This is a genomic window from Oceanobacillus sp. HCA-5259, assembly GCF_037892815.1.
GTDB classification, from domain to species: Bacteria; Bacillota; Bacilli; order Bacillales; family Amphibacillaceae; genus Oceanobacillus; species Oceanobacillus indicireducens.
The window spans coordinates 1-57,671 of sequence record NZ_JBBKBV010000015.1 but is presented as its reverse complement, the minus strand read 5'-3'; the positions used below and the strand labels follow the sequence as shown (position 1 = coordinate 57,671).

Annotated in this window: 53 protein-coding genes and 2 pseudogenes (1 of these 55 running past the window's edge); 6 read left to right on the top strand and 49 right to left on the bottom strand. The window is 36.4% G+C overall.

The features are described 5' to 3' along the window. The 13 genes from WKU33_RS10270 to WKU33_RS10210 all read right to left on the bottom strand — a co-directional run. Positions 1-201 carry the beginning of a tyrosine-type recombinase/integrase gene (locus WKU33_RS10270; RefSeq protein WP_340454439.1) on the bottom strand. It extends 1,008 nt beyond the left edge of the window, so 201 of the gene's 1,209 nt are visible here — the first part of the coding sequence; it begins with the start codon at positions 199-201; the stop codon falls past the left edge of the window. Beyond that, a complete protein-coding gene (locus WKU33_RS10265; RefSeq protein ID WP_077604216.1) occupies positions 194-400 on the bottom strand; it encodes a DUF3173 domain-containing protein in 207 nt (68 codons plus the stop codon). The genes WKU33_RS10270 and WKU33_RS10265 overlap by 8 nt, the downstream gene beginning before the upstream one ends. Before the next feature lie 408 nt (positions 401-808). Then, the gene (locus WKU33_RS10260; RefSeq protein ID WP_340454434.1) at positions 809-1,063 is read right to left on the bottom strand and encodes a helix-turn-helix domain-containing protein; all 255 of its coding nucleotides are present in this window, start codon (positions 1,061-1,063) and stop codon (positions 809-811) included. A 110-nt stretch (positions 1,064-1,173) separates the two neighbouring features. Beyond that, positions 1,174-1,485 (bottom strand): RNA polymerase subunit sigma, encoded by a 312-nt coding sequence (locus WKU33_RS10255; RefSeq protein ID WP_445321695.1) that lies wholly within the window; start codon positions 1,483-1,485, stop codon positions 1,174-1,176. Between the two features lie 350 nt (positions 1,486-1,835). Further along, a complete protein-coding gene (locus WKU33_RS10250; protein WP_340454433.1) occupies positions 1,836-2,633 on the bottom strand; it encodes an ABC transporter permease in 798 nt (265 codons plus the stop codon). After that, positions 2,630-3,646 (bottom strand): ATP-binding cassette domain-containing protein, encoded by a 1,017-nt coding sequence (locus tag WKU33_RS10245; RefSeq protein ID WP_340454432.1) that lies wholly within the window; start codon positions 3,644-3,646, stop codon positions 2,630-2,632. Before WKU33_RS10245 ends, WKU33_RS10250 begins: the two co-directional genes overlap by 4 nt. 449 nt (positions 3,647-4,095) lie before the next feature. After that, on the bottom strand, positions 4,096-4,797 hold the full coding sequence (locus WKU33_RS10240; protein WP_340454430.1) for a Sir2 family NAD-dependent protein deacetylase: 702 nt from the start codon (positions 4,795-4,797) through the stop codon (positions 4,096-4,098). Positions 4,798-5,036: 239 nt separating this feature from the next. After that, complete coding sequence (locus WKU33_RS10235; RefSeq protein ID WP_340454428.1) at positions 5,037-5,780, bottom strand: GTP pyrophosphokinase; 744 nt, start codon at positions 5,778-5,780, stop codon at positions 5,037-5,039. 76 nt (positions 5,781-5,856) lie between these two features. Next, positions 5,857-9,030 (bottom strand): efflux RND transporter permease subunit, encoded by a 3,174-nt coding sequence (locus WKU33_RS10230; RefSeq protein ID WP_340454426.1) that lies wholly within the window; start codon positions 9,028-9,030, stop codon positions 5,857-5,859. Positions 9,031-10,041: 1,011 nt separating this feature from the next. Beyond that, positions 10,042-10,689 (bottom strand): NAD(P)-dependent oxidoreductase, encoded by a 648-nt coding sequence (locus tag WKU33_RS10225; RefSeq protein ID WP_340454425.1) that lies wholly within the window; start codon positions 10,687-10,689, stop codon positions 10,042-10,044. An 89-nt stretch (positions 10,690-10,778) separates the two neighbouring features. Next, positions 10,779-10,919: an SDR family NAD(P)-dependent oxidoreductase gene (locus tag WKU33_RS10220; protein WP_340454423.1), complete on the bottom strand. Its 141-nt coding sequence runs from the start codon at positions 10,917-10,919 to the stop codon at positions 10,779-10,781. 29 nt (positions 10,920-10,948) lie between these two features. Further along, complete coding sequence (locus WKU33_RS10215; RefSeq protein ID WP_340454421.1) at positions 10,949-11,203, bottom strand: hypothetical protein; 255 nt, start codon at positions 11,201-11,203, stop codon at positions 10,949-10,951. A 393-nt stretch (positions 11,204-11,596) separates the two neighbouring features. Next, the gene (locus WKU33_RS10210; RefSeq protein WP_340454420.1) at positions 11,597-12,793 is read right to left on the bottom strand and encodes a YhgE/Pip domain-containing protein; all 1,197 of its coding nucleotides are present in this window, start codon (positions 12,791-12,793) and stop codon (positions 11,597-11,599) included. A 169-nt stretch (positions 12,794-12,962) separates the two neighbouring features. Between WKU33_RS10210 and WKU33_RS10205 the strand changes: the two genes are divergently transcribed. Continuing rightward, the gene (locus tag WKU33_RS10205; RefSeq protein WP_340454418.1) at positions 12,963-13,583 is read left to right on the top strand and encodes a TetR/AcrR family transcriptional regulator; all 621 of its coding nucleotides are present in this window, start codon (positions 12,963-12,965) and stop codon (positions 13,581-13,583) included. Between the two features lie 188 nt (positions 13,584-13,771). Here WKU33_RS10205 and WKU33_RS10200 read toward each other — a convergent pair whose 3' ends face one another. The 6 genes from WKU33_RS10200 to WKU33_RS10175 form a co-directional block, all read right to left on the bottom strand. After that, on the bottom strand, positions 13,772-15,079 hold the full coding sequence (locus WKU33_RS10200) for a methyl-accepting chemotaxis protein (RefSeq protein WP_340454416.1): 1,308 nt from the start codon (positions 15,077-15,079) through the stop codon (positions 13,772-13,774). A 327-nt stretch (positions 15,080-15,406) separates the two neighbouring features. Then, positions 15,407-16,555: a metallophosphoesterase gene (locus tag WKU33_RS10195; RefSeq protein WP_340454414.1), complete on the bottom strand. Its 1,149-nt coding sequence runs from the start codon at positions 16,553-16,555 to the stop codon at positions 15,407-15,409. After that, positions 16,552-17,439, bottom strand: a complete 888-nt coding sequence (locus WKU33_RS10190; protein WP_340454412.1) for a phosphatidylserine decarboxylase — start codon at positions 17,437-17,439, stop codon at positions 16,552-16,554. Before WKU33_RS10190 ends, WKU33_RS10195 begins: the two co-directional genes overlap by 4 nt. Continuing rightward, positions 17,436-18,146, bottom strand: a complete 711-nt coding sequence (locus WKU33_RS10185; RefSeq protein ID WP_340454410.1) for a CDP-alcohol phosphatidyltransferase family protein — start codon at positions 18,144-18,146, stop codon at positions 17,436-17,438. The genes WKU33_RS10190 and WKU33_RS10185 overlap by 4 nt, the downstream gene beginning before the upstream one ends. A 101-nt stretch (positions 18,147-18,247) precedes the next feature. Continuing rightward, positions 18,248-18,895: an NAD(P)-dependent oxidoreductase gene (locus tag WKU33_RS10180; RefSeq protein WP_340454408.1), complete on the bottom strand. Its 648-nt coding sequence runs from the start codon at positions 18,893-18,895 to the stop codon at positions 18,248-18,250. A 584-nt stretch (positions 18,896-19,479) separates the two neighbouring features. After that, entirely contained in the window at positions 19,480-20,088 is a 609-nt protein-coding gene (locus WKU33_RS10175; protein WP_340454406.1) for a hypothetical protein, read from the bottom strand. 308 nt (positions 20,089-20,396) lie between these two features. Here WKU33_RS10175 and WKU33_RS10170 point away from each other — a divergent pair, with 308 nt between their 5' ends. Together WKU33_RS10170 and WKU33_RS10165 are read left to right on the top strand one after the other, a co-directional pair. Beyond that, positions 20,397-21,071, top strand: coding sequence for a response regulator transcription factor (locus WKU33_RS10170; protein ID WP_340454404.1), 675 nt, complete (start codon positions 20,397-20,399; stop codon positions 21,069-21,071). Further along, entirely contained in the window at positions 21,068-22,120 is a 1,053-nt protein-coding gene (locus WKU33_RS10165) for a sensor histidine kinase (RefSeq protein ID WP_340454402.1), read from the top strand. The genes WKU33_RS10170 and WKU33_RS10165 overlap by 4 nt, the downstream gene beginning before the upstream one ends. A 206-nt stretch (positions 22,121-22,326) precedes the next feature. Here the strand turns inward: WKU33_RS10165 and WKU33_RS10160 are convergent, their stop codons facing one another. From WKU33_RS10160 to sfsA, 27 genes and pseudogenes are all read right to left on the bottom strand, one after another. After that, the gene (locus WKU33_RS10160) at positions 22,327-22,479 is read right to left on the bottom strand and encodes an aspartyl-phosphate phosphatase Spo0E family protein (RefSeq protein WP_340454400.1); all 153 of its coding nucleotides are present in this window, start codon (positions 22,477-22,479) and stop codon (positions 22,327-22,329) included. A 66-nt stretch (positions 22,480-22,545) separates the two neighbouring features. After that, positions 22,546-22,776 (bottom strand): hypothetical protein, encoded by a 231-nt coding sequence (locus WKU33_RS10155; protein ID WP_340454398.1) that lies wholly within the window; start codon positions 22,774-22,776, stop codon positions 22,546-22,548. Positions 22,777-23,023: 247 nt separating this feature from the next. Beyond that, positions 23,024-23,935, bottom strand: a complete 912-nt coding sequence (locus WKU33_RS10150) for a conjugal transfer protein (protein WP_340454396.1) — start codon at positions 23,933-23,935, stop codon at positions 23,024-23,026. Positions 23,936-23,950: 15 nt separating this feature from the next. Next, positions 23,951-24,967, bottom strand: coding sequence for a bifunctional lytic transglycosylase/C40 family peptidase (locus WKU33_RS10145; RefSeq protein WP_340454450.1), 1,017 nt, complete (start codon positions 24,965-24,967; stop codon positions 23,951-23,953). A gap of 5 nt (positions 24,968-24,972) precedes the next feature. Then, positions 24,973-27,099 (bottom strand): CD3337/EF1877 family mobilome membrane protein, encoded by a 2,127-nt coding sequence (locus tag WKU33_RS10140; protein ID WP_340454394.1) that lies wholly within the window; start codon positions 27,097-27,099, stop codon positions 24,973-24,975. Next, positions 27,080-29,533, bottom strand: a complete 2,454-nt coding sequence (gene tcpF, locus WKU33_RS10135) for a conjugal transfer ATPase TcpF (RefSeq protein ID WP_340454392.1) — start codon at positions 29,531-29,533, stop codon at positions 27,080-27,082. The genes WKU33_RS10140 and tcpF overlap by 20 nt, the downstream gene beginning before the upstream one ends. Beyond that, positions 29,517-29,909 carry a conjugal transfer protein gene (locus WKU33_RS10130; RefSeq protein ID WP_340454391.1) on the bottom strand — a complete coding sequence of 131 codons (393 nt, stop codon included), beginning with the start codon at positions 29,907-29,909 and terminating at the stop codon, positions 29,517-29,519. The genes tcpF and WKU33_RS10130 overlap by 17 nt, the downstream gene beginning before the upstream one ends. Positions 29,910-29,976: 67 nt before the next feature. Continuing rightward, positions 29,977-30,477: an antirestriction protein ArdA gene (locus WKU33_RS10125; protein ID WP_340454389.1), complete on the bottom strand. Its 501-nt coding sequence runs from the start codon at positions 30,475-30,477 to the stop codon at positions 29,977-29,979. 50 nt (positions 30,478-30,527) lie between these two features. Further along, a complete protein-coding gene (locus WKU33_RS10120) occupies positions 30,528-31,019 on the bottom strand; it encodes an antirestriction protein ArdA (protein WP_340454387.1) in 492 nt (163 codons plus the stop codon). A gap of 163 nt (positions 31,020-31,182) precedes the next feature. Next, the gene (locus tag WKU33_RS10115; RefSeq protein ID WP_050349780.1) at positions 31,183-31,404 is read right to left on the bottom strand and encodes a hypothetical protein; all 222 of its coding nucleotides are present in this window, start codon (positions 31,402-31,404) and stop codon (positions 31,183-31,185) included. Positions 31,405-31,533: 129 nt separating this feature from the next. After that, on the bottom strand, positions 31,534-32,733 hold the full coding sequence (mobT, locus tag WKU33_RS10110) for a MobT family relaxase (RefSeq protein WP_340454385.1): 1,200 nt from the start codon (positions 32,731-32,733) through the stop codon (positions 31,534-31,536). 211 nt (positions 32,734-32,944) lie between these two features. Further along, positions 32,945-33,088: pseudogene (locus tag WKU33_RS10105) on the bottom strand (ATP-binding protein); the annotation flags it as partial. A gap of 107 nt (positions 33,089-33,195) precedes the next feature. After that, on the bottom strand, positions 33,196-35,004 hold the full coding sequence (locus WKU33_RS10100) for a reverse transcriptase domain-containing protein (protein WP_340454383.1): 1,809 nt from the start codon (positions 35,002-35,004) through the stop codon (positions 33,196-33,198). 620 nt (positions 35,005-35,624) lie between these two features. Continuing rightward, a pseudogene (locus WKU33_RS10095) lies at positions 35,625-36,818 on the bottom strand (FtsK/SpoIIIE domain-containing protein); the annotation flags it as partial. Next, entirely contained in the window at positions 36,818-37,198 is a 381-nt protein-coding gene (locus WKU33_RS10090) for a YdcP family protein (RefSeq protein ID WP_340454381.1), read from the bottom strand. The gene WKU33_RS10090 and the pseudogene WKU33_RS10095, both read right to left, overlap by 1 nt. A gap of 12 nt (positions 37,199-37,210) precedes the next feature. Then, positions 37,211-37,525, bottom strand: a complete 315-nt coding sequence (locus tag WKU33_RS10085) for a YdcP family protein (RefSeq protein ID WP_340454379.1) — start codon at positions 37,523-37,525, stop codon at positions 37,211-37,213. Between the two features lie 361 nt (positions 37,526-37,886). Continuing rightward, positions 37,887-38,723, bottom strand: coding sequence for a hypothetical protein (locus WKU33_RS10080; RefSeq protein ID WP_340454378.1), 837 nt, complete (start codon positions 38,721-38,723; stop codon positions 37,887-37,889). Beyond that, positions 38,710-39,189 (bottom strand): Mov34/MPN/PAD-1 family protein, encoded by a 480-nt coding sequence (locus WKU33_RS10075; protein ID WP_340454377.1) that lies wholly within the window; start codon positions 39,187-39,189, stop codon positions 38,710-38,712. The genes WKU33_RS10080 and WKU33_RS10075 overlap by 14 nt, the downstream gene beginning before the upstream one ends. Continuing rightward, a complete protein-coding gene (locus WKU33_RS10070) occupies positions 39,176-40,870 on the bottom strand; it encodes a ThiF family adenylyltransferase (protein WP_340454375.1) in 1,695 nt (564 codons plus the stop codon). Before WKU33_RS10070 ends, WKU33_RS10075 begins: the two co-directional genes overlap by 14 nt. Positions 40,871-40,881: 11 nt before the next feature. After that, positions 40,882-41,922 (bottom strand): nucleotidyltransferase, encoded by a 1,041-nt coding sequence (locus WKU33_RS10065; protein ID WP_340454373.1) that lies wholly within the window; start codon positions 41,920-41,922, stop codon positions 40,882-40,884. A 906-nt stretch (positions 41,923-42,828) separates the two neighbouring features. Continuing rightward, entirely contained in the window at positions 42,829-43,791 is a 963-nt protein-coding gene (gene guaA, locus WKU33_RS10060; protein ID WP_268239585.1) for a glutamine-hydrolyzing GMP synthase, read from the bottom strand. A 58-nt stretch (positions 43,792-43,849) separates the two neighbouring features. After that, on the bottom strand, positions 43,850-46,048 hold the full coding sequence (locus WKU33_RS10055; protein WP_340454371.1) for a transglutaminase TgpA family protein: 2,199 nt from the start codon (positions 46,046-46,048) through the stop codon (positions 43,850-43,852). After that, positions 46,045-47,304, bottom strand: a complete 1,260-nt coding sequence (locus tag WKU33_RS10050; RefSeq protein WP_188856842.1) for a DUF58 domain-containing protein — start codon at positions 47,302-47,304, stop codon at positions 46,045-46,047. Before WKU33_RS10050 ends, WKU33_RS10055 begins: the two co-directional genes overlap by 4 nt. Further along, positions 47,304-48,263 (bottom strand): AAA family ATPase, encoded by a 960-nt coding sequence (locus tag WKU33_RS10045; RefSeq protein WP_336252017.1) that lies wholly within the window; start codon positions 48,261-48,263, stop codon positions 47,304-47,306. The genes WKU33_RS10050 and WKU33_RS10045 overlap by 1 nt, the downstream gene beginning before the upstream one ends. Positions 48,264-48,669: 406 nt before the next feature. After that, positions 48,670-50,169 (bottom strand): amidase, encoded by a 1,500-nt coding sequence (locus tag WKU33_RS10040; RefSeq protein ID WP_336252018.1) that lies wholly within the window; start codon positions 50,167-50,169, stop codon positions 48,670-48,672. 50 nt (positions 50,170-50,219) lie between these two features. Continuing rightward, positions 50,220-50,519 (bottom strand): AbrB/MazE/SpoVT family DNA-binding domain-containing protein, encoded by a 300-nt coding sequence (locus WKU33_RS10035; protein WP_156857953.1) that lies wholly within the window; start codon positions 50,517-50,519, stop codon positions 50,220-50,222. 97 nt (positions 50,520-50,616) lie between these two features. Continuing rightward, positions 50,617-51,300: a DNA/RNA nuclease SfsA gene (sfsA, locus tag WKU33_RS10030; protein ID WP_188856844.1), complete on the bottom strand. Its 684-nt coding sequence runs from the start codon at positions 51,298-51,300 to the stop codon at positions 50,617-50,619. 345 nt (positions 51,301-51,645) lie between these two features. On the opposite strand from sfsA, the gene WKU33_RS10025 reads away from it, so the two are divergent. Both WKU33_RS10025 and WKU33_RS10020 read left to right on the top strand, forming a co-directional pair. Further along, entirely contained in the window at positions 51,646-52,659 is a 1,014-nt protein-coding gene (locus WKU33_RS10025; RefSeq protein WP_336252066.1) for an MBL fold metallo-hydrolase, read from the top strand. Then, positions 52,656-54,044, top strand: coding sequence for an FAD-binding oxidoreductase (locus WKU33_RS10020; RefSeq protein WP_156856986.1), 1,389 nt, complete (start codon positions 52,656-52,658; stop codon positions 54,042-54,044). The genes WKU33_RS10025 and WKU33_RS10020 overlap by 4 nt, the downstream gene beginning before the upstream one ends. A 67-nt stretch (positions 54,045-54,111) precedes the next feature. On the opposite strand, the gene WKU33_RS10015 is transcribed toward WKU33_RS10020, so the two are convergent. Both WKU33_RS10015 and WKU33_RS10010 read right to left on the bottom strand, forming a co-directional pair. Next, positions 54,112-55,029, bottom strand: a complete 918-nt coding sequence (locus tag WKU33_RS10015) for a chemotaxis protein (RefSeq protein ID WP_340454366.1) — start codon at positions 55,027-55,029, stop codon at positions 54,112-54,114. Between the two features lie 199 nt (positions 55,030-55,228). Beyond that, positions 55,229-56,200 carry a DMT family transporter gene (locus tag WKU33_RS10010; protein ID WP_340454364.1) on the bottom strand — a complete coding sequence of 324 codons (972 nt, stop codon included), beginning with the start codon at positions 56,198-56,200 and terminating at the stop codon, positions 55,229-55,231. A 139-nt stretch (positions 56,201-56,339) separates the two neighbouring features. On the opposite strand from WKU33_RS10010, the gene WKU33_RS10005 reads away from it, so the two are divergent. Beyond that, positions 56,340-57,218, top strand: a complete 879-nt coding sequence (locus WKU33_RS10005) for a LysR family transcriptional regulator (protein WP_340454362.1) — start codon at positions 56,340-56,342, stop codon at positions 57,216-57,218. A 68-nt stretch (positions 57,219-57,286) separates the two neighbouring features. On the opposite strand, the gene WKU33_RS10000 is transcribed toward WKU33_RS10005, so the two are convergent. Next, on the bottom strand, positions 57,287-57,671 hold a 385-nt coding region (locus WKU33_RS10000; protein ID WP_340454360.1), incomplete at its 5' end, for a VanZ family protein.

Below are 57,671 nucleotides of genomic sequence, written 5' to 3'. Positions count from 1 at the left end.
ATTTACTTGATGGTATTCATTTTTCACTCGTACCAGTTCTTTATAAGCTTGCAAAGCAGAAGTAAACTTTCTTCCTTGTTGGTTCGTACGTCCTTTTTTTCGGAGTCGCTTTCCAGTAATGCGATCCGTTCCTAACTCCGTTTCATAAAAATATTGGCCATTGTTATCAATATAAACCCCTACATATTTGGTTTTAGCCATGACTGTCTTCCTCCAATTCTAGTTCACAACCTAGAATCGATTCGACTGTCATTTTTGGTACACGCCCTAAGCGTTTATTATTATAAAATGGATACCCTTTTTGTACCATGATTTGTTTGGCTTGTCTAATAATTCGTATCGAAGTATATTTCGGATATCCAAGTTGAATTAAATCATCTTTTGTAATCAGTTCCTTCATGAAATATATACCTCCCTTTTACGAACAGAGGAATACATACTAGAAACAACGATACTTTAATACTGTTAAAAAATCAGATGGCTGTTGGTACAGCTCCACGGGAATTTCACCCCTGCAAGTATTTCTTCCAGCCCTACTCATAGCTTGCGACGCTTTGAACGCTCGAACCATGACGGTAGAGGAGTATCATTATCCTATCTGATGGGTTATCGCCAGCAATCCACCACAATTACATTAGATTCATAGATGATCGCTCGTTTCTTCTATTGAAAGTCATGGCGCATGAATCAAGTGGCTTATCATCAGTAGAACGTATCTGATTTTTGTTATATAATGCACAGCGTTATCTTCCGTGCTTTCTTTGTTAAAGAACAATATATATGAGAAAGGGAAAAATTAACCATCTAATCAAATCTTGAAAGCTAAAATGGCTTGCATGAGCTTCGAGCGTAAACGTTCATGTGTGTCTACATCAATGCCCCAATACGTATTGCCATGCTCATCATAAAGCCTACGCATTGACAAACTAGTCATGTAGCTTCCATAATGCAAAATGACGTATTTCATTGCTTCTGGCTCACCCTTATTTGCAGCTAAAATAATTGGATACGGTAATAAACCACGTTCGTTGTCTTTTGTGTTAGCATCAATCATCCCAGTCATTTGCATGTTCCTCCAAAAATCGCTTTAACCTTTTAAAAGAGCTTGTCCGTCTATACTGAACCGTACTACGAGGAATCCCTAGTTGTTCAGCAATTTCTACATCTGATTTATCAAAAAAAGTAGTATAGTAGGACTGTCTTACGCTTTTCCATTGGCAAAGTACGCAGCGCTTCAGCAAGTAATTTCGGAGTGATTTTCTTTCCAGCCACTTGAAGACTTTCTCCTTCTTCTCCCTCATATTGCTTATCTAAAGTAAAAAGTTGATTTTTCTCTTGTGGTGTAAGATTAGAAAATGTCATCTCCTTTGCTTGTCTTTGTTGCCTTTCGTTGTAAATGTTGATTGCCTCATTCTTTAACACACGTTTACAAAAAGCATTAAATGCACAGCGAACTTGCCACTCGGTACGATCTGGTTCTATCATGCATTTCCTCTCCCTTCGCAACTGCAAAGGTGGGTGATGATTTTCCCTTTCATAACCTTCAACAAGTTTTTTTATAAAATGCCAAAACTTTGTAGCTTTTTTTATAAAATATATTTAAATTATAAAAAGCCCAAATGAACATAAGTCAGATGGGCATAAATAATTATATATTTATATACATGAATTCATTGGAGAAAAATTGCAATCTTCATATTTTCCAACAATACAGTATTAAGTAATTCTTAGTCATCATAAGAAAATCAATATTCTTTAGAGAACGAATGGAAAAGTCAGCATGAATATGATTAGGCCTTCCATATAAAGCGTACTATGCGACATATTACATGCTACTACACTCGTTTCATATAAGCCCTCACAGTAAGAGGGGCAAATACAAGAACAATGACAACCGCAGCAACAACTGTGATCGTGAAGTCCCATCCAATCGTTCCTGCATTCATTAAGTCCCTTATGGCAGTCACAAGATACGTGATCGGATTTATACTTACAAACCATTGTAATGTATCTGACATTGTTTCAGTTGGTACAAAAGCATTCGACATAAATGTAAGTGGGAAAACAATCATAGACATTCCCTGAACACTAGAAGCAGAGCGAGCGATTACACCAATTAAAGCAAAAATCCAACTGATAGCCCAAGCACAACCAATGACGAGTAAGGCTGCAAGTAGCACATAACCAATACCACCTTCTGGACGATATCCCATAAAGTAACTTATTGTAAGTGTCAGACCAGAAGCGATAGCGTAACGTAACGTATCCGTTATCAATGCACCAGCCAAAGGTGCGATACGTGCAATCGGCAAGGATTTAAAACGATCAAAAACACCTGTATCCATATCCTCTCGCATTTGTACACCCGTCATTACCGACATAACTAGAACAGCTTGAACAAGCATTCCAGGTATCACATGTGGCAAGTAATCTTGCACATCACCTGAAATCGCTCCACCAAACATATACGTAAATAACAGGGTAAAGACAACAGGTAGCAAAAATACATCTACTAGTTTTTCTGGTGTTCGTCTAATTCTTAAAAGTGCTCTATATGCCATCGTAAGCGTATTTCTAATAGTTAAACGTAAACTTTGCTTTTCCCGCAAAGCATTTGTAGTTGTGTTGCTCATGCCATTCCCTCCATTTTAGTGTCATGGTCCGCTTCAGAGACCGATTCTTCTCCAGTAATAGACAAGAAAACTTCATCAAGGGTTGGCTCTTGTACACTGATTGAGGTCAGTTGAATATTAGCTTTTCGCAATTCAACCATTAGATCAGCGACAATATTGGCATTGGTCATTGGTGCGATAATGTTCATACCTTCTGGAGATATAGTTGAAGATGCACCAAGTACCCGATCTACGATTTCGCGGGCATTCTGAATACTTGCTCTACTTTCTACACGCATATTCAAAGAGGTTGTTCCAATTAATTCCTTAAGTTCATTTACCTTTCCTTCAGCAACGACTCTTCCTTTATCAATGACTGCGATGCGATCCGCAAGTGCGTCTGCTTCCTCAAGATATTGCGTTGTCAACAATACAGTCGAACCTCCATCTACTAAGCGACGAATAGTTTTCCACATTTGATTCCGCGTTCTTGGATCAAGTCCTGTTGTTGGTTCATCTAAAAAAATAAGTGGTGGTTGAACAATCAAACTTGCAGCCAAATCAAGTCTACGACGCATTCCGCCAGAAAAGGTTTTTAACGGTCTTTTTGCCGCTTCCTCTAAATCAAATTCCTCTAATAATGAAATAGCCCTTTTCTTTGATTCATCTCGTCCAAGTCCTAATAAGCGGGCAAATATCATGAGATTTTCCATGGCGGTAAGTGATTCATCAACAGATGCATATTGTCCTGTTACACTGATTAATTGCCGTACAATTTGAGCATTCTTCGCTGCATCATAACCAAAGATTTCCGCAGAACCTGCATCAATGTCTAAAAGTGTTGCGAGCATCTTGATGGTAGTTGTTTTACCTGCTCCATTTGGACCGAGTACTCCGTATATAGTGCCTGTGGGAACTTTTAAATCCACTCCATCTACAGCACGGTGATTGCCAAATTTTTTTACAAGTCCCTGTGCTTTTACTGCCCATTCTTTATTTTTCAATGCACTTTTATTTCCTGCTACATAATGCAATATACAATCTTCCTTTCATCAATTATATGTGCATTATAACTTCCGAACTTAAACTGAATGTAAACTACTGGCAGATGATCTCTCATTTTCTTATTTTACTTATTCATCTGAATTAATGAGATCAACTGAGACCGCAGGATATAAATTTTATAATATTTATTCCTCTCTCAATTCACTTCCGCAAGTAGGTAACCGACAGTAAAGACATTATATTTATAATAGATTTTATACTTTATACTCAGCCGAAAATCTATGACAATCATTCAAATGTTGAATCCTTTTTAGATTACTCTTTGGTGTTCTCAACCGAGAGGTGGTAGGTTCTACGGAATTATAATCATGGAGGAATTGGAACTCCTTATTTAAAATTCCCAGTTTATTCCCATTATATTTTCAATGGTGTTTTTTCTATTTTCAATCCTTATTTTTATAAGAATAATTCTACACAGCTATTCCAACAACCTAAATACCTCATCTGCTTTTTTACGAATATTATAATTTGCCATGGAATCGAATGCTGTTGACTGTGGATTAATTTGTATCACCTTAGCTTCTGGATTGACATAATCAAAATAGTCACCGTAATATCCTTTCGACCCAGCTACAATAACTAATTCTGCCCGTGCCATCCATTGACTAGCCTGTTGAAACTCTTTATTTAATATTCCAAAACGAGAGTAAACTGGAAATGACGCAATAACCCCTTCACACATTTGACATCGCGGGGTTTTACCTTGATTCCAAATATGAACGTCATCATAGCGCAGTTCACACTTCAGACATTTATTAACTCCAAAACTTCCCTGAATTTCAGCAACATTCTGCGATCCCGCAAGCGAATGTAGACAATCAATATTAGTGGTAATAATACCTTGTACCAAACCTCTTTTTTCAAAATCCGCTAATTTTTTATGGGTAAGACTCGGCCCATTAATAAACATAGATTTTAAAAAAAATTTTTCTAGTAATTTATAATAATGATTGGGGAATGTCTTTAAAACTATTGTAGAGGTAATCTGCATCACTTCTGGAACATTCATATTTTGCATGTCCATAATCCCAGTCGACATCGAAATTCCAGCTCCTGTAATCACAATCGTATATTTACTTGTATCAATAAACTCTTGTAATATTGAAATTTGTTTATCCATGTAGGTCCCTCCTGCTCTATTTTAGTTCACCATCGAATATATCCCCTTATCCCAATCATGCTATTAACAATTCTTTCTATCAATATCCTTGTTGATATATAATTTCCTTTCAAGTGAACAGAGCATTTGTAAAATTGAACCTTTAAAGAATGCTAGACATCCAAAAATATCAGACATAACGACATTGATTTTTGGCAATTCCACTCATTAAAACAAGCTTTGATATGTTAATGTCATTCTTATTTTTCATCAGAATTAATTAGTTCAAATAAGGCTGCAGGGAGTTGAAAGTTTTGATTATTAATTACTAGTTGAGTTACTTCTTCCTCAATATTCTCTATTTGCTCACCTTTTATCACTTCTATTTCATTGTGAATACGTTCCATTTTCTTGTCTAAAGCTGTTGCTGAATCAGCTGCATCTCTCAATTCCCCAAGCAGATGCGAAGGAACAGAGGCATTATATTTATAATAGATTGTATGCTCCAGACTTGCCCAAAAATCCATGGCAATCGTTCTGATTTGTATCTCTACAGTTATCTGTTCTTCCCTATCTGACATAAAAACAGGTATTTCGATAAGCAGATGAAGACTCCGATAGCCGTTTGACTTGGGCTTTTTAATATAATCTTTAATTTCTAATACCTTTACGTCTCTTTGTTTCTGTAACATATCATTAATACGGTATATATCAGAAATAAAAGGACAAGTAATTCGTATTCCAGCGATATCTTTCACATTTTTGCTTATACTGTCGAACGTAAAATCTCCACCTTTTCGTTGAATTTTTTTTAGTATACTTTTTGGTGATTTTAATCGACTGGAAGTATGTTCTATGGGATTATAATCATGAAGTAATCGGAACTCCTCTTTTAAGATTTCTATTTTAGTTTTCATTTCATTCAAGGCAAATTCATACATCAACATGAATCGAGTAATTTCCTTTTTAAATCTTTCCAAACGTTCTATTTGATATAACTCCATAAATAATTTTCCTTCCTGTTATTTTTTTAGTTCTTTTAAAAAGGAAGGTGTGGAGCGAGCCCACACCTGTCATAAATCATTTATCTCCTGGACTTGTTTTACGAAACTTAGTAAAAACTTCATAAACAATTGGTACAATAACAAGTGTTAATAATGTAGAACTTGCTAGTCCACCCATTACTGTAACACCCAATCCCTTGGAGATCAGTCCTCCACTATCTTCACCGAATGCCAATGGAATGAGTGCACCTATTGTTGCTAGTGCAGTCATTAATATCGGTCTTAGACGAGTACCACCTGCTTCTAATAAGGCCTCTCTTGTGGTTAATCCATCTTTTTCATTTCTAATCACTCGATCGATTAGAACAATTGCATTAGTTACAACAATACCAATTAACATTAAAGCACCAATCATTGCTGGAACACCTAACGGTTCCCCTGCAATCCAGAGCGCAACTAAACTACCAATCGCTATAAATGGTAAAGAGAATAAGATTGAAAAAGGTGCTAATGCTCCACCAAATGTCACGACAAGAATAAAGTAAATAATCGCAACTGCTGCAAGCATTGCAAAACCTAACTGAGTAAATGATTCAGTAATTTGTTCTGTTACTCCACCAAATTCAAAACTTACTCCTTCTGGTAAATCTAACTCATTTAATTTATTTTCCAGATTAGAAGTAACACTAGCTACATCATTACCAATAATATCTGCCGTAACAGCAGCGTACATTTTATTTTCCCTTCGATCAATTGTATCTGGCGAAACTCCTTCTTCAATATCGACTACGTCACCAACTTTTATTGTCATACCAAGTGGTGTTTTAATCTCGATATCTTCTAATTCCTTGAGACTGTCATACGACAATTCATTTATATCAATATAAACATTCACATCTTGACCATCATGTTGGATGGTTGTAAGTATATCCGCCTCGCTAGAACTAGCTAAAGCCATTCCTACTTGGGCCGTTACTAATCCAAATTGACTTAACTTCTCTTGGTCTGCTATAAGTGTATATTGATCATAAGAGTCTGTTATGCTAGACTTAGCTTTCTCTAGATCAGCATGTTCTTCTATATGAGGTAGGATTTGATCGACGGCAGTTTGAATATCCTCTGTACGATCACCGTAGACATATATTTCAAGTCCACTTCCTCCTATAGATCCCATCTCTAAGCTATCCCACTCACCCGAGTCAGTATTATCATTAAGGACCTCAATTATCTTTTTACTTTCTTCAGCAAAGTCCTTAAAATCATTGTCATATTCAATAAAGAATAATGCTGAATTATCATTATTCGCTCCCATCATCGCACCCATTGGATTACCGCCACCAATTGAGTATTGATACAATGTAACTCCCTCGCGTTTTTCTAACATTTCTTCTGTGTCTAAAGTTATTTTCTCTGTTTCTTCCATCGTTTGACCAATTGCAGGGCTATATGTTGCAATGACCATTTTTTGCTCATCTTCTGATATGAAGTTAACTCCTATAACTGGAAGAAGGAATAGACTTAATACTAGAATAAAAGATGCCCCACCAAAAGTAATCCACTTATGGTCTAATGTCCATTCAAGAATTCTTTTATAAATAGTAGCTGATGTACTTACTTTTTGTTCTTTTACTTTTTCCTTCATATCTTCTGCTAATTGCTTTTTAAATAAAGTATGTGCCAGCAATGGTACAATTGTTACTGCGATAAGCAAAGAAGCGGATAGAGCAAAAACAACAGCTAAAGCAAATGGTAAAAATAATTCTCCAACCATGCCACCAATTAATGCTATTGGTAAAAAGACCGCAATGGTTACAATTGTTGAAGAAAAAATCGGAACGAACATTTGCCTTGTTGCCTCACGAATTAAGTCTTTTCCACGAAGTTTTTCCCCTGGCAAAGACATACGTCTATATATATTTTCCATAACGACGATGGAGTCATCAATAACTCGTCCAATCGCAATCGTTAATGCTCCTAATGTTAGCATGTTCAAACTAATATCCATTTGATAAAGGAAAAAGAGAGCTATTAATAAAGATAAAGGTATTGATACGACGGAAATTAATGTCGTTTTAATACTTCTTAAGAAAAGCATAATAACAATTATCGCAAAGATAATTCCGTACAATGCTTTACTTAGCATAGAATTTACAGAGTCTTCAATTGGTTCCGCCTGATCAAGTGTCGTTACTACTGTAAATCCAAACTCTTTTTCAAAATCTGCAAATGCTTCTTTCGTTTGATTAACAACTTCCACTGTATTTGCATCAGGAGTTTTTATAATTTGAATGCTAATCGATGGTTCACCATTTGTTCTTGAAATGGATTCCACTTTGTCCACTACTTCAATGTTTGCAAGTTCACCTAGTTGGATAGTCGGCATTTCCATTGAATCTTGTGCTTGTTGAACTAACTCTGCTCCAGGTATGCCTCCAACCTGTTGTAATTTTTCTTCATCTAGCATCTGACTATTCATTACTTCTTCAGGTGAATTTCCTGACATTTTTGGTACGACTGGAATTTCTAATTTCTTCAAGTCTTCAATTGTTGCCATACTACCATCGAGAATTAAATTCTTCACATGTCCGTCAAAGTTTGTTAAACCAAGAGGAAATGTAATATTTGAACCTTGAATTAATTGTGTAATCGTTTCTTCGGTTAATCCAAACTCCATTAATTTTTCTTCATCGAACTTAACTGAAACTTCCTTTAATTGTTGACCAGCAATTTGTACTTCAGCAACACCTTCAATTCCTTCTATTGCTGGAATAACAATATTCTCTAATATTGAGGTTAACTCCTCAGGTGAATGTCCCGAATCACTTATACTTAAAGATAAAATAGGAAGTGCATCAAAGCTCATACTCATTACATTTGGATCCTGAACGCCTTCTGGTAAGGACAATCCTTCTAAGGCTTCTTCAACATCAATTACTGCCTGATCCATATCTGTGTTAAAATCAAATTCAAGCTGCACAGATGATGCATTAGCTAATGATGAAGAACTAACAAGTTCTATGTTTTGTACATTCTGTACTCGTTGTTCAATTGGTTCCGTTACCTTTTCCATTACTTCATCTGGCGCCGCTCCTGGATATGTTGTTACTATTGAAAGAACTGGTAAATTAATGTTGGGCATTAATTCTTGTTTCATATTCAATCCAGAAAATATCCCCATAAAGATGGCCATAAATGTTAAAATCCAAATTGCAAATTTATTATTTAAAGAAAAATTTATAATTTTTTTCAAATTGCACTCCCCTTAGTTAACCTTCATGTTTTTTTAATTCAGTTCATTGCTTTTTAAAGCATGTTTAGTGAAATAAAAATAATACATTTAATATTACCTTGAATACCATCTCCTTCTGGAAGTAACAAACTTTCCTGTTTATAAAATTAAAAGTGATTAGCTGTTTTTAATGGCCGTTTCGCTGCTACCATTAATTCATCTGCCTTTAATAATGTAATAGTTTTTCTTAGCCTCGACACCCCCTAGGTCTAATAAGTTGAAAAATATAATGTGATTTCCTAATAACAATTAGCGATTCATCAACAGATACCATACTAACCTGTTAGACTGAATAATTGCCGTAAAATATAGGTTACATGTATGTTATTATCACCAACATTTTGTACAGAATTGACCTCAACATTTAGAAGTGATGCTATCATCTTACCTACTCCACATGGACATACATGCATTGTATCTCCCAAAGTTAAACTGAATATAAACTAACGGAAGTTTAAATAAAATAAGTTTTACATTTTCAAAAAACATATAACTGAAACGAAAATCTTCAAGATTTTCCACTTATAGGCTGAAGTAACATATATCCCACCCCCTTATGACATTAACTCAAACAAAGCCACAATTAGTGTGAAATTATGGGAGGCTTGAAAATATAATAAACGTATTAACATTGGTTCCATGATAAAAATATTCGTTAGGAACATAACATTACTGAATATGGAATAATCAAGGTTAGAAAGACAAAATAAAACACCTTCGAAAAAGATTTACATCGGCCGATACAACAGTGCGAAAAACATACCAAATAGCACTGAGATATGTTAATTTTACCCAAAACCCATAATGGCCGATAATAGGTTTTATTCTCTCATTTTTTTGAGGTCACTGACAGAAAATAATAACCTATTCATATATCCATCCTCCTCATAGTAGGTGCTTAAAATTCCTGTTTCTATAGCGGCAACCGCTATCGTGAATATACTTCCATCTATGATTTTTCATTGTTCTACCCTAAATTCTATTTTGCACCGATGACATTACCAGTTGCTTTTCAAAAGTGGTGTCATCTTCAATGATACTTAACATTACGTGAGCAACATCTGCTCGATTAGTACGAGGAGCTCTTGGCATTTTATAACCGCTCGCTGCATCTTTTACAATCGGATTTTTAGTTTTTTCTCCGTTAAAAAGAGGACCTGGATGGATTGTCGTCCAATTGAGCCCAGAGTTTTCCAATTGCTTCTCTCCAGCTACATGATCCTCAAAATTCCCTTTTAAGAAGGATCTGATACCAAAGCGATATGGATAACGTGTGTTTTCAAAAGTATCTCCAACACCTAGAGCTGACAAGCTAATTAATCGTTTGACACCTGCTTCTTTCATAGCTTCAATGACAGATGGAATAGCGAATTCAAACAATTTTGCATTTCTATTTGCGATCGAATTTCCAAGAGCCATTAAAACAACATCAATTCCTTTTAAGGCCTTAGTTAATTTCTTTGTATCATCTAATTGTCCACCAATAACTTGTAAATTCTCCTGTATAGGTATAGCTTCGGGTCTCCTTACGTACGCAACTACTTCATACCCTTTTTCCAATGCTTGTTTAAGAAGCTCTTCCCCTGTTCTTCCTGTTGCTCCTATAATTAATATCTTCATTTTCGTTCCACTCCTCTATCTATCGTATTATCATTTTTAGATTTTGATATAAATTACATACTCATACTAACTACTCTATTAACCTTCATTTATTTTCTTAATAGCATTGATTTTTTATCTCTATTACGGCATGCAATTACTACCTGATAATCCTTTCTTGCAATGTTCTGAGTACACTTGAATCCTATACCAGTGTTGCCACCAGTTATGACAACCGTTCGTTTTTCCATTCATATACCTCCCCGATTAAAATCGCTCATTAAATAACTTGAATTACTATAATTAAAATGAAAATTAGTAGGAGCATTCCAATGGTAGTAATTCCAGTCACTTTTACCCAATGTGGTCTTAAATATGTTGTGATGTCGGTTTTGTTCTTTAGTTTCATTCGTTTGCGCCACCCATATTTAGTTAAACCTTTTGGTTTGTACACTGACAAGATTGTAGCTACGAGCAATACTAATAATCCTCCAATCGTATGTGCAATGTGCTCTCTGTCTTGCAAAACACTCATGTCGGTACTCGATGCAATAGATGCCATTTCTCTTAGTTCTTGTGTATATGAGATTAGGACAAAAACAGCTAGACAGGTTAACAAAAACTTTAACAAGACCCAATAGTGACGGAATAAACCCCAACTGGTTCCAAGTGATAACACAACTCCTGTGATCAGTGAAGCAAAAGCCATGGGCACAACTATAAATACGACAATCAAGTCCATTATTTGTATAGTGGATCGTACTATCTCTTCATTTTGATTAGTGAGGACATACGCTGCTACAGGTATATAAGACGCAGAGGTGTTTTATTTGTGTTTCATATTGTTATATTAATCTAATTCTTGGACTAACCATGAAAGAATAACTCAAATAACAGGTAGTCTTATTATCAAGAAAATCTGTATGCATCAATTGTTTAATATTTCTTGAGAAGCAGTTGCTATTTCTTTTTCATTATTCTTTTTGAAAACAGTTCCTAATATAACAATCATCCCGGTTATGCCAATCCAAATCTGAGTGGAAATCATATTCCAAGATAACCCTTTATCGAAAAAGAAAATTTCTCGTAATCCTTCTGTCATAAATCGCATTGGCAACCAAGGATATACCCAATTCTGATAGAATGAAGGCATCATTTCAGGTGCTAATGCAAGTAAAGGTGCCCCAAAGAATAGGATTAGTATGAAAATCGGCATGCCGCCAAATCCAATTAATGATAATACCGCTAAAATCATTAAAATAAAACTCAATGATGAAATTGTTAAAAATAAAGCCGTAACCATAAAATCTGGAATGTGTAAGCCTACTATATCTCCGGCTATCCAAGTAAAACCAAATCCTATGACGAGAGAAACTAAAATGCCCATTAAAATCTGCCCTAATTTCGTTTGGGATCTTTCTCTTATAGTTATTAATTTCATCTTATTCACTGTTGTAAAAAGAATAGCTGCAGCAGCTAAACTTGCTATCCATACTGGCTGGAATAATGACATAGGAGCATTCCCATTAGCGGTATTGGGACCCACTTCATTTACATTAGTTACAGTTTTAATAATTGGTTCTGTAAGTATAGCCGCTTGTTCAGTTGTTAATTTTGCATCTTGTTCTTCAAATGCATCTAGCATTTGTTGACGTACATTATTATTCATATTATCAACTACACCATTTAAAACTTCTCTAACCATTGTAGATGCTGGCATATTCATTCCTTGATTAATAAATATTTGTAATTCAGGAGTTGAAGGTTCAGGTGTTTGTAATGAAGCTTGCTTCTCACTAAAATCTTTTGGTATAACTAGGGCCCCATAGTATTCTTGATTATTCATTCCTTCTTGAACTTCATCATTACTTCCTACTTCTACCCATTTTATAAGTGGCTCTTCACCATCTAATGCTTCTGTAGATTCTTGAATCTTTTCAACAAATGTAAGTCCCATGTTCATTGCTGGTTGATTAGGAATTTCAATTCCCTCATCCTCATTCACAATTGCAATTGGTAAATTCTTTGGTTTAGGTTGCACTGTAGGGAATAATGTAAGTGAAAAGATAAATATAATTGCCAGTGCAATAAGTGGTAAAGCTAAAACTAATTTATTTTTAAACATTCTTTGTTCCTCCTTTTTCTAATACACAAACCAACAACGTGTTGTTTTTATATCGTATTCATATTATAATTTGGATAGTAGCTACTTTCAATAATCAAAAACGTTAGATGTGTTGGCTATGGAACACTTATAATAAATGTGTCGGTTATAATGCGAGGGAGGAATTAATTTGCAAGATAATAATACAGATCTACGAGTAATTAGAACTAAACAATCCATTCGGGATGCTTTGATAGACTTGATGGAAGAAAAAGGGTTTGAAGCCGTTACAGTGAAAGATATTACAACTAAAGCAAATATAAATAGAGGTACTTTTTATGCGCATTATCAAGATAAATTTGATTTAATGGATAAATGTGAAGACGAAATTATGTTTGAAATGACTCGAATTGCCGAACAAAATCTTCCAAAACTTCTTGAGGCACTTGAATCGAATAATCTAATTTCAGCACCAAATCCCATTGCTATTTCAATGCTTAAGTATATAAATAAAAACAGTAAATTTATGAAAGCTATGTTAGGCCCAAACGGAAATTTAACCTTTCAATCAAGGTTGAAGGATTTTTTATGGAAAACGATATTTAAAAATAATACAAACTCATTTATCCAAGAGGAAAAATTGCTTGTTCCTGGACAATATTTAGCAGCTTATATTGCATCTGCACATATTGGGGTAATTCAAAAATGGTTAGAAGGTGGTAGGAAAGAATCACCTAATGAAATGGCGGATATTCTTTCAACTATGACAGTAAATGGCCTCGTTTATGCAGCTGGCTTAAATAGAAAATAATTGAATTTAAAGGGTAATATGAAAATGAAGGGCCCACTTAGACATTGATTACTTCAGACAGCTAGTTCAAGATGACCAATAGCTTGTAATTTTTCTATCACAGTAAATTTATCTATATAAACACACCCCATTTGTTAGATATATTGTCTGCCAATTGGGGTGAAGTGTATTGTCTTTTTCTATAAATGTTATATTTCAAATCTACGAATCTCACTCTTCAAATTAGTTGCCATTTCACTAAGAACTTCTGCGGATGATGCAATTTCTTCATTAGAGGAAGATTGTTCTTCAATTGATGCAGCTACATTTTGCACATTAGATGTTGTTTGTTCAGCTGTAGTAGCAATTTCTTCTATAAAACCTGTTGTTTGATTTGTATTTTCACTAACAACTAACATTGCTTTATTAACATCTTCTGATTGAAGAGTAATGTTATGCACATAATTAACAATATCTTTAAAAGCTTCACCAGTTTTGTTAACTGTATTTCTTCCATCTTCAACTATTGCTGTTCCTTTGTTGATAGAATTAACAGCATTGTCAGTTTGGGTTAAAATTTCGTCAACTAATCTCCTTATATCATCACCAGCCTTAGAAGATTCTTCAGCAAGTTTTCTGACTTCATCCGCAACGACAGCGAAACCTTCTCCATACTTTCCTACCCTAGCGGCTTCAATGGAGGCATTTAATGCAAGTAAATTTGTTTGTTCAGCAATACTAGTTATAAGTAAGACAATTTTACTAATTTCTGTTGATTTAGCACCTAGTAAGTTTACAACTTTAGCAGAGTTTTTAACTGATTCTTGAATTAGATTTATTTTCAGTATAGTTTCATCAATAAGTTGTAATCCTATATCTGCCTTTGCACTTGTCTCATTTGCTACCTTTGAAACAGCTTGAATAGAATCATCAACATTTTCCATTTCAATATCTACCGTTTTGGATAAATTTAACAACTCTAACGCTTTAGTGGATTGTAATTCTGATCCTGACACGATTTCTTGCATTGCATTTGATATTTGTTCAACAGCAGAACTACTGTTTTCTGCACTTAGTTTAAACTCCTCAGCATATGTAGAAACTTCTGTTGCTGTATGATTCGTCTTTTTTACAACTTCACTGAGACTGTTAATCATCACATTAAAAGACGAGGCTAGTTGTCCAATTTCATCTTTTGATCCAACTTCAATAACAACAGTTAAATCCCCATTTGCTGCTATTTTAGTTGCCTCTACTACTTTTTCAAGAGGGTTAATAACTATAAATCTTGTAACTAAAGATATTATTATAGTGGTAATCAATAAAGTTACAGTAGAGTTTATTATTATGCCAAATCTACCGTCATAAAATTCACCCAGATTATAGTTAATAAATGCGGTAATTAGTAAAGCAAGTAATAAACTAAATACAACACCGAAAATCATCTTTACCCTTAAACTTTTCTGTCTACTAATTATTTCGCTCAAGTTTCTGGATGTGACTTCTTTAGATTCCATACTGAATTCTCCATTCTTTAAAGGCCTAGATTATTACTTTATTTATAAGATAGTTATTAATATAGCCTTTGCACCCATTTGCCTTATCATAAGAATAGTGTTATTTACTTCCACTAATCAGTAATCATAGTAAGGAGCTTGAATCATAGTGTTTACGTATTGATTCGATTGTGGTCGACTCCAAGATAGGCGTATAAATATTGAAACTGACAGTCTTGCTTTTTTTACTTTTCACCTATATTATCTGCATTGTTGGAATTTCGGCATGCAATCACCAAGGTGTAATGCCTCTAATCATTAAAATCGAATTTACTTATTTGAATCAATTTAATGTAAAGTTATGCTCACAATTTCATTATTTGATCCTACCCTCATCGGCATCCCCCAAGTTCCCACACCTGACGACACGATAACATGAGGACTGGTTGCATCTTTTTGATAGTATCCATAGTCTACTTCAAATATTGCATTTGTTATTAAGTTACCTGGAAATATTTGCCCTCTATGTGTATGACCAGCAAGTACTAAATCAGCTATCCCATCATATTGTTCAAGTTTAGTAGGCGTGTGATCCATCACAACAATCGGTATATTTGTATCATCAATTGAAGTTATAATATCTGCTATTTCTTTTCGTTGTAGTCCTTTGAATCCACCTATTGGTGAGGGGTCTACTCGTCCAATTAAAATAAACTCATCATTAATAATTACATGCTCATCACTAAGAAGCCTTATATTGCTTCTCTCAAGGAAGCGAACCATATCATCAAAAGTACCTCCTCCGTCATGATTTCCTAAACTGCCATATACGCCATATTTCGTTTTAATACTACTTAGTAAATCAATGGCTTCTTCTGGTTTTTGAATAGCGTTATAATCATCATTAAATATATCCCCAGCTATACTTACAATATCGGGTTCAAGTTGATTTATTTTTTTCACTATGTTCTTAAGCCGCTTTTCAGAATTTACAGCCCCTAAATGTAAATCACTTATCAAAACTATTTTAATATCTTCCTGTAAATTATTTTCTTTCATTTGAATATCATAGGAAACATGTTTAATCTGATTTGCATTGTATAAACCATAGGTTACGAAGCTAGTAGTTAGTAAAATCACTATCAATCCCGTATAAAAATAGATACTCTCTGGTGTAGGATTTGGAATGAGGTTTATCATACTGCCAATCAATATGACTAAGTTAGCTATGACAATAAATAGTAGTAGGTATATAAAAATCCCCATCCAATGTGCGCTTAGCCAACTTATGATATTCTTCACGACGAAAGGAAGCGGTAAAAAAACGAGTATCATAGAAAATGCAGCGAATATGTATATACCTATGTACAGCCTTGTATTTAAATATGGGAAAACTAAACTAAGCCATTGATAGATCTTACCGGCAATATAGTAATTTACGCCCCCATAGATAGAAAGCATAACTATTACAACAAATATCATACCAACTCTACTCATTGTAGTTCTCCCCTTTCATACATCATTTTTTCCCCAATTCTATATCCCATTTTAACAATGGTTTCTTTATCTTCATTTGTATTCTTATAAATGGCATCATTAAGGCTAATTGAGTTGCTTTGAAACAACATAACAATTGTAGAACCGCCGAATTCAAACATTCCTTTTTCATCGCCACGTTTAACTGTACGCCCTACACTTTGATTTACAATCCGTCCTACTAATAGAGCCCCAACTTCCATTTGAATTACTTTACCGAAGTTTTTCGTTTGTATAACTGTGTATTCTCTAGCATTTTCCGTATAAATTTTATATCGTTGTTGTGAAATGGGACGTACTGTGTGAAGCACACCGTTTATTTTTTGGCAAGATAAAATTTCCCCATCATCAATATAATTATATCGATGGTAATCATCTGGCTCTAATCGAAAAATCAGGCAAACACCATTCATAAATTCCTTTGCTAGCTTGTCATCTTGAAGTAAACTATTAACAGAATATGCCGAGTTTTTAATGTGAAAAATGCTGTCCTTTGTAATCGGGTAAGCTGTCAATTTTCCATCACTAGGCGCAGCCAAATCATATTCGTTGACTGGAAAAGCCCTTAATTCTCTTTTAATTTCCCGTGTAAAGAAATCATTAAAAGATTTGTATTTGGCATTTTTATATTCACCCATATTAATGTTATTTCGTTTAATAAAAATTCGGATGAACCATCTTGATGGTAGACTATCCATTAAAGTCCCAAAAACCTTTGAAACAGTTGGCCTTACAAATAAACTTAACAACAATCTGCCTGGAAAACTGTTATACAAGAAATTAACAGCAAAACTATCTTTATCAGATATTTTTACAGATTCATAAGTTTCCGTATGATGTTTCATAGTTTACCTCCTAAAGACCAAAGAATGTAAATAATAACAGGTATTCCTATCAATAGGAAAACTAACAATTGACGAATACTTAACTTGGGAACTTTCACCCTAAGTACAAACGCAATAGACATAAGAACAAGCATTATATTATATACAGGGGAAAGCGAAATATCTAAATATACACATATTACATAAACTAATGGAATGATAATAGCAACACTCGTAACAGGTAATCCTTCAAAATACGTACGTTTTTCATTCCTTCTTTGTAGTTCTATTTCTATAACATTAAAATATGCGAGTCTAATAAGTGCAGTTAAAATATATAAGATAGCAATTAATATATTCATTATCATTGCGAAAGAACCAAATTCTTGGGATAAATAGTGAGGACCTAACGCATATCCAATAACTACTGGAAATATCCCAAAGCTAATGATATCCGCTAAGGCATCTATTTGGACTCCATAACTTTCTTCACTAGCGGTTCTTTTTTTAAGTCTTGCTACAGGGCCATCAAACATATCACATAACCCACTAATCATCAGGCAGATTACAGCATATCCAATATTTCCACCAAGTGCGAAAGACATACCAAATAGCGCCGATACAACACTAAGATATGTTAATTTCACCCAATATCCATAATGACCTATAATTGGTTTTATCTTCTCATTTTTTTTGAGATCACCCATAGAAAGTAATAACCTATTCATATATCCATCCTCCTTATATTAGGTGCTTGAAATTCCTGCTTTTATAGCGGAAATGGCTACCGTGAATATACTTCCATCTATGATTTTTCATTGTTCTACCTTTAATTACTATTTTGCACCGATGACATTACCAGTTGCTTTTCAAAGGTCGTGTCATCTTCAATTATACTTAACATTACGTGAGCAACATCTGCTCGATTAGTACGAGGAGCTCTTGGCATTTTATAACCGCTCGCTGCATCTTTTACAATCGGATTTTTCGTTTTTCCTCCGTTAAAAAGAGGACCTGGATGGATTGTCGTCCAATTGAGCCCAGAGTTTTCCAATTGCTTCTCTCCAGCTACATGATCCGCAAAATTCCCTTTTAAGAAGGATCTGATACCAAAGCGATATGGATAACGTGTATTTTCAAATGTGTCTCCAACACCTAGACCTGATAAACTAATTAATCGTTTGACACCTGCTTCTTTCATGGCTTCAATGACAGACGGAATAGCAAATTCAAATAATTTTTCATTTCTATTTGCGATCGAATTTCCAAGGGCCATTAAAACAGCATCAATTCCTTTTAATGCCTTAGTTAATTTCTTTGTATCATCTAATTGCCCACCAATAACTTGTAAATTCTCCCGTATAGGCACAGCATCGGGTCTTCTTACATACGCAACCGCTTCATACCCTTGTTCCAATGTTTGTTTAAGAAGCTCTTCCCCTGTTCTTCCTGTTGCTCCTATGACTAATATCTTCATTATCGTTCTACTCCTTCTTTTGTTGTATTACCATTATTAGATTTTGATTTAAAGTACTTACTTATACTAACTACTCTATTAACCTTCATTTATATGGATTGGATTCCGAAAAGACAAAAATCTTGGCGGATCTATGCATATCACTAATAACAAACACGATACGTCCAGCATTAATCATTTGATTAAGCTATAAATCCATCAATAAATAATGCCCCAAATGATTGACGTCAAAAGTTTCTTCAAAACCATCCTTTGTTATGCCACTCCCATGTAAGCCCGCATTACAGACAAGAGCATACAAAGGCGAACTTACCATCGCAAATGCTTTATAAAATTTTCGTACGAATTTATGTGATGCTAAATTCAATTAAAGTGCGTAAATATGGGGATTCCTTGTTTCTTGTTTCAAGTTTTTCTTTGCAACATTTACCTTTTCTCTTTTACGGCATGCAATTAATTCCAGATAATCTTTACCGCTATTCGCAATACTCTAAGCGCATTTGAACCCTAAGCCAGTGTTGCCACCAGTTATCACAATCGTTCATTTCCCCGCGGATATACCCTCCCCTGATTAATATTGTTAATCAAAGAAATTGAAGTACTATGATTAAAAGAGTGATTAGTAGAAGCATTACAATAGCGGTGATTCCTGTCACTTTTATCCAACGTGGTCTTGAATATGTTGTAGTGTCGGCTTTGTTCTTTATTTTCATTCGTTTACGCCACCCATACTTAGTTAAACCTTTTGGTTTGTACACTGACAATATTGTAGCCACGAGCAATACTAATAATCCTCCAATCGTGTGTGCAATGTGCTCCCGGTCTTGCAAAACACTCATGTCGATACTCGATGCAATAGATGCCATTTCTCTTAGTTCTTGTGTATATGAGATTAGGACAAAAATAGCTAGACAGGTTAACAAAAACTTTAACAAAACCCAATAATGACGGAATAAACCCCAGCTGGTTCCAAGTGATAACACAATTCCTGTAATCAGTGATGCAAAAGCCATGGGCACAACTATAAACACGACAATCAAGTCCATTATTTGTATAGTGGATTGTACTATCTTAGCATCTTGATTTGTTAGAACATATGCGGCTACGGGGATATAAGCTACAACGGAGCCGAGCCATCCCACGGATGTAATCACGTGTAGAGTGAGTATTAGTTTACGGATCGAAAGTGACATGGTCATGATTTTTTCACCTTCTTTGCTCCATATACAGGCATGTAACTCTGTTGCGATATTTTCAACATTACAATTTCCTCCTAATTCCAATTCGCATTTGTAAAAGATGATATTAAAATAGGTTATTGAATCCTATTGTAGATTAATCTATAAACAAAATTTTTCCACTTTGCTTTACACTTCTAATAATGTAGCAGACCTATATAAACTGAAAATCAACTGGACGAAAATAATCAATTGATTTTCAGTTTACATTTTAAAGGTATAATTTAATTAGTTATAATGAAGTTAATTGGAGGTCATTACGTATGATTAACATATTAGTAGTAGAAGATGATAAAAACACTAGAAAGTTGATGTGTGCGGTTTTAATACAAAACGGATTTAGAACTTATGGAGCAGAGGATGGTTTGGCTGCACTTAATTTAATGGAAAAGCATCAAATTGATTTAGTCGTTCTTGATTTAATGATGCCAAATATGGACGGCTATGAATTAACCCAGCTACTTCGTCTTTCTTGGGATAAGCTACCAATACTAATGGTAACAGCCAAGCAAGAACAGAAGGATAAGAGGAAAGGTTTTCTTGTAGGGACTGATGATTATATGACAAAACCAGTAGATGAAGAAGAAATGATTCTTAGAATTAAAGCACTCCTTCGCAGAGCCAAGATTGCTAACGAACAAAAACTTACAATTGGCAAAGTAGTACTAGATTATGATTCGCTCACTGTATCTCGTGAAGATGAAGTTATTACGATTCCACAGAAGGAATTTTATCTACTATTTAAGCTACTATCTTATCCAAACATGATTTTTACCCGGATTCAACTAATGGATGATATTTGGGGAATGGAGTCCGATACCGATGATCACACACTTAATGTTCACATCAACCGATTGAGAAACAGATTTCGAGATTGGCCAGAGATTGAAATTGTTACAGTGCGCGGTCTTGGTTATAAGGCGGTGAAAAAAGAATGAGAGTTTTTTTTAAGAAGAAAGTAAATCTTACTATAATATTGGTTATATTTGTAATGTTTGTTATGATAGTAACTTTTCTTTTAATTGGTGGTAGTGCTGTATTACTACAATATATGGATATTATTTCTCTTCCTAATGGAAACAAAGGTAATCCCCTACTACTGTTATCTGTTCTTTTTGGTTTCTGCATTATTCTTGGAACAGCACTCACAGCTTTTTTAAGTAGAAAAGCGTTAAATCCTATACGTAAGGTAATAGATGCTACACATAGGGTTGCTAATGGCGACTTTAATATTAATTTAGATTTGAAAGGCATTGGAGAATTGGAAGAGCTCTCCTACAGCTTTAACAAAATGACACAAGAGCTTTCAACAATTGAAACTTTGAGAAGTGATTTTATTAACAATTTTTCCCATGAATTTAAGACACCGATTGTTTCTGTACGCGGTTTTGCAAAACTTCTCAAGAAAAACAATCTTCCAGAAGAAAGACGTCAAGAGTATCTTGATATTATCATCACGGAATCAGAACGCTTAGCTGCGTTATCCACCAATGTACTAACTTTGTCAAAATACGAAAATCTAGAAATTATTGTGGATAAAAGTCCTTTCAGGCTCGATGAACAACTCAGAAAAACAATCATATTAATGGAGCCTAAATGGGCTTCAAAAGAAATTACTTTAAATGTAGAATTAGATAAAATAATTTATATTGGAAACGAAGATTTAACACAGCAAATTTGGATTAATCTTATAGATAATGCAATTAATTTTTCCTATCAGGGAGGCTTAATAAATATAAGCCTTACAAATAAAAATGAAGAAATTCACTTTGTCATTCAAGATGATGGTCCTGGAATGGACAATCAGACTAAATCACGTATTTTCGATAGATTTTTTCAAGAAGATACCTCTCGTTCCAAAGTAGGAAATGGACTTGGTCTTCCACTTGTAAAACGGATTACAAAACTTTGCGGTGGTGATATAACTGTGCAGAGTGAACTAGGCGAAGGTAGTATATTTACTGTTATATTTCCAACTTCAGGTTAAGTTTCCGTTTAGTTCATCTATTTTTATTGAATAATGGGGCTACCATTAGGGTTTTGATAAATAAAAGCCAAATTATCCTTATTTCCAGCGAGAAATTTGGCTTTTTACTTTCAACAATCATTCTCCGTTTCCAAAATAAGCTTAGCCTATATCAAATAAAATACTCCAACGAAGTTATTATTCTGTCCCCTCTCAAAAAAACTCATTTATGTTAATTTCATATATTCAGTAATTAGCCTATCTAGTTTTTGGCTAGTTTGAATAGTGACAGGATGATTCATACCTTTTTCATCCACAATATGGATCATTCTTCTTTTTAAGGACATAATTTCTTCGTATAGTTCCTTTCTTGTTTTCAAATTTTAAACTCCTATTCTATGTTTTATACTACACAAATAATTTAAAATTACAGATTCAAGCTATATTTAATCAGATAATTCTAATATACGATTAATTTCGAGCATGATAGCTTGATGTTCGAGTTCAAGTAGATCAATAATTTTAATCAAATCAGGAATAGCATGGTCTATTGTGTACACATTGTCTGCCATCAAACCATAGGTGACTCTGACTAGTTTTTCTTCTATTTCTGAAAAATACAATTTTTGATTCAAAACATGCTTTAATAAAAGTTCTTTTTCGTTATCTTTAATCATATAATCACTCCTTTGTTAGCTCAATTCCTTACGCATATGTATAAAAGCTTCATTTATTATATCGCGCATTAAAACGGAAAGTCAGCCTACAAAGGAGTTAAAAAAGTATTGGTCTAGCCATATGAAGTAAATTTGTAAATAAAAAAATGAATTGCTATAGGGTTGTGAAAAGTATGACAAAACACACCACTTATTTTTTAAAAAATAAATGGTATGTTTTTATACAAATAAATGTACTAGATTATTTTCATTCTACGATCATCCAGTTCCTATCTTTCTCTAAAATCAATTCATACTGTGAAAATTGTATTGCTTTGGTTGTCTCATCTAAATATTTAACTGTAATCCAAACTTTTATTTGGTTTTCTTTTTCTTTAAATACAGGATTGATTAATTCAGAAAAGACATACCCTTGATTAATTAATGGCAAAGCTTGATCTTTTACATAATAAGCAAGTTCTTTATCCGTCGCAGTCGGATAAAACGTAAAAAATGTCTCCAAAAACTCCGTTACTTCTTGCACCTTATCAGAATCTACTGTACCATTACTCTCAGGTTGCTGCGGTTCATAATCTGACTTTTTCGACACATTCCATAAGGTAGGACTTTGGGTAATAACTAAGTTTCCCATGCTATCTTGATGAAGTAAGATTCGATAGGTGGAACTGGTCTTTTCGTTATTCTTATCCTCCGTAATTTTTTGCTCTACTGTATAAACGACCGCATAAGTATCGTCATCTTCTTGTGATACCGACCAAATATCAATATTACTGACACTCGAACTAGTAGGAATGTCTGCTCTTACTGTATCGGTATTTAAGGCTTGCAATTCTTCTGTTAGATAAAGGCTTAACTTTTCTTCTCTTTGTTCAATAGAATCTTTATTATTTTGCCATGCATAGTAATCTCTCACAAAGTTTTTCGTAAAGCTTTCAATCGCATTTGTGTCTATAAGCTTTGTTTCAATCACTTCTTTTTCATGAACTGTATGTTGATCAATTGCCGTAAAATTCTTATATATACCAAAAACAAGACTACTGATTAATACAATCCACAAAACTATCACTGATTTCTTACGCATTCCAATATTTTTTACTTTTATTTTTGACGGTTTTGTTTCGACCGTTTGCTTTCCACTTTTCCTAAAGATGTTTTTCATCTATTCCAACCCCTTCTATTGTTTAATATGTCCAGCTCCAATTAGATGCTTTTGCCAATAGGCAGTTGTTAAATCTGCATAACCGATCGGATCGCCTGCGTTGTACATCTGGTTATCTCCAAGATAAATACCAACATGAGTAACATACGTTCCAGCATTATAAGTTGAATGGAAAAATACTAAATCACCCGGTTTTGCTTCCGATAAAGGGATATGTTCTGTAAAGTCATATTGTTGTTGTGCTGTTCTTGGTAAATTAACGCCAGCCTTTTGGTAACTCCATTGTGTAAGTCCACTACAATCAAAAGAAGTGTTTGGATTGTCCCCACCAAATACATAAGGATAGCCTTCGTACTTCAAGGCTTCATCCATCACTAGTTGCACAAGGTCACCATCAAATTGTGGGGAGTGAAAGTATTGATTGACTAGATCGACATAAAACATGTTGCCATACAGGTATCGCCAACCACCGTTCTTTTTTACCGCAATTGGGTTAGAGTAAGTCGTTTTACTTCCACCTGAATGTTCTTTCGCAAAGCTTTGTGCTAAATCAAAACTATATTTTTTTCCTCTTTGTGCAACATAATCAATGAAACCACCGCCATAGTTATAAGCTTGAATAATCGTATTTCCATCCACTCCTTTAGATTCTGCGGATTGAATTAAATCAGCAAAGTATTTTACTCCTTGCTTTATGGATGCTTCTTCCGAATCTAACGTATTTGGTGGTAACCCCATCGATTCACTGGATTGCATCACATCAATTAATCTTCCTCCACTTTCCACTTCCATAATTGCGAGTAATGTTGACACATATTCACTAACGCCATATTCTTTCGCATATTTCTCTACCATTGAGCGATGTTTTAATACTTCTGCCGACACGGAAACACTTCCACCGCCATCCATGTCAGAATAATTTCCTCCTAATGAATCATCTTCATTAGAAATAAAAAGTGCTACAAAAACCAACAATCCAAAAAAGAGTAGAAAGCCTACTCCATACGTAATGAGCATTATTTTTAGGCGCATGACCTTCATTGACGTTCCCTCCTATTTTTAGGCACGGAACGTTTCTGAAGCTGTCTTTTCTTCAACACTTTGATTGGTTTACCTACATGCTTCATGACTTTTCGTATTTCTTGCTTATTTTCCATTCGAGGACGTTCTTTAGAAGTTGTTCTTTTTCTTTGTGCCTGCGACTGTTCAATTTGATTATGCATCTCTTGTTCGTTAGATGATGTCTTTTGTTGCTGTATAATTTTTCCTACAATAGGTTCTCTTTGAGTAACTGGTCGTGTATGAGTAGACCGCTCACGAGAAGCTGCACGTTTTTTATCCAATGCTCGTCGCCTATCTGCAATTGTTTGCCGATGCTTTACTGAACGTTCTTTTGCTGCTTTTTCTCTTTGTTCCTTCGATTGCACCACACCTTGTTTAAAATCGTGAACTGGTTTTTTAAATTGTTCTTTCCCTTGCATGACCGCATATTTTGTATTCGTCGGGAAATCAACCAATTGTTCTTTTCTGTGTTGAATATTTGCTCTAACCTGGTTTTTTGCACCAAGTACCTTTCCAGTTACTTGACCAAACTTCTGACTTAATGAAGTTTGATTCGTCTGTTCGTTTGATTTTTCTTGATTCTTTTTAGGTGACGATGTGGGCCGTTGTAATGGACGGAGAGGGGATGAACTTCCTTTTGTTTTTTTAGACTGACCAATTAATGCGCCAGCCGTCGCCCCTGCAGTAGCCCCTGCAAGTGTTCGCGTAATATTACGTTGCAATCTACGCCCCCCACGATTAAACATTCGATAAGGACGACGCATCACTTTACGCCCAACGTTTTGTGAATCATTGCTTTGTAAACTGAACATACTCATGATGTTACTAAGATTCATGTAAATGCCTGCAAACGTCACAATTTGTAAGAAGGCAATTAAGAAAAATGGATAACTCGTTGTTAAACTGTACAACATAGATGAAATACTAAAAGCAACGGTAATAATTAACGTAATGCCTGCACGTAGCATAATCACATTAAACAATTTCATAATGGCTTGTTTTCCCATGTTTTCAAAAGTTGGAATCATGGATAATAGAAAGCTAATCGGTAAAAACATCGCATAAATAATAAATAGAATTTGCGAGAAAATCATAATACCCGATAACAGAAATACGAAAATGGATATTCCTATGTTAAATAGAAATAAAAAGAAGACCATGCCTAAACGTGTCGTGGTCTTCGTAATCGTTAAATTTTTATTGTCATGATCTTCAATTTCGGTTTTTACAGCACTTTCACGATCTTTTCCGTTATTGGAATCTGGACTAATCGAAACTAGCGTATCAACGCGATCTTCCCCAACCGTTTCTTTATCTGAATCATCAAATTGTAACAACATCCATGGTTGCTCTACTTGAATAGAAAAGAGATTGTTCCGTATCATATCGACACTATCTCTTCCTTGACTAGTTGAGCTTGGCATTAATATTTTTGTTCCTAAATCTAAGCTTGCTTCACTAATATCTGCTGAAAAATCATTGATTTTTGTAATATAGGTTGGCGCATAAGCAATAAAAGAAGCTGATAAGAGAAATACGACTAAAAAATTCATAATCGCTCGAATCGCTTTTGTTGTTTCTCGTTTCATTAATCCTGTATAAGCCACGTAAATCCCAATGACTAAAATAAACAGAAGCAAGAAACCAACATAAAATCCCGAACTACTGAACCCACTTGCCGTAATCCCCGCTAATGTTTGCATGTTCTTTCCAATCGCATCTGCTGTTTGGGATATAAAATCAAGGGAGTAGGCTTGTTGGATTAAGTAGCCTGTCGCATTTGATAAATATAGACTTATTATCCAAATGAAGTTGGTAATCGTATAGAGTCCATACATGACTTGTTTACCAATTCCATCATTCCAGTTCCACGGCAGCCAATCCCAACCTGTATCGACATAAAAATCAAGTTGGTAATGATCTAATGGATAAATGGAATATAAGTTATCTTCTGATACCGTATCATCTACCAATCCCGCAGCTTGTGCAAATGTACCAAGTAATAGTAGACATAGAAAAACGGCAACACCAATGAGTACTACCGTTAAAATCACTTTTTTCAATTGCCGTTTCTTCACATCATCACCTCGTCTCTTTCTCATTTGTAGGTGGGCGAGTATCGAAGGCATCAAATAAATCTTCAAAGACAGGGTGGACTTGAATAATCCCCACACGCCCATATAAATCTTGAATCAAGCATTGGCCGTTTTCTAGTTCACGAAGTCGCCTTTGATTGCCTTCATCTTCTTTATCGACGCCGAAGAATTCTAATGTTTTTTTGATTTCATTAATATCCCTAGAACGAAAGGCAAACTTCACACCGATATTGTTTTTCAATTTCTCATCCGTTAAATCATCTGCATTCTGAGTAACAAAGTAAACACCCGCATTCATGGCACGTCCAGCTCTTACTAGTTTGTTAGACAATGTTTTTCCTTGTGTGACTTGTAAAAAGCTCCAAGCTTCATCTAAATCAACAATTTTAAATACACTTCGATCAGAATGGATAAAATCCAATGCAAAAGTAGAAATAACAATTAACATCGCAACACTAAGTAATTCCATCGTCGTATATTCCTCAAAACCCGTTTCTGCATCGGGCAATACTAAATCAGCTACTTGAATAATATTTAACTGTTTTTCCAAACTAATCGAATTTTTAACCGCTCCATCTGAAAACAGAAGGTGAGCAAAGTCATAATCCGTAAAACTTTCAATATGATCGGCGATAGGACGTGCTAATGGATTCGGATCACTTCTAAGTTCCTGGATAACAAGAAGTAACCCGCGTTCCTCTTGTTGACTAACCGCACGAATGGCCCGTCGTAATACAGGGAATTTATCTCCATCACGACTAGAGATACCTGTCAGAAAGGTAAGAATATCAATTGCTAGGCTTTCCGAATCCTTTTTCTTTTTCATGATGACATACGGATCAAGTAAACCTTTATTTTTGTCATCGCTTGATAAATTGACCACATTAATTTCATGTGTCATTTCTGGTAATGTTTCTTTCCAATTTCCTCGTTCCGCCTTTGGATCAACGATAAGGGCTTGTCCACCGAAAAGAACCGCATAATATACAAGTAGGTTATTTGAAAAAGATTTCCCACCACCAAGTGAGCCTAAGAAAGCAGAAGCAAGCGCATTGGTGACTGAACCCTTGACCCCTTGACTCGCTAAACTAGGATTGAGATATACATTTCTTCCTGTATCTAAGTTGTAACCAAAATAAATCCCCTCCGTTTCGCCAAGCATTTGAGTTGCCCCAAATCCAAGTCCTGCAAGAAAGTCGGAAGTTATATATTGAATATAATCATTCATATATCGTTTACTAGCGGGAATAAATTCACTGTGTAACCCAATCATATCGCCAAATGGGCGAACAAGTTTCACGTTTAAATCGTCATAAAAATCTTTCACTTCATTACATCGTTGTTTCAGTTCGTCTAAAGTAGAAGCGGAAACTCGGATGACATAACTTAACTTGTACATCGACTCCTTACTTTGATCAAGTACATCTTCTAGTTCATTCACTTGTTCCAGGGCTTCTAACACATTACTACCAGTTTCGTTATCAGATTTCCACGCATGATTATCTAAATCTTTTAATTCCTTTTTCTTATTGCGCACAGTCGATAATGCTTTTTTATTCGTCACAATTTCCACATTCATGGATGTATCAATGGGGAATGTGAATTGTTGCTGTTGATAATAAAAAATTTCATCCGATGGAAACTCCAAATCTCCAACAATCGAATTAATCGTAAAATAAGCAACATATATTGTTTGTTCTTCTTGTTCGATTTTTAAATACCGCTGATTTTCTTCTATTAAACAACGTGTCGGTTTGATAATGTCATAGCGCTTCACTAAAGTTTCATGTTTTAATTTTTTCAGTGGAAGTACATAATCATATTCTTCATATGCAACATCTGATTGACCATGTAGATGTTCAACCAAATACCCAAAATCATTTTTCTCTAAAGGACGTATTTTAAAACGTCTTGAAATTTTGTTTTGTAGCAAAGACTCCATTTTAGAGAAACGTCTCATTTCATCATGAGGCATAGAAACAAAATCACCCATTAAATAATAGTTCACATCACGGACAAAAGAAGATAGTGAATTTTTAATTGATTTCCCCATTGATTTCACACTAACTTCCTCTTCATTCAAGAGCAGCTTAAAACCAATAAAGAAGCGATAGTCTACTTGATGTTCCCCAATCATCGAAACAAGTGCTTCCGTTTGATCATCAATTCGTGCATAAGCAACATCTTTTAACCTTCCAGTAACTAAGTCTTTGCTACGCTCTTGAACAGAACGAATACTACTAGCCGTACTAATTTGTAGGGCATGAATTTTTCCATCTTGATTTTGTGCAATCAATTGGCGAAAGTGATCATGCACTTGAACTTTTTCATCTGACGATAAAAAAGAATAATTGTAGGGAAGCAATTCATAATAAGCAAAACATTCGCCATCATGATTGAAGACAAGATTATTTTCTATATATTTAATCGGATAACGCATGCAGTTCACTCCTCACAGCTGTAATATTTTCATTCATTTTCACTTGTTGTAATTTGATTGGTTTCCCTGCATAAGTCACTTTAGAACGAAGAAAGTAAGTAATGACGGATTTCAAAAAGCTATATGGCTTTTTGCCATCGAATGTTTTTTGACTCATAAACCATGTTAAGCCAACAGGAATTCCCACATATTTTAATAACGCTCCATTAATCAATGAGAGTGGGGGAAGATTCCCAAGTAACATGACGAGTAGTAAACAAATTACAAACCACGACATTTGATTAAAGGTGACGGGGAAGGGTAAACGAAAATCATTAATTGCATAAATCACTTTTTCAACCGACCAAATACGTGTATAACTTTTTAATTTTTTCATAGGTTCTCCTTCCAAAGAAGAAAACAGCCTGCATGAACACAGACTGTTTTCACATTTTTATATTTACTTATCCAACATATTCAAATACACCATGTGATGTAACAAGAAAACTCCCGTTTATTTCTAAATCTCTCCCAAGTGATTGATAATCAATATAGTTCTGTAAATTAGTAGGCACTTCACCAAGCATACCCGTTTCTTCCACATAGTAACGAGCCACATCTTCCATATCTTCACAATCTGCATAACAGATAATATCATCTTGATTTTCTAGCAATTCTTCCAAACTATCAAACCAGTAGCCTTGAATTTCAGATAGTTCATGATAAATCGGCGATCCTTCTAATTCTTCTACCATCGCACATAACCGATTGATCTCAGAGATTGGAGTGTATTCACCAATCTCAAATGGCAATTCATAATCATGTATGGCATATTCTTCATATTCACTATTTAAGCCAATGCGTTCTTTGACGTCTTCCATATCGATTGGTGGGGTAAACCAGCTACCAACCAATTCGCCTTCATTATATTTTCCGAGATTGGCGATATATACTTGCATGTCCATTTAATGACCTCCTTTCCAAAAGGATTTTACTGATAGATACACTTTTTCATTTATCGTTTATATTCAAAAATCCCCCGTGATGTCATCATAAAATTTCCCGTATCTTCAAGATAACGACCATAAGCTTCATAGTCCATATACTCTTGTAAACGTGAAGGGATATTGACACTTTCTTCTATAAATATCTTTGCAACATCAATCATACTTTCACTATTTGGATAATAGATAATTTCATCCATATGTTCTATCAATTCTGTAATACTACCAAACCACTGACGCTGAACTTCAGAAAGAACATCATATAAAGGGGAACCTTCAATGTCACCAATTGCTTCACATATTCGATTGATTTCGGAAACAGGTGTAGTTTCTTCTATCTCAAAAGGTAAATCATATTCAAAAATAGCGTATTCTTTGTATTCATCATCCAACCCAATACATTCTTTCATTTCTTCAAAATCAATTGGCGGTTCAAACCACGCTCCCCTGATTTGTTCTTCTTTATATCGATCAACATTTACAATGAAAACTTGCATCCTCATAGAAAATCACCACTTTTCTAAAAAAAGATATAAAAAAACAGCAACTCTTTATCTGCTGATACACAAAGTATGCTCATTCACCCCTACCGCACTACCGTTTGGTGCACCATTTTTTTTACAGAACATAAGAAGATCACTTATCTTCCGCAAAAAACGGTATAATTTAAGCCCCTATAATTCGATTAAACAAGTTTAACAATACATCTTTCACTCCACTTGCATTAAAGACCAACCCTACTGCAACCAAAGCAACAATTAAAAATCCAATCAGTTTAGAAAATTCACGCTTAAATCCTAAATAAATACCAATTACTACAATCGCCATTAAGACTAAAGACTGTGCATTACTTAAAAACCAGTTGTATAAATTTTGTCCAAAATTCATCTTACATTTCTCCTTTCACGTTCTAATATTTTGTCACTTGACGCAAACATTCGATAAACCATAAAACGATACCACCTAGGATTGTAATAACAATATATTTTAATAGTTTCATGGAAGTCCTCCAATCTATCATTTAATGACATCCTCTGTTTCAAGTGCCTGTTGCATCAATAATTGTTGATGACGTTTGGTTAACTTTGCTTGATTTAACATATCTTTAATCACAGTTGTTTGATTGATCTCATCTAGTTTAGTTGCTAGTTTCCATGTAGGAGCTACTTGTCGAGCCAACCATCTAAGTGTTTTACCAAATGTATAAGGCTCAGGTTTTGTTGTTAAATAAATTTTTCTGTTTTCACCTAAATCTAAAAAACGTTGCCACTCCGAATTCATTGGCCAACTACTTCGTCGTTTTTTCTCATCTTTATCGACAAACCGAATATACCGATTAATGATGGAAAAAGCTGTTCGTCCCGCATCCTCATATGTCATCAAATCAACAACCGCATGGTACGCACGATTATTTTTTAATCGAATTTCAAAACGGTTTTTAATGTCTGTATCTTCAAGGGATGCTCCATGTTTTACATACTGTTCGTAATCTTTTTCATACACACAAAAATATACATCACTTTTTAAAGAGCCAATATATAACGTATTTCCCATATCTCGTTTTTCTTCGCCATGAACCAATTCACCAGAACGGTAACTTTTAAAGCTACGAAAAACGGAGATACATTCTTCATTTCGACATTTGTTCGTTAAAAATGGAATATCCAATATGCCTGTTTTATCATTGATTGCTAGGTCAACTCGTTTAAAGACACCATTCACACGGAATACATCCATAAAAAAGTCAAACCATGTACGTTGCTGGGCTAATAAAAAGTTTTCAAATTGACGGCACCCCTTACCTTTGAGTTCTAGCAGACAACCTTTATCTTCATCTGGCGAAACCATTACAACAATGTCTCCAAAGACATATTGTTCCATATAAGAATAAAATGCATAGTCTTCATGAATCATATACTCCATTTTCAATCGTAAAATTTCTTCAATAACTGGCTTCGGGTTTGTTGTTAAAAAACGTATTCGCACGTAATCAAATAAAATTTCAAGTGGTGCTTCTGGATTAAATTGTTCTAAAATATCGAACATCGCATTTTGTAAGGTTTGAGTCGGTGTCATTTTTCCATTTTCAATTTCACTAATATATTGCCTTGAAATTCCTACATGTACCGCTAATTTATTTTGCGATACGCCATATGCTAATCGTTTTTCTTTTAATTGTTGATACCAAGGTACTTTATTCATGTGCATTCCTCCCAACAGAAAAAAGATGTCAACTAAGGACTAAAAGCTGACATCTTCGTAATATGACCTAAACCCTTGATACATCAGGGTTTCTGTACTTTTGAAACAGTTTCTTATTGTTTTTCTACCCCCCTGTTAGAAACGGGGGGTAAAGCGTGGCTGTCGCCACGCAGGCTTTGCCCAGCACAGCGGCTTACGCTTCGCACGCCGCCGCACTGGGCAGCCTTTATGGAGCAAGTTTCTCTATCTCTTTTAAAAAGTCATGACCCTTTGGTACAAGTGGTGTGTAAAATTCGGTAATGACATTATCCCCTTTATCGACATAGCCACGTCCTTTGATCTGTTTTAAGAAAAATTGTTTTTGGACGTCGCTGTAGGGTAAGCACCCAGCGCCTTGCCATATTACTATGGTAGGTTTCCAAATACTCCCCTCCAAACCGTACGTACACCTCTCGATGTATACGGCTTTCCACTTATTCAATCTAATTGTCCTTTGTGCAACTTCACATGACATTCATGGCATAATACTAAAGTTTTTCTACGCCGTGCAATCATATTTTTCTCCCACTTAGCCTTACCTTTTAAATCTTTTAATTTTTTGATGTGGTGAACTTCCATACTTCCTTGTTTCGTTCCACACCATTCACATTGATTGGCTAATAGTCTCTGTGTCAATTCTGTTCTTCCTCTGTAAATATTGACTTCTGGGAGATTGTCTACTTGACGGGAAATCTCGATTGACTTTTTGCGTGAGAAAACTTCATTGTACAGTACTCTCGATTGTGTTCCTGCTTTCGTTTCATATTGAACTGTAAACACACCATTCCTCTTATATTTCTTTAAAATTTTGCTAATAGAGGATTTGTATTTGTTCGCAAAAGTCTTGTACATACTATATTTCATTACATACAAAAATTTATTAAAAACATTCGTATTATAGGAGAGAGCATAATAATTATATAATCCTCGAATCTCCGCATTATAAATGCTCAGTATCTCTAAATCGCTAAGATATAACAATTCAGGTCTATGCATTGGTTGCCATGTACCATCTTTTTTGATTCGCAATGCGCCAAGTGACTTTAATTTATCGACCCAAGCGTTTTTTGGCGTATAGAGCTTACAATTATAAGAGTAGTATCGTTTTTTAACTCCTTTTGAGTCTTTACGAAGTGTTTGATCTCTTGAAATTGTGATGTTATATCCTAGAAATTTGGCGAACTTATTGGTGTGGGTAATTAATGTCTTTTCTCTTGATAGTTCAATTTTTAATTCTTTCCGCAGGAACTGTTCTAAGTCATTTTTGACTGCTTGTGCATCTTCTTTAGAACCAACGATTCCAATAATGAAGTCATCACAGTATCTTACATATTTCAATCGTTTATATTTAGGGTCCATCGGTTCGGAATAGTGGAGAGAAGTGAGTTGCTTACTCATTTCTTTGAGTTTTAATGCAATGTGTTTTCTCTCATCCGATTGAAGTTCTAGCGTTTTCATTTTCCTTCTCCACCAGTACATTCTGCCCTCAAGTCTTTTATATTCTAGACTTTTTTTCTTTACCTTTCCGATGTTAAATTTAGATTTATATTTCTCTATATACGAATCTAATTCATGGAGGTAAATGTTAGAAAGCACAGGAGAAATGATACCGCCTTGAGGTGTTCCACTATACGTTTTGTGAAACTTCCAGTCTTCTACGTAACCCGCTTTAAGAAATTTCCATATTAAACGAATGAATTTATCGTCATTGATTTTCTTCTCCAACAACCGAATCATTATTTGATGGTTTATATTATCGAAGAAACCACGAATATCTCCTTCAATAAACCATCTACTGCTCGTGAATGTTGTAGATATTTCTGTAAGTGCTGTGTGACAACTGCGGTTCGGTCTAAAACCATGCGAAGTAGTTTGAAAATTTGGCTCATAGATTGCTTCCAACAGTAAGCGAATCACTTCTTGTACTAGTTTGTCATTGAAAGATGGAATTCCTAACGGGCGTTGCTTCCCATTTTTCTTTGGAATATAGACTCTTCGAGCAGGGCGAGGTTGGTATTTTTCATTTTTTAATTGCTGAATCAATTTATCAACCCGTTCCATGCTGAATCCATCTATCGTTTCTGAATTGACACCCTCCGTTAAATTTCCACTATTAGGCGCTAACTTGCTATACGCCATTAAATAGAATTTCGGGTTGTACAAGTTACGGTAGAGCCTTTCAAACTTGTAATCTTCTTTCTTTGCACATTTCATTAGATTGTCTAAAATAATTTCAGGACTTCTCATGAAGCCTCACGCTCCTTCCTTTGTCATTTTAAACAGAATAAGCTGATTCCCTTCGCCCTGTACTAGGCTTTCCCCAGCTCTGACTACTACGGAATCTCCGTTACCTTATCAGATATTCAGTGCCATCTTTCTTGATTTTACTCTTGAAATTTATCCCTGTTATACAGGATTGCACATAGCTTATTTCAAGCGTTCTGACTTAGGCAATCCCCGTTTAGTACATGTAATGACTGACTTTATAAAATGTCGGATGTGTGTTTCATCTGTATGCCACTTATACCGTGGTCGAAGAAATGGAGATACGTATAAAATCGACTTTGGCTCTACCGATTCTATCCATTTCGATATAACGTATATATCTATCGTTCCGTTATAGGGATGATTGCCCCCGACAGACTACCATTCAAGCAGTATAGCTTTCATCCTCGTTTTCATAGTTTTAACTTGCCGATTCAGTCTTAGATGGATAGTTCATCTAACTTATGGCTTTACCAACATGCTACACTCCCTGGTCAGTTTCCATTCCAGATAAGTTGGTTGTTAATAGGGTAAAACTTTTCGTATCTTCAACCCTAGTGTGTTGTCAATACACATTCATTGACATGCCCATACGGGCGCACTCCAAACATCATGCCATATCCAAGTTCGGACATTCTTCCTAAAGCAACACGAAAATTAAATTGATCACGAATCCCATCCCCTAAATATTTTGCATCTGGCCGCTGACACGCGAGAATAAGAAAGAATCCAGCTTGACGTCCTAACATGACAATCTGTTTTAGTTTTGTTAATACCGCTGTACTCTCTTTAGAGGCGAGCATTTCCATAAAAGCTACGTATTCGTCAAAAACTAAAAAGTGAGGAGCTAAACCCAAATAAGCATAGTTTTCTCCTGTTTTATATCCTTGCATTTGTTTCATTTCTTCACTCCGAGCCATCATCGCTTCATAAAATTGGTCAATACATGCCATCATGTCTTCCTTTTTATAATATACATCAGGTATGACAGTACTTAGATCGGCTAAATCGGCATTTTTGGGGTCTAAAATATATAACTTCGCATTGGTTTTTAACAGTGCTTCAATCAATGTAAGGATAAAATACGTTTTACCACCACCTGTTCCGCCAGCAATCAACATATGTGGAAGCTGATCATATTCCCAATCCATTGCCTTCATGAGCTTTAAGCTGCCATTTTGTGCAATGACTTCTTCAATCGAAATACGGTTCGCAACCATATCGTAAAACAGGACGTATTCTACATAGGAATCATGTAATTCTTTTGATACTAACTCGCAGTACAAGCCACTTTCTAACTTCTTTTCTAAATTTAACAATGGCTCTTGATATTTACCAAGTGTTATTTCTACTTGAATATGAATCAGGCCTTTTTCATACCGATAATACATCTTTGGAAAATGACTGATTTTTTCCTTTGCCTTACTAGATGGGATATCTTTGAAAAGACCTTCATTTATCACTTGTTTTGTTTCATACCATTGATTGTCTAAAATCATCTTTGCGAGCTTTTGTCGATGCATCAACTGTTTTAGATGGTTGTAACGATATCGATAATAAACAAATGCACTTATTGCCACCATAACCAAACTAATGATTAGTGAAGTGAATCCGTACATACTTACAAATTGAGTTTGAAATGGATCAAATTCCCACGTTGTAGAAAGTAAAAACTTTACATGAAAAGGGATAAAGCAAACAAGCCATACACCAAACAATCCAAAGAAAATAAATTGAAAAAAGAGGGATGCGTCACTCGGTCGAATTCGCTTCCCTCTTTTTCGGTAAAATTTCATTATTTATCTTTGGGTGAAGTAGATTTTTGAGTGTTAGTGCCTGGCGACGCTGTTTTCCCTTTTAAAATTAAATCATCTGCCTTGATATACCAATCCACATCTGCCCCACGAAAAGTTGCATTTGCGACGGTATCTGCGACAGGATTAATGATTTCGACTTCTGCATTATAATCAAATTCTTTTAAGGAAACGGAAGCAGGAATACTCACTTGAATCATACGACCTTGTTCACGAGACTTTAAATCATAGGTGCGTTCTTTTACTTCCGTTGATACTGTCCCATCTTCATTTTGCAAAAACACTTCCCGACGTAATGACGAAAATTTTAATAATCCGAATGTCTTTTCTTTATCAATGACAATTCCTTCTGCTAATCTCATGTTTTTTCCTCCTTATGCTTTGACGATGTCGTCTGCATGTAAAATATAATTTGTGAAACCACGATCACCAATTTTATATCCTTCTGCGGTAATTCTAGCATTAACCAACTTCACTTTTTCTTCATGTTCAAAGAATTTCTCTCCAGCTTCTTGTGGCAAGATCACCTCAATATCATCTGCACGTTGAATATCAGAATACAGATTGTAACTGCGTGACAATGTTGTCATGCGCCCATTAATACGACGTTGTTCCACTTTACCTTCACCAGCATATTCTAAATTCCCAAACGTTTTTTCCATATTTGGAATGACATATTTTAATTCCACGATACATACCTCTTTTCTTTGTTTTAGTTTTATTTATGTGCAAAAATAACAAACTAAAGAAATAGGAGGGGAACGGGAATAAAAGGGACTCATAATTAATCACTCCTAAATTCTCACAACAAAAAAACGCCATCTATCGGTAGATGCCGTTTAAATGACGATTTTGATGTGATTAATGGTATATTTATCAATATTTAGAATCATTTTTTTCTAACTTTGTAATAATAACGATTGTAAAAAATTAAAGAAACAAATATAGAGATCTTGATGTAAATATGCTAACGAAGAATACTAAGTTTCCCTTCAAAGATTTCAATTTGACCTAATAGCAAAACAATATAAGATATAATAATTCTGAAGTTTATTTCTTAATGGAATAAGGAGTGGTAAACATCCTTTTGCCTTCAGAACTCTGTTGATATATTTTTAATTTATAATTAGAAGATCTATTCCCTGTCTTAAAGCATTTCTCAGCAATTTCATAATTATGTTTGGTATTTGTAGTCGCATATATATTTAATTCACTTAATTCATTTTCATATTCATATACCTTCTTTAAAACTAAGTTCACAAGACTTTTACTATATTTTCTTACTCTACCATCAACATTGGCTCTGCTGATTATTATTAAAGGAAAATCTCTTTTTGCTTCAGGTATCTGCTCAATTGAAATAGTGTACGTATCCTCTATCACTAAATTTACTTTTGAAAAGTCTTTGTTATTATCAAATATCTTGACACTTGCTTCATTACTATCTATGTCTAAATCTTCGCTATATATAATTTGATCAAAGGTATCAGCTATTATGATAGAGTATTGAAGCCAAATTGGAATTCTAACTAAATTTATTTTACTATAATTCAATATTCTTCCCGCTATAAAAAAATATGCATAAGAACAATCAATGTAATTATTACCCTTGTTTACATATTTGTTTTGATTCCATGCCCGAAACTTAACTAACAATAAATAGGACAATACCATTGAAATAGCTATTACTACAATATTACTATTAATTTTCAATGAAGATATTATAATTTCCACATCTGTTATAATATCGGAAAAATATTTTTTAATTAAAATGTTCTTTATCCCATTAAATGCTTGGCTATTATAATATACCACAATGGGAGTAGCTAAAAACGGTAGGATAATTAGAATAATTTGAATAATAATTTTTGATTTAAAGACCTTCAATTTCCATGATCCTTTCCATTTTAGTTATTTTAAAACTTTTATTACAACTCCAAGCATTGATTGTATTTATGCCTACAATAATAAAAATATAGTTATTCTCATCATTTTGTTTTTTTACATTACGTATCCAGCTAATTTTATCTACACTCGATGGAGATGGTATGCCCTCTGGATGTGTGTGCCACTCACCAATACAAATAATTTTTTTCTCACTATTCACCCATATTTCATCAGATAGCTGTTGATGAATAATTCTATTCTTTTTAAAGAAATTACGACTACATTCATCTTCCGGTTGTGGTAAAGTTACATCAGTAATGATAATATTTCCATTCTTCAGCCTTTTTCCCATAAGGACACCCCCGGATTCACACATTTCAGAATCAATCTGAATATACCCCTTAAAAAGATTCTCAACTTGAGAAGTTAACTCAACAGCTAAATGATAATTCTCAAAAATGATCATGGCATACCCCACAAATTTTACATTTATTATTTATAAAATTCGACTGATAGCTATTTATTTTATTTAAACTAAAATACCTTTGACTAAATCTATAACCTTTAGACTCAAAAGTAGATGTTTCTCCAAACCAAGTCTTAATACCATTCTCTACCTCTTTATAAACCGCTTTTTGAAATAGTTCAACAACTTCTAAGGCACCACGACTGGAAGTCAATGAACCATAGGGGATAAAAGCAGATCTACAACTAGCTAAGTTCCTTTCAAACTGTTGCCCTTCTTCTGCAAGAGATGCTCTGTTGGGAATCAAATTCCCTGTAATTGGATCAGTGTATAGGCATTCATAACATCCTTGCCTTGAATAATCTATATATAAAGAATGACCTCCAATACCTAAAGGTTCTACCCATGAATAAAAAGCTCTATATTTTCTCATAGAGAACAATTGGTTTAATTGTAAGCTTGTCATAGTATCCCCTATACAAATAAAGATGTAATCAAATGTATCAAAATAATTTTCTTCCTTCTCTAAAATGTCTAACACATTCATTGCTTCATATTCCACAGTTAGATATGGTGAATCTTTTTCCAAGCATTCTGCTAATGCCTCGCACTTAAATATACCCTTACTTTTCCCATGAAAACTACTAACTCCAAGCGAATGTCGATACAGATTATCAACTGAAAATATATCTGGATCAATAATAGTCATTTTTCTAATTCCAAACTTTGACAACTCCGACGCAACTTTACTTCCGACTGACCCCGCTCCAACTAAAGCAATATTTAAATTAATAAAACTATGGTCTCCACTTGTTCTTTCAAGTAAATATTCTAAATCAAGTCTCTTCACTAATAGCGGTGTAATATTTCCCGTAAATTTTTTAAAAGAAGTATTTCTAGTTTTCAAAAAAACACCTATAATAATATCATTATTTTCTTCGATTGGAATACTCAATAGAATTATTTTACCGTTTTTGCTATTTTTTAACTGAATCCATTTATTAAAAAATACTTTATTGGATTGAGATAAGTTTTTAGTAATAATTGCTTTTAGTTGCTTCTTACTCCAACCTTGTCTTGGGTTTGGAGGCAAAACATTATTATTGTCTCTTAAAGGTATAAAAAGAGCGTCTATCGAAGATATCCGCTGAATTTTGTTTGGATAAAACCTCTCAATTTCATCAGGAATATATCCGTCATCTAGCTTATCACATACAATCAAATGTTCACCATCACTAAGAACATCAATAGACTTAATTGAATTATCAGGACGAACGAAATTACTCACATAATTTATGTCTTTTTGTGCATCCCAAAACGCAACGAACTCTTTCCTAAAGTCTGAAATGTTAGTCTTTGAAACCCCAGATTCTATTGTTTCTATCGCTTTCATTAAAGAAGCTAAAACTAATGTTTTTGGCGTTGTTCTATCAAATAAAATGTTGTTCTCTGTTGAAAAACAAACAAATCCATTTTGTTCAACATGTGGAATAAATATTTTTAATTCCTCTATATTTTGAATGAAAATTTTGGGGAGCACTACCGGAAATAATTTAGGTAAGGTAATTTTCAAAACTATAACCTTTCCATTACGGCTTGAATATTCTCCTAAAATACTCGTGTCATCTGCTTGTCTAACATTACTTAATTTCTCTTTTAATAACTCAATATATTCATCCAACATTATATCACCTAAGCACTTGGATAATCTGAAACAAACGCATTGCTTTCCGCTTTTGAAACAACCTCTTCTTCAGAAACTATAATAAAATCATCCCCAAAATGTTTATTCATTCTTTTAGTTGCTTCATGTTCATCTAATGTATTTTTAGCATACTCCAGATCTTCTGATAAATTTTTAAGTTTATCTTTGAAATCATTCATCTGCTTATCAGTCATCTGTTCATATATATCTGTTCTAGGTTTAACTGGAAGGTAAACCTTTAACCTTGAATACCATGTATCCTCTTCAAAATTATAGGTTTCGGAAAAACTGTTTAACATATTCTTTACAAAGTTATCTAGAGCATCTAAATCATTGTATGTTTTCTTTCCTGAAAACGCATCTGTAACAGAATAAGGATAAAAACTTTCTAATGCAGAGACAGTAATACCAATGCCATTTGGTCGATTCTCTTGATTAAACTTCTCATCTTTCCACCTTTTTAAATATCTAATACACCTTCTGAATTGTTTTCTATCGTCAACATCAGCATAACTATTAGTAATCTTATCTTTCAACTCCTTTGGATCCGCTTCTTCCCAACATCTATTTTCCCTAGAACTAAATTCTTTTCCTTTTGCCAAAAAGTAGTTTCCATCTTCATTTGCATAAATAGCTATATCTACATGAACATTTTCGTCATTTGAATCGCCAGCAAAACTAATGGTCACACATGGTTTCTTTATTTTTATTTCAGCTGAAGGAAATACCTTCTCCATCGCTTCTTTCACCCATTTTTTTGCAGTGACTGGATTAACGCAATCCTCTCTTTTCATATCAATACTTAAAGCTATATCAATGTCAAAATCAATGTTTTCATCAATACTTTTAATTCCAGTATGCATAGCATAACTACCTTGAAGAAAATGACTAAATGAATGATCAATATCTAAATGATCTTCTAATCCACTAATAACTTGGTCACGATAATCCCTTAACAATGAATTATCTTCGTAATCTAATTTAATTTCATCATGAAAATTTGTGAAGTGTTTTTGCATATCAACCATTTATTTCCCTCCTAATGTTATCTCTGCTATTATTCTATCTTATTTAACATCACCATTCAACTATATATAGTTTAAAACTCTTAACAAAACACAATATATAGTATTGAAATTGTATTGTATAGGGAAATAAACTAATAAAATCCATTATTTTATTTTAGTCTCATACTTAATGATAAAAAATTTATCGTTTTCGCAACATTCAAATCCTATTACATTAAACATCAAAGGAGTCATAGTAAGGTTTAAATCACCATCACTACTTTATAAATTTACCGGTAAATCCTTCTTTTTTAATTATCTCTTATATTCCCACACCCCCAGATCAATTATCACTGAAACGGTTATGTGGTTTTCCCGTCCTTTATTTCTAGTTTTTTCCTTACCCAACAAACACGAAATGCTTATGAAAGTAATTAAAACGAAGGATTTCTATATAATTTCTCTTTGTAGTATCGCCACACACTTATGCATGGAGTTAGTTGCAAAGAATAGAGTTATATATTGTATATGATACATACACCTCTTCCATTTCTCATCCTTTATTTGTTAACATTTTCGGTAACCTAGCATAGTTAATTTTATATTATTTCACTCAAAATATTCACAAGGTAAAAACACTATGGCGGAGATAATTTTTCTAGAAGGTCTAGTTTATTAATAAATTTTAAACGATTAATTCTCACTCTCTAAATAACTAATGCTCAAAAAACCCTAATTAACAGCGACTTCAAAATAAGTGAAAATGAAAAAAAGAGATACTGCTTTTACACAATATCCCTCATTTTTCTCCATCTTCTCTGGCGGAATCTTGGCGGAGAACCTATTCATTTTTAATCATTTCATCCATTTTACGTACCATCGAAATGCAGTCAAATCAACGTTTTCACTTCAAATGCCTCTAGTGAATTATTCCCACTCAATCGTCGATGGCGGCTTACTCGTCACATCATAAACTACACGGTTAACCTCTTCGATCTCCGTCACAATTCTACTCGAAATCTTCTCAAGCACGTCCCAAGGAATTCTCGCCCAGTCCGATGTCACACCATCAACTGAATTCACGGCACGAATGCCAACCGTATGAACATAGGAGCGTCCTCCATCTTTCACACCAACACTGCGGATGTTAGGGAGGATGGTAAAGTATTGCCAGATTTCACGGTCAAGGCCTGCTTTTGCGATTTCTTCTCTTAAGATTGCATCAGACTCCCTTACAATCTCAAGCTTCTCTTCAGTCACTTCGCCGAGTACACGGATACCAAGTCCTGGCCCTGGGAATGGCTGTCTCCAAACAATATGATCCGGGATGCCAAGTGCCGTTCCGACAGCGCGGACTTGCTGCTTAAATAATGTTTTAAGCGGTTCGATCAATTCAAATTCCATTTCTTCTGGCAGGCCGCCGACATTATGATGGGATTTGATTATTTTTGAACCATCCGTTCCGCTTTCCATAATATCGGTGTAAACTGTTCCTTGTGCAAGGAAACCGATGTCCTCTAATTTCGCAGCTTCATCGTCGAATACATAGATAAACTCATTTCCGATAATCTTTCTCTTCTGTTCTGGGTCTGTGACACCTGCTAATTTAGATAGGAAACGATTCTTTGCATCTACTTTGATAATATTCATATGGAAATCTTCTGCGAAAACTTCCATCACTTGATCCGCTTCATTTTTACGCAATAAACCATGGTCGACAAAGATACATGTCAGTTGGTCACCGATTGCTTTATGCACGAGCGCTGCTGCAACAGAGGAATCAACCCCGCCACTCAAGGCACAAAGCACCTTTTGATCGCCGACTTGCTCTTTTATCTTTTGCACTTCTTGCTCAATAAACTCTTCTGCATTTAATTCATTTGGTTTCATTGTGATTGCTCCTGTCTGCTATCTAATATTCTCATTTTACTAACCAATGGAAATCGGGTCAACCCATAATTGTTTTCAGCAACTTTTTCCAGGTGGTTTTTAGTTTGTTCATTTCTTTCGGATTGAATTCATTACGATAAAGCATTCGTTCATAATAAGCGGTCAACATTCGCATTTCACCTGTTCCATAATGGGCATCCACTCGTTTCGCATATTCACGTAATGTCTGGTCATTTTTTCGTTCATTTCCTTCGTGATCTAGAACCGTGAGTAAATGAAGATATGCTTCTTGAAATGCTTCCTGACTCTGGTTGCGATTAAGTTTCATGGCTAGGAGCTTCGTTTTTATATTGAAACGGTACTTATACAGTACGAAGAAAATCAATAGAGCTACTAAAACAATAAGCCCACACTGCCACCAGGCAAGACTGAAATTATGATTAGAAGGACTAGCCATTGCTGGTGTTGTTTCCTCTTCTTCCAGTTCCCTTTCAGTTTCAGGTAATTCTGTCTCTGGAGCGTCAAGTACGTCATCATAAGCATCAAAATCTTCGGTATCTGTATTCGCCTGATCCGCATGGAATTCCGTCAAGTTCGAGAAGCCTTGAGTCGGTTCAAAGGAAACCCAACCAGACTCTGGAAAGTACACTTCCACCCAGGAATGGGCATTGGAATTCGTCACTTCATAAATATGATAATTATCCCGGTTTCCTTCACCAATTATCTCTCCGCCGGTAAAACCTTTCACCCAGCGAGCCGGAATATCGAGGGTCCGAAGCAAGACGACCATAGATGTCGAGAAGTTATCACAATAGCCAACCTGTGTTTCAAAGAGAAACTGATCAACATAATCATCATCCTCGCCCGGAACGGCAACTCCTGTCGTCTGATACGTAAAATCGTGACTGCTAAAATAGCGTTCAATCGCGCGTGTTTTCTCATACCGGCTCTCATAACCTGCCGTTATCTCCTCCGCAAGTTCAGCAACGCGACTTGGAAGTGTATCGGGCAGATGAAGATATTCCGCCATTTCCTCTTCATCATTTCCCGGGTCTTCCCGTAATGCAGTTAAAGAATAAGACGTCCGGTCATAGGCTAGCTGATAAAAGCCAAGTCTCAGTGTTTCCCCGTTTTCACGAGCTTCGATTGACTCTGTGATCTGATCAAGGAATAGATCTGGTTTAGGCATTGGTGCCATGAATTTTTTTACCCCATACGGATAAACTAGTTTTTTTAAATTTTGTCCCTCTTGAAACTCTATTAATGCAGTCGATTCTTCGGTCTCCACGTTCCCGTGATACATATCCAGATGAATTTCTCCATCTTGTTGTTTAATATAGTCATGATCAGCAGATGATTCCCAGCCTTTTCCGGTATAAATTTCTTTTGTTTCTATTCGCCAATATTGATCTTGGTCAGTCTCCGCATGAAAAACCGGCGTATCATCCTGGATAAAGGAGCCGCCAAGTTGCGAATCATCTTCCCCGTAGCCAACCTTCTGTATGGTACCACTCCCAGAACCGCCGACCTGTTCTGCAGCACCTTCAAGAAACGGTACTGGATCCGGCCATTGGGGATCAAGCTTAGGTGCGACAAGGCCAAGCAAGACGGAGAAGACAAGTGTAAGCATAATAGGCAGAATCCATTTTGTTTTTTGCTTAATCCGGTCGAGCGATATTTTCTCTCTTTCTAGGTCGCGGTTAAAGTTCGTAATCGCGAGGGAAACTAAAGAAATAATAAAGATTCTTATGATCGCAAATTTCGCGTCATACAGTGTAAATGTATCCAACACCGTAATGTAGACGAAAGTCAGGAAGATGAATAAGAAAATTCGCTTCATCTGCACAAACCAGTAATGCAGCAGGTAACTCATTAACCAGATTAGGAGTAAAAAAAGAAAACTCCGGAATAATGGGCTTAAATAATACCAATCCTGGCTAATAAATATATTCGCGTTCATCGTAAATTCCAGTAAAAAATAGTTCAACCACTCCCTGCTAAGGAAGGTCATATCAAAATAAAGTCCATTCAAAATGAATAAAAGTCCAAAGCCTTTCAGCAAAAAGCTTGCCCACCATTTCAACTGCAAGAGCGAAATAAAAAAGCAAAAAATCGTATAAATTACAAAAACCGCGATACTGCTCGTGTCTGTCACCTGTTCAATCGGATAAAGCCACTCCAGAAAAAGGACGAGCCCACCGAGGTAAAGGATGACATTATAAATATTTGACTTGGTCACGTTCTGTTGCTCGTTCATCGAATACTCACCTCAAGTGGGGTTGTAAGCCATTCTTTTTCCGTTAATAAATGGATTGCTATTCCAGATTTTTTTATCTGGGCAATCATGTCCTGTTCTTTTTCCAGGATAAACTTTGAACCTTGAATATAAAAAATCACAATTTGTGCGGTACGCTGTCTTAACTCTTGAATCGTTTGCCGGAAGAAGTCGTCCACCGTAGACGTGATAATCACGAGTCGCTCCATTCGCTTCTCAGTCAGCATCAATTCTTTTAAAGCACCTGAAAAAGGACCATCTCCGTCTGGCTGTATCTTCGTCAAGTAATAGCGAATATCACTTTTCCCCTGATTGGATTCTCTTAGCGTAAATTCTTTCGTTTCTTTTCCGACTGTTAATAATTCAATATTAGTTGTTCCTTTTTCCAGTTTTTTAATGAGTGACAGAGTAAGTTCGACACTCGCTTCAAAGGCTAATGGGTTTTTTCGTTTAGGAATGCATGCATCAAGAAGAATGAAGAGACTATCGCTTCTTGCTTGTTCGAACTCTTTCGTCATGACGGATTGATTTTTTGCCGTCTGTTTCCAATGGATCCAAGAAAAGCGGTCGCCTGGAGCGTATTCACGTACACCCGTTGCAACATTCGTATTTTCTAACTGGAAAAGATTGACGACTTGCTGCCCCTGTTCAAAGCTGACAGCACGGTCCAAGAGCCTAATCTCCCTTGTGTTCGGCTGGACGATCAGCTCGTCTTGCACCGGAAAGATATGTTCCTTTTTCACAAATCCAAAGACATCGCTAATGAAGACACGTACGCCTTGCAGCTCAAGCTCTCCTCTAGGGAGATTTTCTAAGCGGTAGGAAATCTCTAGCTGCTTTTTAAACCCGATCATTTTCATTTTTTTCACCGTGCGATCGATCGTTACATGATCCGGTTCATTTAAAAATGCATAGTCGTGATGCAACCTATTCCAAGTTGCTGGCATAATTTCTTCCACCACTCCGTAATAAAGCGGTAGAGGAAACTTTCTTTCCAGGTGGATCGTTACATCTATCGCGTCACCTGCCTGGACGATTCGTCTCGGTAGCGTTCGACTCACTTTCCAATGATTCAATGGATAAAATAAGAGACATAGGTGATAGAGCAGGATTGGAAGGTAGCTGTAGAATAAGAACCAGCTGACAAATCCACCTTGGAACATCGCGTAGGAAAATAATGCAGCAAGCAGAATGAGAATGAATAGCAAGTTTCCAATGAATCTAATTGTGACTTTCATCAGTCCGATTCCCTTCGAACCGGGATATGTGTTGCTCGTAATATCGATTCCATGATGTTTTCGCCCGTTTCACCGTTGAATTTCGCATCTGATGTAAGGATGATCCGGTGTCTAAGTACAAACGGAGCTAAATATTTCACATCATCAGGAAGCACATAATCACGGTCGTGAATGTACGCGTATGCTTTCGCTGCTTTCATTAGTGCAATCGAACCGCGGGGACTAACGCCAAGGTAAATGGCCGGGTGTTCCCTTGTGCCGTTTACAATATTCACGATATACGTGTGGATCGAGCGGTCGACATACACATCATCCACTTCAGCTTGAATCATCGTTAGTTCTGCATTGGACATGACGGCTTGAATGGTTTCAATCGGGTGCTTTAACGAGGTTTTCTCCAACAGGTCAATTTCTTCGGCAAAGGCCGGATAGCCCATTTTTAACTTTAAAATAAACCGGTCCAACTGCGCTTCTGGCAGTGGATAAGTCCCTTCATACTCAATCGGGTTCTGGGTTGCCATGACAAAGAATGGTTGGTTTAGTGTAATCGTGCGGCCGTCAACACTGACACTTTGCTCTTCCATCGCCTCAAGAAGTGCGGACTGGGTTTTCGGAGAGGTGCGGTTAATCTCATCCGCTAAAATAATATTCCCTAAAATCGGACCACCCCGGAATTCAAACTCCATTTCTTTCGGATTATATATGGAAATTCCAGTAACATCGGACGGAAGTAAGTCCGGGGTGAATTGAATCCGTTTAAAATCACAATCTAATGATTTCGCTAATGTCCGGACGAGCATCGTTTTCCCAACACCTGGAACATCCTCTAGTAGGACATGCCCCTTCGCAAGTAAAGCAACTAAGCTGAGGGTAATAACTTCCTCTTTCCCAATAATTACCTGGTTCATATTCTGAATGACTGGATTAATCTTTTCATTATAAACGATCACTTCTGCCATCTTATCCAACCCTCTCTCAACTTCTATATATCAAGCTATTGTTCTAGCATTTAGTATGTAACAGATTATTAGTAATTATACCATCACTATACAAAAAAAGAGTAGTGATGTAAAAGGAAGATAGCTGGATTTATTATAGTTCAGGGGACGCAAAAGAATGTAGGCTACAGGGTGAGGTTAGGATGTTAGAATTTGCGAGATTAGATCATCGGTATTCTAGCAAAGTAGCGAGAATCGGTGGCATTTGAGCGATTAAATCAGCCTTATTCAAGCGAAAGTGCGCAAAATCCGGGCATTCAAGCGATTAGAGAAGCGATAAGCATCCAAACAAGCATACTCGTCCACCTTCATAGATGTAAAAAACAAAAAAGCAGTGAACCATCACATCGTCCACTGCTTTCATCATTTATTTTACAAAATATGGATTCCCTTTCAATCCAATCCAGTGATCCGTCTGCTCGAGCTCGGAAGCAAGCTTCAGCAAGCGATGCTCCTCACCCTTCGAAGCAATCACTTGAACACCAAGCGGCAATCCTTCTTCCGATAAGTAAACAGGCAAGGACATCGCCGGCTGACCCGTCAAGTTAGCAAGCATGCCAAATGGCGTATAGGTCAAGCTCGGCAGGAACATATCGTAAACAAGCTGCTGTTGTTCGTCTTTCGTTCCTTTATGAATATCGCGCAGGAACGCCTCTTTCTTCTCCCCTGTCACTTCAAGCTGTCCAATTTTCGGAGCGATATCCGCTGTCGCAGGAGTAATATAGAAATCATACGTTTCATGCAGTGCCGCCATCTGAGCAGCTGCTGTATCCCAGGAAGCAAGACTTGCGGAGAAGTCTGCTCCGGAGATGGATTTTCCGGCAACATGCATCATCCAACCCTCAAGCTCGATATCATCTTCCGTCAACTCTCGACCGAGTGCCTGCTCCAAACCTTGCACGGTCATATTCATTTCACCGCTATTCATGATGTAGTAATCCTTCATCAATTGTATGCCATCTACACCATTCGTGCGTTCATCCACCTCATGCCCTTCCGACTCAAGCCAATTCACGACTTTCATGACGGCATTCTTCGCATCGTCTGACACCGGTGTGCCAACTGGAGACTCGGTGGTAAATGCAACTCGGAGCGGCTTTTTCTGACCGCCCTTCAAACTGTCCAAATAATGATCTACAAAAACAGGTGCATGGAAAGCCGCTTCTGGTTGGAACGTCTGCAACTGATCCATCATCGCTGCTGCGTCACGCACGGTTTTCGTCAGCATAAAGTTAATCGATGCACCTTGCCAGTCACGCCCTGCACCGGGACCAACTGGCATTCTTCCTCTTGTCGGCTTCAGACCAAATAATCCAGAGAAAGACGCCGGGATACGAATCGATCCCCCACCGTCACTCGCACCGGCAACAGGTACCACGCCGGAAGCAATTGCGGCTGCCGCTCCCCCGCTGGAACCACCCGGTGAATACTCGGGATTCCACGGGTTACGGGTTGGCCCATATAATTTTGGTTCGGTAATATTTTTTAAAGCAAATTCGGGTGTATTCGTATGCCCTAAAAATACAAACCCTGCTTCTCTTAGTTTTCTTACAAAATGAGATTCTACTTCAGCAACATAATTTGCAAGCAGTTTCGAGCCGGAGCTTAAAATTTCCCCGGGAAGTGATTGGGATACGTTTTTAAGCATCGTTGGCACACCGGCAAAGGGCGCCTTCCCTACTTCTATCTCTTCTGCTTCTGTTAATGCTTTGTCTTTCCGGATACTTGTTGCTAGATTCAAGTCTGGTTGGACTTCCTCCAAGCGATTCAGTGCTATTTCAGTTAATTCTTTCGGTGACACTTCTTTTCTTTCTAATAGTTCAGCTAAGCCTACTGCGTCATAGTGTACATATTCTTCTGTTTTCACTTCATCACCTCAAGTAAAAATTTGGCATTGCAACTTCACTATATCGTAATCTAGTCTTTTTTCAATATAAAAGCCTCTTTCTCTATGTCGACATAAAGAGAAAGGGGTGTTGGTTCCGTGATGCCTAATAGTCTTCTAAACTCGGCAGGGATTGTAATCGAACCTTTCGTTGAGACATACCGCTGATTTTTCTTGTCATCGAGGCCTGAATGGTAAATCCAAATTTCCTTTCCTTTTAGATGGATCTCAAGTAATGTACCCGGTTCAAAACCGAATTTTGTCCGTTCTTTTTTAGGCAGATTAATAATACCCGATTTATCGGATGCTCTCACTTTTTTCAGGAAAATCATACTGTTCACTCCTATGCTTCTTGGATTCCTGCTGTACCAATATGAAAAAACTCACTCATTCCATTAGAACGCACAGGAAAAGAAATCTGTAAATGGATTATACAATGGGAAGTAGACGATCGAGTTGAATCGTGGATGCTGTTACATGACTATCATAAGCAAGAATGCTTACACCTAGACGTTCCGCCTCTTGTAAAGCCTCGTGAAAATGGGGGTCCATGACGCGATGTGACGTAAATGAATGACAGCCTTTCATCTGGATGACAAAAAGAACCGTCGCCTCATAGCCTTCTTGCACTGCTTGAATAAGTGTTTCCACATGCTTCGTTCCTCTTGTTGTCGGAGCATCAGGAAACATTGCAAGCCCGTCTTGTTCTAACGTGACACCTTTCACTTCGATAAAACCACCGCGCTCATCCCGGTAATAAAAAAGATCAAACCGACTGTTTCCGAAACGCGCCTCACGTTTCAAATCTCTTATTCCATGAAACTCTTTTATTTTTCCCGCGGCAAGTGCATCATAAACAAGCTTGTTCGGAATCTGTGAATCAATGTTAACCCAGCGTTCTTCCTTACGTGCTGCAATGATGGAAAAGCGGGTTTTCCGATTTGGATTATCTGAAGTTTCTAAAGAAAGCGGAACACCAGGCTTTAAAATTTCTGTTAAACGACCTGTATTTTTTATATGGACTTTTTCAAGTTCCCCATTAATATAAACTTCAGCGACAAAGCGGTTTAACTTCTTCGCAAAAATTCCTTCCACGACCTTCCCGTACTTCATCTCTACACATCCAATCCACTTGGGTTCCTATAAAATATTTCTAATTCCTCATTTTAGCATATCATGTTCTGCTCATTAGAGAAATTTTCATCACGTATTAACGGTCTGTAATACCCCCACTTCTAAACATGAGGGAAGCCCATTATGTGAGGGGTGGGGATAACAGTTCGTAAATCCCTGATTCTGTTCAACTAACATTCAGTGGGGAGAAGGGATCCCCACTGAATGAAGTTTCACTTTATGGAGTAAGTATTTGTATTTAGCAATCTTTCCGCTTATGATAGTACTATATATTTTCTGTAAAACTCTGACAACTCAACTGGGAGAATGGAGGAATCCATCTTGATGACCTATACGATTGAAAAAACAAATACGAAAATTATTCCGCTGGAAGTGCCAGCACCTAATACGTTAAAGAGCATTAACTTTTATTTACTTCAAAAAAATGACCGGACGTTTTTAATCGATGCTGGCCTTGATAAAGATACCTACTGGGAATACTTACAGCAATCCATGCAAGCAAACGGCATCCGGTTCCGTGATTTGACGGCAATTTTATTAACGCATCATCACTTCGACCACGTGGGGCTTGTTCACCGGATTTCTAAAGAATACGATACTCCGGTCTATATCCACCCCTACGCACTACCGAAGATAAAAGGAGACCCGGAATTTTTATATAAAAACTATACATTCTTCGCTGATTTACTGAATAAATTAAATACTGGAGAATTCGGAGCAGAACAGGTAAAGGCTAGATACAAGCGGCAAATGAACAATCCGAAAACAGCTTTAAACTGGAATGTGAAAGCAATTGAATCAAGTACACTATTCGACTTTGAAGTGATTGAAATCCCCGGACATGCGCCGGATCAAGTTGCGTTTTATTTACCAGAAGAAAGTATTATCTTCATCGGGGATTTATTAATCGATCATTTAAGGAGTAACGCCTTTGTCGAACCAGCACTGGATGGTAGCCGAATCCCTGCCCTTACGCAACACGTAGCTTCGCTTGAAAAAATTATCGAGCTCAATCCGGAAACTGCCCTTTCTGGACATGGGAAGGTCATCTATGAACCTGCTAAACTAGCAAAGAGAAGGCTTGATGCGATTGAAGCAAAAGCAAAAAGCATCAAGTCCATCATCGAAGCAGGCATTACAACCGGAAGGGAAATCGTGAAAAAACGGCACCCAAACAAATACGAAGATATCTTCTTCACGCTCATGTCCGACACGCTAAGCTTCCTCGACTACCTCGAAACAAAAGGCCAACTAACCAAAAAAGAAAAAAACGGAATCTGGCACTGGGACACGGGGTCAGAGAATTTGTCCCAAAAACACTACGGTAAATGGCAATGAAAGGAGTCTACACATTGGAACAACTATTACAACATTTAAAAGAAAACTTAACAGAAGATCAGGTAACAACGAATAAAACCGTAAGAGAATTACATGGTCGCGACGAAACATATCTTGCAGAGAGTCTACCGGACGTTGTCGTCTATCCGAAATCAACAGCAGACGTTGCCCACATTATTAAAGTTGCCCAAAAGTTTAATACACCTGTCACCCCTTTTGGAGTCGGGTCCAGCCTAGAAGGTCATATCATTCCGTACAAAAACGGAATCACAATTGACTTCTCTTTAATGAATAAAATCTTAGAAATTAAAGCTGAAGACTTGCTCGTGAAGGTCCAGCCTGGTGTGACGAGGGAACAGCTCAATAAAGAACTGAAAAAACACGGATTGTTCTTCACCGTCGATCCAGGAGCAAACGCAACACTTGGAGGTATGGCTGCAACGAATGCAAGTGGTACAACTTCTGTTAAGTATGGTGTGATGCGAGACCAAGTGAGAGATATGGAAGTTGTTCTTGCAGATGGCAGCATTATCCATACAGGAAGCTTAGCAACGAAATCATCTTCCGGCTATCATCTGAACGGACTTTTCGTCGGGTCGGAAGGTACACTCGGCTGTTTCACGGAATTAACATTGCAAGTATACGGAATTCCTGAGCATATTGTAGCAGCCCGCGCGGTATTCCCGGATCTCTCCGATGCTTTCCAGGCTGTAACATCAATTTTACAAGCTGGTATTCCAATTGCACGGGTAGAATTTGTCGATGAAGCATCGATCGTTCAATTAAATAAATTCAGCGATACAGATTACCCGGCAGTCCCGACACTTTTCCTTGAGTTCCATGGGAATGCAGAAGGTCTCAAGGCAGACCTCGCCTTTGCAAAAGAAATTATGGAAGATCAGAGCTGTCAGGAGTTTATTTCTGAATCGGATACAGCAGCCCGCAATCACTTATGGGAAGCTCGTCATAACTTGGCCTATGCCTTTGCTCATGATTATCCAGGTAAAAAAATGATGCTCACCGATGTAGCCGTACCGATTTCGGAACTAGCGAACGCTGCAATTTATGCACGACAGGAAGTTGATAAATTAGGGATACCGGGCGGAATTGTTGGGCACGTTGGGGACGGAAATTTCCATTCCATTCTAATGATTGATTTGGATAACGAAGAAGAGATCAGGAAGGCAAAAGAATTCAACAAAAACATTGTTCTCTATGCGCTGGAACGCGGTGGAACTTGTACGGGTGAACATGGTGTCGGGATTGGGAAAAAGCCATACCAAGAGCAAGAACATGGTGCTTCTCTTGAAATAATGAAGCAGATTAAGAAGACATTAGACCCGAATAACATCTTAAATCCAATGAAGATTGTAGATATCGATTAAGCGAAAGAAACGCATCGCAGCGGCTCAAACCCTTGAACCGTTGTGACGCGTTTTACTTTCCTCTAACCTATAAAATATATTTATCGATTTCTTTCACAAGGTCGACAAGCTGCGGTTTACTCACTTGTGCACTTGCTCCGACCTTTTCCCCCTTATGATATAAATCATCCGTGATCAGGGAGGAGAAAATAATGACCGGGATACCTTTCAGACGATTATTTTGCTTAATCCGGTGGGTCAGATGATGCCCGTCCATCTGGGGCATTTCAATATCTGTCAGTACAAGCTGCACGATTTCTTCGGGATGGACCGTTTGATCCTTCGCAAGTACTTCCAAATACTCCCAAGCTTCCTTCCCGTTTTGAAAAACTGTCACATTATCATAGCCGGATTTTTCCAATGTATCTTTAAGCAATGCCCGCAATACACCTGAGTCTTCTGCGAGAATGATTTTTTTCATCGTGCGTTCCCTCGGCCCTAACGCCTTAATACTGTCCACATTCCCGCCTAATTCCGGATTAATTTCGACGACGATTTTCTCAATATCAAGGAAGACCGCGAGCGTGTCATCATGAAGTTTAATCAAGCCTGTCGCATACGGTTGGTTGCCTGTGGCGAGTTCGCTTGGCTTCTCAATTTGCTCCCAGGAAATCCGGTTGATACGCTTCACTTTATGCACCCGAAAGGCAATCTTGATCTGGTTTAGTTCGGCGATAATAAAATGATCTTGCTCTGGATTTATCGAATCCTCCTTATTTACAATGTCTGAAAGCTTGACTACAGGTATGATTTCTCCCCTCAAGTGGATGACACCTTCTACATAGTCAGGAGCTTTCGGAATGCTTGTAATCGGAATAGGAGTGATGATTTCCCGCGTTTTCAGCACATTAATCGCAAAGGTTTCATCCCCTAATTCGAAAAGGATAATTTCCAGTTCATTCGTTCCGCTTTCTAATAAAATTCCATTGTTTACACTTTTTGTCATACCGATTCTCCTATCTCCAATACGTGAGATATTTTACACTATATTTTACGGTGTTGCCACCATATTTTCAATCGATATCGACATGCAGCTTTTTATATATCAAGATCCCATCGCTGTGACATGGTAAATTCTAGAATTTTTTTCATAATATGCAGCTCCCCCACCTGATGGAAATAGCTTTTTCCAGAAATCTGATTCATTACGATGTATGTTCCGCGAGACGTGAATTGGCGCTTTCTCTCATTTGCTTTTTCCGCTCGGTCATTCTTAAATAAATGTTATTGCCGAGTAAGGAGACGATGATGAACAATGTACCGATATAATCATACGCTGTCAGGCTAGTGCCTTGGATAAATGAAATGGTCAGTGTTGTGATTGGTACAAAGTTAATGAATAATAGAGCATTAATCGGTGACAAGATCGTTACCCCGACGTTCCAGCCTACAAGTGCAATAACTCCGGGGAAAATTGTCATAAATGCCAAATGTGGACTTGTCACAACGAGCGTCTCAACCGTTGGAACTGAAACATAGCCGGTAAGAGTTAAGATAGCAACGATAACTACTGCAGTTCCTGTCCCTAGCAAACAACTTAACGTGGAATAGCGTAAGGCAGACCAACCAGCAAACCGCGGTCCCCCCATCGTATAGACAACCCAGCCAATCACTGCAATTAATATTAACAAGGATGGGAACATATTGCTCGTTGCGCCGAGGAATGATTGGATATCTCCCTTTGTAATAACCAATACCGCCCCGACAAAAGCAAGAACGACGAATCCTAAAGTAAGACTTTTCGGTAAGCTTTTATATAGCAAGGAGACGATCACGATGGAGATCATCGGCATTAATGCTTCCATGACCGAAGCAACCATGATTCCAGACTCCCCTAATAAGTCTTCTCCCCAGAAGATCAGCAAATTATAAATGGTAAATGCCATTGTACCGAAAAACCATAGTTGCTTTCCATTTCCTTCCAAACGGAAAGCCTGCTTCCCTTCTTTCCATAATAAAAACGCCACTAAAATGACGCTTACACCTGCATAACGAATAATCGTAAAATAAAATGGATCAATATGTTGAAACGCCGAATGAGCAACTGGGAACATCGCACCCCAGGAAGCCGCGGCGATAAAACAAAGAATCGCTCCAAACCAAAAACTCTTTCTCATTACTGCCCTTTTCCCCTCTCTTTATCTATTCTATTACGATTGTCTAATACTGTAGGTATCTTGTAAAACGAATTAAAATGATGACATCCATCACTTTAAGTGATACCATTGAGTTGCTATAAGATTGAGGGGGAAAGTCATGGAATTAAAGGATCTGGAAATATTCCAAGTTGTGGCGAAGAAAGGGACGATTACAGCTGCAGCGAAAGAACTTCGCTACGTCCAATCCAATATCACATCTCGGATTCAGAAATTGGAAGAAGAATTGAACACACCCTTATTTAATCGCCACCATCGCGGTATGACTCTGACACCTGAAGGAAAAAAGCTTTTGACATATAGTGAGGACATTACGTTGCTCGCCAAGGAAATGAAAAAAGCAGTGCAAAGTAAAGAAGAACCTGCCGGGAGACTCGAAATTGGCACAATCGAAACAGTCTTTCAACTGCCGAATATCCTTGCTTCTTTCGTTAAAAAGTACAAAAATGTCAATTTGTCGCTATATTCCGGAGTGACCAGCCAATTGGAAAAACAAGTATTGGACCACCAGTTGGACGGTGCCTTTGTAACAGCGGGGAATTTCTCTCCAGAAATTGTGGCACATGAAGTGATTGAAGAGGAACTTGTACTCATCGCCCACCACCAAGCAGATTTGACCGATGCAATCCAGGAAGAGCCGGTTCTTTGTTTTTCAAAAGGATGTGGATACCGGGCCCGTCTGGAGTCTTGGTATGAGGATGAGAATATTCATCCGAAGAAAATTATGGAGTTCGGTACATTAGAGACGATTCTCCGTAGTGTTGTCGTTGGACTGGGCATTGCCTTTGTTCCGAGATCATCCGTAAGCCATTTAGAAGAAAGTGGGCTGATCTCCTGTTATTCTTTACCGGGTGCATATAGTAAAGTGAAAACAATGTTCATTCGGAGAGAAGATACATTCCTTACAAATACATTGCAGAAGTTTATTGAAACAATTGAAACGAATAAAGATATGGAGATTCATTCGCTTAAATATTAATACGAAAGACAGTTTTGCTAGTCATTATATTTACCTACTTTAAAATCTTACTACCTTCATAAACTATTTTAATTGACTATAATTAGTAGTCCTAATAATCCTATAACGCAAACTGTACTAATTATAGCTAAGACATTTAAGACTTTATTTATTTTCTGTTTCTCTTTAAATATTTTGCAGAGTATAAAGTAAACCCCAATGCCTACCATTCCACCTAATGTATTACCTATAAAATCTGTGATATCGGATGCACCAATGGCAAATACGAATTGAAGTACTTCAAACAACAAACTTACACTCGCTATTGGTGCAATTTTTTTCAAAAACGACCAATTTGGCTTCAACATGCTCAAATAAATTCCAAAAGGTATAAAAATAATGATGTTTAAAATAATCTCATCAAAATCAATTTGATTATTAATGATCGTCGAATCTGCAAAAGGGACTATATTA

Bases quoted from the DNA above. Each gene is read 5' to 3' on its own strand.
- WKU33_RS10265 (WP_077604216.1), bottom strand. From the start codon at position 400: ATGAAGGAACTGATTACAAAAGATGATTTAATTCAACTTGGATATCCG.
- WKU33_RS10260 (WP_340454434.1), bottom strand. From the start codon at position 1,063: ATGACTGGGATGATTGATGCTAACACAAAAGACAACGAACGTGGTTTA.
- WKU33_RS10255 (WP_445321695.1), bottom strand. From the start codon at position 1,485: ATGATAGAACCAGATCGTACCGAGTGGCAAGTTCGCTGTGCATTTAAT.
- WKU33_RS10250 (WP_340454433.1), bottom strand. From the start codon at position 2,633: ATGAGCAACACAACTACAAATGCTTTGCGGGAAAAGCAAAGTTTACGT.
- WKU33_RS10240 (WP_340454430.1), bottom strand. From the start codon at position 4,797: ATGGATAAACAAATTTCAATATTACAAGAGTTTATTGATACAAGTAAA.
- WKU33_RS10235 (WP_340454428.1), bottom strand. From the start codon at position 5,780: ATGGAGTTATATCAAATAGAACGTTTGGAAAGATTTAAAAAGGAAATT.
- WKU33_RS10225 (WP_340454425.1), bottom strand. From the start codon at position 10,689: ATGAAGATATTAATTATAGGAGCAACAGGAAGAACAGGGGAAGAGCTT.
- WKU33_RS10220 (WP_340454423.1), bottom strand. From the start codon at position 10,919: ATGGAAAAACGAACGGTTGTCATAACTGGTGGCAACACTGGTATAGGA.
- WKU33_RS10215 (WP_340454421.1), bottom strand. From the start codon at position 11,203: ATGAGTGTTTTGCAAGACAGAGAGCACATTGCACATACGATTGGAGGA.
- WKU33_RS10210 (WP_340454420.1), bottom strand. From the start codon at position 12,793: ATGTTTAAAAATAAATTAGTTTTAGCTTTACCACTTATTGCACTGGCA.
- WKU33_RS10200 (WP_340454416.1), bottom strand. From the start codon at position 15,079: ATGGAATCTAAAGAAGTCACATCCAGAAACTTGAGCGAAATAATTAGT.
- WKU33_RS10195 (WP_340454414.1), bottom strand. From the start codon at position 16,555: ATGAGTAGAGTTGGTATGATATTTGTTGTAATAGTTATGCTTTCTATC.
- WKU33_RS10190 (WP_340454412.1), bottom strand. From the start codon at position 17,439: ATGAAACATCATACGGAAACTTATGAATCTGTAAAAATATCTGATAAA.
- WKU33_RS10185 (WP_340454410.1), bottom strand. From the start codon at position 18,146: ATGAATAGGTTATTACTTTCTATGGGTGATCTCAAAAAAAATGAGAAG.
- WKU33_RS10180 (WP_340454408.1), bottom strand. From the start codon at position 18,895: ATGAAGATATTAGTCATAGGAGCAACAGGAAGAACAGGGGAAGAGCTT.
- WKU33_RS10175 (WP_340454406.1), bottom strand. From the start codon at position 20,088: ATGTCACTTTCGATCCGTAAACTAATACTCACTCTACACGTGATTACA.
- WKU33_RS10170 (WP_340454404.1), top strand. From the start codon at position 20,397: ATGATTAACATATTAGTAGTAGAAGATGATAAAAACACTAGAAAGTTG.
- WKU33_RS10165 (WP_340454402.1), top strand. From the start codon at position 21,068: ATGAGAGTTTTTTTTAAGAAGAAAGTAAATCTTACTATAATATTGGTT.
- WKU33_RS10155 (WP_340454398.1), bottom strand. From the start codon at position 22,776: ATGATTAAAGATAACGAAAAAGAACTTTTATTAAAGCATGTTTTGAAT.
- WKU33_RS10150 (WP_340454396.1), bottom strand. From the start codon at position 23,935: ATGAAAAACATCTTTAGGAAAAGTGGAAAGCAAACGGTCGAAACAAAA.
- WKU33_RS10145 (WP_340454450.1), bottom strand. From the start codon at position 24,967: ATGCGCCTAAAAATAATGCTCATTACGTATGGAGTAGGCTTTCTACTC.
- WKU33_RS10140 (WP_340454394.1), bottom strand. From the start codon at position 27,099: ATGAGAAAGAGACGAGGTGATGATGTGAAGAAACGGCAATTGAAAAAA.
- tcpF (WP_340454392.1), bottom strand. From the start codon at position 29,533: ATGCGTTATCCGATTAAATATATAGAAAATAATCTTGTCTTCAATCAT.
- WKU33_RS10130 (WP_340454391.1), bottom strand. From the start codon at position 29,909: ATGAAAAAATTAAAAAGTTATACACGTATTTGGTCGGTTGAAAAAGTG.
- WKU33_RS10125 (WP_340454389.1), bottom strand. From the start codon at position 30,477: ATGGACATGCAAGTATATATCGCCAATCTCGGAAAATATAATGAAGGC.
- WKU33_RS10120 (WP_340454387.1), bottom strand. From the start codon at position 31,019: ATGAGGATGCAAGTTTTCATTGTAAATGTTGATCGATATAAAGAAGAA.
- WKU33_RS10115 (WP_050349780.1), bottom strand. From the start codon at position 31,404: ATGAATTTTGGACAAAATTTATACAACTGGTTTTTAAGTAATGCACAG.
- WKU33_RS10100 (WP_340454383.1), bottom strand. From the start codon at position 35,004: ATGAGAAGTCCTGAAATTATTTTAGACAATCTAATGAAATGTGCAAAG.
- WKU33_RS10090 (WP_340454381.1), bottom strand. From the start codon at position 37,198: ATGAGATTAGCAGAAGGAATTGTCATTGATAAAGAAAAGACATTCGGA.
- WKU33_RS10075 (WP_340454377.1), bottom strand. From the start codon at position 39,189: ATGATCATTTTTGAGAATTATCATTTAGCTGTTGAGTTAACTTCTCAA.
- WKU33_RS10065 (WP_340454373.1), bottom strand. From the start codon at position 41,922: ATGGTTGATATGCAAAAACACTTCACAAATTTTCATGATGAAATTAAA.
- guaA (WP_268239585.1), bottom strand. From the start codon at position 43,791: ATGAAACCAAATGAATTAAATGCAGAAGAGTTTATTGAGCAAGAAGTG.
- WKU33_RS10055 (WP_340454371.1), bottom strand. From the start codon at position 46,048: ATGAACGAGCAACAGAACGTGACCAAGTCAAATATTTATAATGTCATC.
- WKU33_RS10050 (WP_188856842.1), bottom strand. From the start codon at position 47,304: ATGAAAGTCACAATTAGATTCATTGGAAACTTGCTATTCATTCTCATT.
- WKU33_RS10045 (WP_336252017.1), bottom strand. From the start codon at position 48,263: ATGGCAGAAGTGATCGTTTATAATGAAAAGATTAATCCAGTCATTCAG.
- WKU33_RS10035 (WP_156857953.1), bottom strand. From the start codon at position 50,519: ATGATTTTCCTGAAAAAAGTGAGAGCATCCGATAAATCGGGTATTATT.
- sfsA (WP_188856844.1), bottom strand. From the start codon at position 51,300: ATGAAGTACGGGAAGGTCGTGGAAGGAATTTTTGCGAAGAAGTTAAAC.
- WKU33_RS10025 (WP_336252066.1), top strand. From the start codon at position 51,646: ATGACCTATACGATTGAAAAAACAAATACGAAAATTATTCCGCTGGAA.
- WKU33_RS10020 (WP_156856986.1), top strand. From the start codon at position 52,656: ATGAAAGGAGTCTACACATTGGAACAACTATTACAACATTTAAAAGAA.
- WKU33_RS10015 (WP_340454366.1), bottom strand. From the start codon at position 55,029: ATGACAAAAAGTGTAAACAATGGAATTTTATTAGAAAGCGGAACGAAT.
- WKU33_RS10010 (WP_340454364.1), bottom strand. From the start codon at position 56,200: ATGAGAAAGAGTTTTTGGTTTGGAGCGATTCTTTGTTTTATCGCCGCG.
- WKU33_RS10005 (WP_340454362.1), top strand. From the start codon at position 56,340: ATGGAATTAAAGGATCTGGAAATATTCCAAGTTGTGGCGAAGAAAGGG.